The 57,671-nt window shown below is 38.3% G+C and carries 43 protein-coding genes (2 of these 43 running past the window's edge); 25 read left to right on the top strand and 18 right to left on the bottom strand.

Annotated features, from left to right (window positions below; translation table 11 throughout):
- Nucleotides 1-1,423, top strand: partial view of a methyl-accepting chemotaxis protein gene (locus I6F40_RS05780; RefSeq protein WP_166377565.1) — the 3' portion only. It extends 197 nt beyond the left edge of the window; 1,423 of the gene's 1,620 nt are visible here — the last part of the coding sequence; its start codon lies off the left edge, out of view; the stop codon is at nt 1,421-1,423.
- A gap of 68 nt (nt 1,424-1,491) precedes the next feature.
- On the opposite strand, the gene I6F40_RS05775 is transcribed toward I6F40_RS05780, so the two are convergent.
- Nucleotides 1,492-1,800 carry a YkgJ family cysteine cluster protein gene (locus I6F40_RS05775; RefSeq protein ID WP_197192633.1) on the bottom strand — a complete coding sequence of 103 codons (309 nt, stop codon included), beginning with the start codon at nt 1,798-1,800 and terminating at the stop codon, nt 1,492-1,494.
- A 45-nt stretch (nt 1,801-1,845) separates the two neighbouring features.
- A complete protein-coding gene (locus I6F40_RS05770) occupies nt 1,846-3,774 on the bottom strand; it encodes a RecQ family ATP-dependent DNA helicase (protein ID WP_197192632.1) in 1,929 nt (642 codons plus the stop codon).
- 274 nt (nt 3,775-4,048) lie between these two features.
- Here I6F40_RS05770 and I6F40_RS05765 point away from each other — a divergent pair, with 274 nt between their 5' ends.
- From I6F40_RS05765 to I6F40_RS05755, 3 genes are all read left to right on the top strand, one after another.
- Nucleotides 4,049-5,353, top strand: coding sequence for an NAD(P)/FAD-dependent oxidoreductase (locus I6F40_RS05765; protein ID WP_165741260.1), 1,305 nt, complete (start codon nt 4,049-4,051; stop codon nt 5,351-5,353).
- A gap of 131 nt (nt 5,354-5,484) precedes the next feature.
- Nucleotides 5,485-7,581, top strand: coding sequence for a cupric reductase (locus I6F40_RS05760; protein WP_197192631.1), 2,097 nt, complete (start codon nt 5,485-5,487; stop codon nt 7,579-7,581).
- Between the two features lie 110 nt (nt 7,582-7,691).
- Nucleotides 7,692-9,191: a phospholipase effector Tle1 domain-containing protein gene (locus I6F40_RS05755; RefSeq protein ID WP_197192630.1), complete on the top strand. Its 1,500-nt coding sequence runs from the start codon at nt 7,692-7,694 to the stop codon at nt 9,189-9,191.
- Nucleotides 9,192-9,914: 723 nt separating this feature from the next.
- On the opposite strand, the gene I6F40_RS05750 is transcribed toward I6F40_RS05755, so the two are convergent.
- Nucleotides 9,915-11,048, bottom strand: coding sequence for a DUF1570 domain-containing protein (locus tag I6F40_RS05750; protein ID WP_197192629.1), 1,134 nt, complete (start codon nt 11,046-11,048; stop codon nt 9,915-9,917).
- A gap of 2 nt (nt 11,049-11,050) precedes the next feature.
- On the bottom strand, nt 11,051-11,536 hold the full coding sequence (locus I6F40_RS05745) for a hypothetical protein (RefSeq protein ID WP_197192628.1): 486 nt from the start codon (nt 11,534-11,536) through the stop codon (nt 11,051-11,053).
- A gap of 1,058 nt (nt 11,537-12,594) precedes the next feature.
- On the opposite strand from I6F40_RS05745, the gene I6F40_RS05740 reads away from it, so the two are divergent.
- The 3 genes from I6F40_RS05740 to I6F40_RS05730 are packed head-to-tail and all read left to right on the top strand — an operon-like array spanning nt 12,595 to nt 15,633.
- Entirely contained in the window at nt 12,595-12,759 is a 165-nt protein-coding gene (locus tag I6F40_RS05740; RefSeq protein ID WP_197192627.1) for a hypothetical protein, read from the top strand.
- Nucleotides 12,760-13,596: a DUF6997 domain-containing protein gene (locus I6F40_RS05735; RefSeq protein WP_197192626.1), complete on the top strand. Its 837-nt coding sequence runs from the start codon at nt 12,760-12,762 to the stop codon at nt 13,594-13,596. It abuts the gene before it with no gap.
- Between the two features lie 3 nt (nt 13,597-13,599).
- Complete coding sequence (locus I6F40_RS05730; protein WP_197192625.1) at nt 13,600-15,633, top strand: DNA phosphorothioation-associated putative methyltransferase; 2,034 nt, start codon at nt 13,600-13,602, stop codon at nt 15,631-15,633.
- Here the strand turns inward: I6F40_RS05730 and I6F40_RS05725 are convergent, their stop codons facing one another.
- From I6F40_RS05725 to I6F40_RS05705, 5 genes are read right to left on the bottom strand one after another with little or no spacing between them, the layout of a single operon-like run.
- Nucleotides 15,634-17,970 (bottom strand): DUF262 domain-containing HNH endonuclease family protein, encoded by a 2,337-nt coding sequence (locus I6F40_RS05725; protein ID WP_197192624.1) that lies wholly within the window; start codon nt 17,968-17,970, stop codon nt 15,634-15,636.
- Between the two features lie 23 nt (nt 17,971-17,993).
- Nucleotides 17,994-18,911, bottom strand: coding sequence for a phospholipase D-like domain-containing protein (locus I6F40_RS05720; protein WP_197192623.1), 918 nt, complete (start codon nt 18,909-18,911; stop codon nt 17,994-17,996).
- Nucleotides 18,904-19,308, bottom strand: coding sequence for a hypothetical protein (locus I6F40_RS05715; RefSeq protein ID WP_197192622.1), 405 nt, complete (start codon nt 19,306-19,308; stop codon nt 18,904-18,906). The genes I6F40_RS05720 and I6F40_RS05715 overlap by 8 nt, the downstream gene beginning before the upstream one ends.
- Before the next feature lie 53 nt (nt 19,309-19,361).
- On the bottom strand, nt 19,362-21,167 hold the full coding sequence (locus tag I6F40_RS05710) for an ATP-binding protein (RefSeq protein WP_197192621.1): 1,806 nt from the start codon (nt 21,165-21,167) through the stop codon (nt 19,362-19,364).
- Between the two features lie 11 nt (nt 21,168-21,178).
- Nucleotides 21,179-22,834 carry a DEAD/DEAH box helicase gene (locus I6F40_RS05705; protein WP_197192620.1) on the bottom strand — a complete coding sequence of 552 codons (1,656 nt, stop codon included), beginning with the start codon at nt 22,832-22,834 and terminating at the stop codon, nt 21,179-21,181.
- A gap of 232 nt (nt 22,835-23,066) precedes the next feature.
- On the opposite strand from I6F40_RS05705, the gene I6F40_RS05700 reads away from it, so the two are divergent.
- From I6F40_RS05700 to I6F40_RS05690, 3 genes are read left to right on the top strand one after another with little or no spacing between them, the layout of a single operon-like run.
- Nucleotides 23,067-24,005, top strand: a complete 939-nt coding sequence (locus tag I6F40_RS05700; RefSeq protein ID WP_197192619.1) for a DUF4007 family protein — start codon at nt 23,067-23,069, stop codon at nt 24,003-24,005.
- 1 nt (nt 24,006) lies between these two features.
- A complete protein-coding gene (locus I6F40_RS05695; RefSeq protein WP_197192618.1) occupies nt 24,007-27,405 on the top strand; it encodes a hypothetical protein in 3,399 nt (1,132 codons plus the stop codon).
- Nucleotides 27,389-28,285, top strand: a complete 897-nt coding sequence (locus tag I6F40_RS05690; protein ID WP_182692613.1) for a phosphoadenosine phosphosulfate reductase family protein — start codon at nt 27,389-27,391, stop codon at nt 28,283-28,285. Before I6F40_RS05695 ends, I6F40_RS05690 begins: the two co-directional genes overlap by 17 nt.
- A gap of 11 nt (nt 28,286-28,296) precedes the next feature.
- On the opposite strand, the gene I6F40_RS05685 is transcribed toward I6F40_RS05690, so the two are convergent.
- Nucleotides 28,297-29,418, bottom strand: a complete 1,122-nt coding sequence (locus tag I6F40_RS05685) for a cysteine desulfurase family protein (protein WP_197192617.1) — start codon at nt 29,416-29,418, stop codon at nt 28,297-28,299.
- A 293-nt stretch (nt 29,419-29,711) separates the two neighbouring features.
- Here I6F40_RS05685 and I6F40_RS05680 point away from each other — a divergent pair, with 293 nt between their 5' ends.
- A complete protein-coding gene (locus I6F40_RS05680; RefSeq protein WP_197192616.1) occupies nt 29,712-30,011 on the top strand; it encodes a helix-turn-helix transcriptional regulator in 300 nt (99 codons plus the stop codon).
- 197 nt (nt 30,012-30,208) lie between these two features.
- On the opposite strand, the gene I6F40_RS05675 is transcribed toward I6F40_RS05680, so the two are convergent.
- Complete coding sequence (locus tag I6F40_RS05675; protein ID WP_197192615.1) at nt 30,209-31,447, bottom strand: UPF0149 family protein; 1,239 nt, start codon at nt 31,445-31,447, stop codon at nt 30,209-30,211.
- A gap of 196 nt (nt 31,448-31,643) precedes the next feature.
- On the opposite strand from I6F40_RS05675, the gene I6F40_RS05670 reads away from it, so the two are divergent.
- The 6 genes from I6F40_RS05670 to I6F40_RS05645 all read left to right on the top strand — a co-directional run bounded on the left by I6F40_RS05670 (nt 31,644) and on the right by I6F40_RS05645 (nt 37,607).
- Nucleotides 31,644-32,384, top strand: a complete 741-nt coding sequence (locus tag I6F40_RS05670; protein ID WP_165741129.1) for a substrate-binding periplasmic protein — start codon at nt 31,644-31,646, stop codon at nt 32,382-32,384.
- Between the two features lie 7 nt (nt 32,385-32,391).
- Nucleotides 32,392-33,132, top strand: a complete 741-nt coding sequence (locus I6F40_RS05665; RefSeq protein ID WP_197177100.1) for a substrate-binding periplasmic protein — start codon at nt 32,392-32,394, stop codon at nt 33,130-33,132.
- A 293-nt stretch (nt 33,133-33,425) separates the two neighbouring features.
- Nucleotides 33,426-35,024, top strand: coding sequence for an ABC-F family ATPase (locus I6F40_RS05660; protein WP_197119044.1), 1,599 nt, complete (start codon nt 33,426-33,428; stop codon nt 35,022-35,024).
- Between the two features lie 514 nt (nt 35,025-35,538).
- The gene (locus tag I6F40_RS05655; protein ID WP_101164395.1) at nt 35,539-36,282 is read left to right on the top strand and encodes a ferredoxin--NADP reductase; all 744 of its coding nucleotides are present in this window, start codon (nt 35,539-35,541) and stop codon (nt 36,280-36,282) included.
- A 251-nt stretch (nt 36,283-36,533) separates the two neighbouring features.
- Complete coding sequence (locus tag I6F40_RS05650; RefSeq protein WP_165728790.1) at nt 36,534-37,277, top strand: nuclear transport factor 2 family protein; 744 nt, start codon at nt 36,534-36,536, stop codon at nt 37,275-37,277.
- A gap of 9 nt (nt 37,278-37,286) precedes the next feature.
- Nucleotides 37,287-37,607 (top strand): hypothetical protein, encoded by a 321-nt coding sequence (locus I6F40_RS05645; protein ID WP_197119042.1) that lies wholly within the window; start codon nt 37,287-37,289, stop codon nt 37,605-37,607.
- Nucleotides 37,608-38,169: 562 nt separating this feature from the next.
- Here the strand turns inward: I6F40_RS05645 and hemH are convergent.
- Together hemH and I6F40_RS05635 are read right to left on the bottom strand one after the other, a co-directional pair.
- Nucleotides 38,170-39,189: a ferrochelatase gene (gene hemH / locus I6F40_RS05640; RefSeq protein ID WP_007583511.1), complete on the bottom strand. Its 1,020-nt coding sequence runs from the start codon at nt 39,187-39,189 to the stop codon at nt 38,170-38,172.
- Between the two features lie 74 nt (nt 39,190-39,263).
- Nucleotides 39,264-40,592 carry an HD domain-containing phosphohydrolase gene (locus I6F40_RS05635; RefSeq protein ID WP_197192614.1) on the bottom strand — a complete coding sequence of 443 codons (1,329 nt, stop codon included), beginning with the start codon at nt 40,590-40,592 and terminating at the stop codon, nt 39,264-39,266.
- A 200-nt stretch (nt 40,593-40,792) separates the two neighbouring features.
- Here I6F40_RS05635 and I6F40_RS05630 point away from each other — a divergent pair, with 200 nt between their 5' ends.
- From I6F40_RS05630 to arfA, 3 genes are all read left to right on the top strand, one after another.
- Nucleotides 40,793-41,746 carry a sensor histidine kinase gene (locus tag I6F40_RS05630; protein ID WP_007583514.1) on the top strand — a complete coding sequence of 318 codons (954 nt, stop codon included), beginning with the start codon at nt 40,793-40,795 and terminating at the stop codon, nt 41,744-41,746.
- Nucleotides 41,747-42,000: 254 nt separating this feature from the next.
- A complete protein-coding gene (locus tag I6F40_RS05625; RefSeq protein ID WP_197119040.1) occupies nt 42,001-44,541 on the top strand; it encodes a TonB-dependent receptor plug domain-containing protein in 2,541 nt (846 codons plus the stop codon).
- A gap of 205 nt (nt 44,542-44,746) precedes the next feature.
- Nucleotides 44,747-44,947: a ribosome alternative rescue factor ArfA gene (arfA, locus tag I6F40_RS05620; RefSeq protein WP_002963106.1), complete on the top strand. Its 201-nt coding sequence runs from the start codon at nt 44,747-44,749 to the stop codon at nt 44,945-44,947.
- Nucleotides 44,948-45,651: 704 nt separating this feature from the next.
- Here the strand turns inward: arfA and I6F40_RS05615 are convergent.
- Nucleotides 45,652-46,632, bottom strand: coding sequence for a helix-turn-helix domain-containing protein (locus I6F40_RS05615; protein ID WP_165741312.1), 981 nt, complete (start codon nt 46,630-46,632; stop codon nt 45,652-45,654).
- Nucleotides 46,633-46,852: 220 nt separating this feature from the next.
- Here I6F40_RS05615 and I6F40_RS05610 point away from each other — a divergent pair, with 220 nt between their 5' ends.
- The 3 genes from I6F40_RS05610 to eat are packed head-to-tail and all read left to right on the top strand — an operon-like array spanning nt 46,853 to nt 50,609.
- A complete protein-coding gene (locus tag I6F40_RS05610; RefSeq protein ID WP_024594012.1) occupies nt 46,853-48,259 on the top strand; it encodes an ethanolamine ammonia-lyase subunit EutB in 1,407 nt (468 codons plus the stop codon).
- Nucleotides 48,256-49,143, top strand: coding sequence for an ethanolamine ammonia-lyase subunit EutC (eutC, locus tag I6F40_RS05605; protein WP_197141686.1), 888 nt, complete (start codon nt 48,256-48,258; stop codon nt 49,141-49,143). The genes I6F40_RS05610 and eutC overlap by 4 nt, the downstream gene beginning before the upstream one ends.
- A gap of 59 nt (nt 49,144-49,202) precedes the next feature.
- Nucleotides 49,203-50,609, top strand: a complete 1,407-nt coding sequence (gene eat / locus I6F40_RS05600; protein WP_197192613.1) for an ethanolamine permease — start codon at nt 49,203-49,205, stop codon at nt 50,607-50,609.
- Between the two features lie 129 nt (nt 50,610-50,738).
- Here eat and arfB read toward each other — a convergent pair whose 3' ends face one another.
- Nucleotides 50,739-51,152, bottom strand: coding sequence for an alternative ribosome rescue aminoacyl-tRNA hydrolase ArfB (arfB, locus tag I6F40_RS05595; RefSeq protein ID WP_197192612.1), 414 nt, complete (start codon nt 51,150-51,152; stop codon nt 50,739-50,741).
- 192 nt (nt 51,153-51,344) lie between these two features.
- On the opposite strand from arfB, the gene I6F40_RS05590 reads away from it, so the two are divergent.
- Complete coding sequence (locus tag I6F40_RS05590; protein WP_010555231.1) at nt 51,345-51,917, top strand: hypothetical protein; 573 nt, start codon at nt 51,345-51,347, stop codon at nt 51,915-51,917.
- Between the two features lie 162 nt (nt 51,918-52,079).
- On the opposite strand, the gene katG is transcribed toward I6F40_RS05590, so the two are convergent.
- On the bottom strand, nt 52,080-54,260 hold the full coding sequence (gene katG / locus I6F40_RS05585) for a catalase/peroxidase HPI (RefSeq protein WP_197176241.1): 2,181 nt from the start codon (nt 54,258-54,260) through the stop codon (nt 52,080-52,082).
- Nucleotides 54,261-55,163: 903 nt separating this feature from the next.
- Here katG and I6F40_RS05580 point away from each other — a divergent pair.
- Entirely contained in the window at nt 55,164-56,054 is an 891-nt protein-coding gene (locus tag I6F40_RS05580) for a tetratricopeptide repeat protein (RefSeq protein WP_007583526.1), read from the top strand.
- Between the two features lie 437 nt (nt 56,055-56,491).
- Here I6F40_RS05580 and I6F40_RS05575 read toward each other — a convergent pair whose 3' ends face one another.
- Nucleotides 56,492-56,710: a hypothetical protein gene (locus I6F40_RS05575; RefSeq protein ID WP_165722933.1), complete on the bottom strand. Its 219-nt coding sequence runs from the start codon at nt 56,708-56,710 to the stop codon at nt 56,492-56,494.
- Nucleotides 56,711-57,362: 652 nt separating this feature from the next.
- A protein-coding gene (gene deoD, locus I6F40_RS05570) for a purine-nucleoside phosphorylase (protein ID WP_002959109.1) crosses the window boundary here: on the bottom strand, nt 57,363-57,671 show its 3' end. The gene runs 396 nt beyond the window's last position; the window shows 309 of its 705 coding nt (coding positions 397-705); the start codon falls outside the window, past its right edge; the stop codon is at nt 57,363-57,365.

Raw genomic sequence — 57,671 nt, 5'->3', positions numbered from 1 at the left:
TGTAGTGCTAATTACCGATCAAAGCAGTTTAAGCTCCGTGTTAAAGAGCATAAAAGAGCTAAACGCATTTTACCAAACGTCAAGCCGGTCTATGGCCGAGCTAATAGGTAATATGAATAATGAAGAGCGCGCTCTAATTAATAAAATAAATCAAATAGAGCAGCGCACTCAACCTTTCATTCAAGGTGTAATAAACGCTAAAAATGCAGGAAACCTAAACGAAGCTGAGCGCATTTTATTAACCGATGCGCGCCCTGCGTTTACCCAGTGGCTAAATGTTATAAACCAATTTATAAACCTTCAAGAGCAAGCAAATCAAACCACCACTATTGATACTCTCGATATTGCCAGCTCGTTTAAAATTTGGATGATTTCGCTCACCGCACTTGCCTTTTTAATAGGCATAAGCGTTGCGTATGTTATTAGCCAACTGATCAGAAATTCAGTAGGTGGCGAACCACAAGAGGCTGCTGAAGTAATTGCCCTTATTGCGCAAGGCGACTTAAGAGGTGATGTACAGTCGTGTTGCCCAAATAGCATGATGGCTTCTGTAGGGGTGATGCAATCTAAATTAAAAACCATTGTAGATAGCATTATTAACTCATCTGAAGAGCTTTCTACGCACTCTGCAAGCGTAGCATCTGGCTCGCAGCAAGCACTTAGTGCCGCTGACGCACAAGTAACTTATACAAACTCTGCAGTAAGCAGCCTAGAAGAAATGAGCCGCAGTATTCATGCCGTAGCCGACTCAGTTAGGCAAACAGAAGATAACTCAAAAATAACCGCACAATTATCGCAGCAAGGTAGTATTGCTGTGCAAAAAGTAGCGGCCGAAATTGAGCAAATCTCAGTAACTGTAAAAGCGACGGTTACCCAAGTAAACGTGCTGCAAGAACATGTAAAACACATTGGCGATATTTTAAGTGTGATCCGCAGTATTTCTGATCAAACAAACTTGCTTGCACTAAATGCAGCAATAGAAGCTGCAAGAGCAGGCGAAACAGGCCGAGGGTTTGCTGTTGTTGCTGACGAGGTAAGACAACTTGCCCAGCGTACTGGTGATGCAACAGGCGATATTGAAAAGATGATTTTGCAAGTACAAGAAAACACGCAAGCGTCGGTAACAGCTATGGAAACCACAGTACCACAAGTAGAAAATGGCTTAACGCTTACTCACGAAGCAAACGAGCTACTGCATCAAATACAGCAACAAGCTAATGACTCATTAAGTAACGTGCTTGAAATTGTTGAATCAACATCAAACCAAGTAGCCACCGTGGCGCAAATTAGTACTGGCGTAGAAGAAATTGCCAGTATGTCCAAAGAAACCAGCATGTCGCTTAACAGTAACGCACAAGAAGCCGTTGCATTAGCTGACCTTTCAAACACACTTAAAAAGTATATTAGCTACTTTAAAGTTTAATTTTTATAGTAAGTAATAAACAAAGGGGCTTTTAAGCCCCTTTGTTTATGTACTTTAATAATAGCGGACTATATACCTGCTAAATCGCGCTCGGTAATACACTCGTCTGAGGCCATTTCAAACTCGCGACATACTAATGGGCGGTTTTCGTAAATAGAGCACATAAGCGTATTGCGGTCGAGTGCTTGGCACCAACCGTCGTCAGCGCGTTTCATTACTTCACTGCCCCATTTATCGTATTCTATATAGTTAAAAGGCACGCCGGTGTCGGTTACTATGCGCACTTCTAATTGGCAACAACAGGCTTGGCAGTTAGCACACGTAACGGGCTCTGCGGTAGTAGCAATATTTTCAACGGGGATAACAATTTGAGGCATAGTGGCTTACTTTTTTGAATAAGCCACTAGGATACAGTAACTAATTTAACGCGCTAGTAGTTTTGCTTTAATATCGCTGTAACGCATTTGCTCGCACAGCGCAAAACCACTCAGCTGGCGCACTTTATTACGCGCAAATAACGGCACACTCATCCCTGCTAAAAAGCGGCATTGGGTTTCAATACCCACATTATGATTACCCTTGCCTGCCATATGCGCTAAAAACTCATCTACCTTTTGATAAATAAGTTGCTCGTCAATATATGCAGGCTCTATAGAATATTCAAGCTTAACCGCATGGCCTCTACACACACTACAATGCCCACATTGCTCAGGTGCATTTTGATCGTCAAAATAGCGCGCTAAGTTATAGCTTAAGCAACTTTGTAGCTCAAAAAAGCGTACCAGTGCAGCAATACGTTTAATTTCGGCCTGTTCTTTATCGGTAAAGTAGTCATGAAGTTGCTGGGCAAGTTCTGGGTTATTTATAACCTCTCCATGCACTTTGTATACTTGGGTAATACGTTTGGTTTCGAGCGTTATTAGGTTTTTTTCGGCTAGGTAGTCAAGAGCAGCCACTACGCGTTTGCGATCAACCTGCGCGGCTTGCGTAAGGGAGTCAAAATTTAGCGTGCCCCATATTTTTTTAAAATCGGTATGGCTAAATATTTGCGTTAAAAATGCTTGGCGTTGCTCATCAAAATGACCAAGTAGCTCGTTTTTATCAACCAAAAATTTGTATTTAAAATCGGCGTAGTAAGCATATTGTGGCGTTATTGCGCCTTGCATTTCAAGCTGTACTAACAAGGTTTTAAGGGCTAGTTGCCTAATATTACTTTCGCTTGAAAGGCTGTATTCTTGCATTTCCCATTGCTGGTCGCTTTGGCGAATATCGTTAATTACGTATTCAATCCCGCTAAGCTCAGGGGTGTCGCCATATACAAAGTTTTCTACCGTATTTAGGCCGTCTAGGTTAGCAAGCGTGTAGCAGTTTGATGGATCGCCATCGCGCCCTGCTCGGCCAATTTCTTGGCTGTAGTTTTCTATCGATTTAGGTAAGTCGTAATGTATAACAAAGCGAATATCCGATTTATCAACGCCCATACCAAAGGCTATGGTTGCCACTACAACGTTAATTTTACCGCCCATAAAGTCATCTTGAATTTGCCAGCGTAGCGTATCTTCAAGCCCTGCATGGTAAGCAACGGCATGCACACCTTGCGCACTTAGCACATTAGCAACTTGCTCAGCGCTTTGCTGTAGCGTTACATACACAATACCAGGGCCACTTTGCGCGCGTACAATGTTGGCAAGCTCGGTGTTTTTATCGGCGGTTTTAACGCTCAGCACGCTTAAATCTAAATTAGCGCGGTAAAAGCCCGTTTGCACAATGCACTCAGGCGCAATAGCAAAGCGCTCTGCCATATCGCGTTTTACTTTTTTAGTGGCCGTTGCAGTAAGTAACAACACTAAAGGAATATTAAGCTCTTCGCGGTAACGCGGCAGTTTAAGGTAGTCGGGTCTAAAGTTATGGCCCCATTCTGATATACAGTGCGCTTCGTCTACCACTAACATCGAAAGCGCCACTTGGCTTATAAACTCTCTAAAACGCTCGTTTTTAAAGCGCTCAACCGACACCATTAATACTTTAATTTTACCGTTTCGCACATCATTCATTACGGTGCTGCTTTGCATTTGATCTTGGCTCGAATCAAGGCTGGCAGCATAAATACCTTTGCTATTTAAAAAGCTAATTTGATCTTTCATCAATGCAAGTAAAGGCGAAACCACTAAGGTTAAATTTGGTAAATGCAACGCAGTTAATTGATAGCACAACGATTTACCCGAGCCGGTCGGAAATATAGCCAACGACGATTGACCATTTAAAAGCTGCTCTATAGTTTGTTGTTGCCCTGTTCTAAACTGGCTAAAACCAAAGTGCTGCTCAAGTGATTGAATTAGTGGCGTGGTCATAAATGTCCTTTTGATGGCTAAACAATAGTCATGCTTATAAAAATGCGGTGTAGATAAAATATTTGCAACTCGGTGTGTATGAAATATTTGCAACTCAGTATACAACAAATAACATTATTTATTGCTGACATCGGTTTTATTTAGGCGCAAACTAGGCACCCATAAAATGAGTAGTAACTACTTGTTGCCAAAATAATTTATTGATACCCAAGTCACCTTAAAAAACTAATAAAAATACAGATCACTTGGGTATATTATTTTTAAGGGCAACGTTATGAGTATTACAATACCTAAAATCGTCGTTATTGGCGGTGGTGCTGGCGGATTAGAACTTGCAACCCAACTGGGGCATAAGCTAGGGAAAAAAAAACAAGCAGATATACTGTTAATAGACAAAAACCGTACCCACATATGGAAGCCGTTACTGCACGAAGTAGCGACAGGCTCTATTGACCCTGATTTAGATGGCGTTGTGTATTCAGCCCATGCCGCAAAACATCATTATCGTTTTCAACTTGGTACCTTTTGCAATATAGACCAAAGCAATAAAACAATTACCCTCTCCCCATTAAACGACGAGTTAGGCCACACTATTTTACCTGGGCGTACAGTTCGTTACGATCACCTTGTTATTGCCATCGGCAGCGTAAGTAACGACTTTAATACCCCTGGTATAAAAGAGCACTGCTACTTTTTAGATTCAAGCCAACAAGCAGAGCGCTTTCAGCACTCATTACTAGATAGCTTTACGCGCCTTCATCAAGACGACAACCAACAGCAATCACTTAATATTGCCATTGTAGGCGGCGGTGCTACGGGTGTTGAACTCTCAGCTGAGCTTTACCATGTGTCTGAGCTATTAAAGCTTTATGGCTTAACAAATATGTCGTCTAAGCGTTTGCATATTCATTTAATTGAAGCCGGCCCGCGTATTTTACCTGCATTACCAGAGCGTATTGCCGTAAGTGCCAAACGCGAGCTATTAAAGCTTGGCGTAAACGTGCGCGAACAAACGCAAGTAAAAGAAGGCACCGCACAAGGCTTTATAACCAAAGATGAAGAACACATTGATGCCGATATAATGGTGTGGGCGGCAGGCGTAAAAGCACCTGATTTTATTAAAGACTTAGGTATTTTTGAGCTTACTCGTAGCAACCAAATTCAAGTAAACGAGTTTTTACAAAGCACCGTTGACGAAAGCATTTTTGTATTAGGCGATTGCTGCGCATTTACCCAAGCCGACGGCAAGCAAGTACCACCACGCGCACAATCGGCGCATCAAATGGCGTTATGCGTCGAAAAAAATCTCATCGCCACGTTAAAGCAGCAACCACTACGCGGCTTTAAATACAGCGACCATGGCTCGCTAGTTAACTTATCGAGCTACAGCACGGTAGGTAACTTAATGGGCAACCTAACCAGCAATACCTTTTTTATTGAAGGTAAAATTGCCCGCTTTATGTATATATCTTTATATCGTATGCACCAACGCGCCATACACGGTAGCGCAAAAACCTTTGCATTATGGATAAGCGAAAAAGTACTGCGAGTAGTGCGCCCTAAAATGAAATTGCATTAAAAGCAAACTGAATTAGCAGCCTATAAAATGGCTTTAATAAATTAATACTTTATTAAAGCCTCTTACACTATTAGTATCTAAAATAGTACCATGTGGATAATTGAAATAGTGAACCTAAAGGATTAACGTTTATGAAAAAAGGACCCCTGGCGCTTATTGCCATTGCTACGGTTGTATTGGCAACTTATATATTTATAGCTCAATCCAGCTCACCAGTAGTAAAGCAAAATTTAAAACCTGCCTCAAATATAGTTCAGCCCAAAATAAAACAACAAAAGCAGATCGTTCAAGCATCCCCACAACAGAAAGTAGTAAAACTAAAACACGAAATTAGCCTTTGTAAAAATAAATCGGCTGATAAAGCATACAAAATAAATGAAATAAACCAATCGCTTACTTTATTTTTTAAAAATGAACTCAACAAAGGTACTTCTGTCGCCGACCTATTAATGTATTCAGGTTTGTATGAGGCATCTTATCAGTCATATACAACGCTACTTAAAGAAGCGATTAAAGATAAACAAAAAAAAGACTATAAAATAATTGAAAGCATAGCTATTTTAGCTGACTGGCAAGGCATTGAAGCTATTCAAAATTTCACCACTGATAAAGTAAAAGAGATGGTGCAGCAGTTAGGTTCGGCTACCCAAAGCCCTGCTGGTTTAACATTTAACGTTCCACTTGATGAAAATGTAAAAAAAGAAACCCTCTATGCACTATTAAACAATTCCGACACGTTTACCACTTATTTGCAGTCGTTTATTCGTATTGAAGGTAGTAATGTTATCTCTCCCGCCACGCTACTTATGCTCAATGCAAATAAACTTTCAATTGACGAATTTGAGCATGTAATCGTAGTAAATCAATTTACGGTAAATGAACTCGCAGTAGCTATAAATAACGGTCTACCTAATGAGTATATTTTTGCGTTAATGAAGCAAGTACCTTCACTTAATGATATGCCTATTTATGACAATTTTACCGTTTTATATAACTTAGCCGATTTAGCTATTAGCCAATTTAATTTACCCTTAGTAAAAGCATTAAAACAAGCAGGAGTCTCGCCAACCAATAAAGCAGGCCTATTTACAGCGTTAGATATTGCCATAATTAATTTACCTAAAAACGGAAACTTAACTTTAGAAGATTTAGATAAAAGTAAGACTGATATGCTGGATTACTTAATCGCCGAAGGATATAAAGCCCATGGTGAGTTTAATTATAAAAATTCATCAGATAAGACTCTACTTTTTGAAAACAAATTTAAATATCAACAAGGTACTTTTATTAGTGAGCAAACAAATCCTTTAAGTTACCTCTACTTTAGCCAAATATCTATAATTGAAAACTCTATGCTGCCTAGAGTAACTGAGCCAGATAACTCTGAAATATCTCAATTTTTACTAGAGCTACAACATAAAAAAGAAGATCTAGATTCAGCCTCAAGCAATTGTAATCAATTAACAGAAAAGCTGTTTGCAGCCCAAAAGCTCATACGAGATAGTGATGCTTACGACAAAGTGCGCAAAATTGAAAAAGAGTATGGCAGTAACTTTGAAGACGTATTACAAAATATAGACCCTGTTTTAGTTAATTATTGGTGGAACACTCTTGCCCGCCGTACCTCTTCAGATAGAAGCGATAGTGTATTTCGTGAGTATTTAGCTAAAAAAGAATTTCAAAAAGCACATGAATACAGCCAGACAACTCCACTAAATCAAACAGAGACAAACGTGCTATTTATTAGGTTACTTAAGAATCCATATGACTTAGTGCCTATTTGGAATAGTCGAACGCTACCTATCCCTCCAACAGAGTTGGTTAGACTAAGCTGGATTCCGCTTAGTCAATGGCAAGAACTTGCACAACTTGGTTTTGATTTTTCGATTACCGATATACATGGACGCGACGTTTATACACAAGCTGCGTCGTCTTCTGTCGAAGCAGTCCAATTTCTAATTGATAACAAAATACCGACTGTTCCCAGTAAACTTGGCGTAGATATACTCGACTTAGCGCTAGAACAAAGCTACACCAAAGGTGAGTTAAGCCCAATGGTTCCTTTAGCTTTGCAGCTTGTTGAAAAATTTGAACCAAACCACTTTTCTCGCGTTGCCCGATTAAAAATATTTTACCCTGAAGTTTATCAGCAGTTGGTACAACTTAACTCTGCGCTTAAACCATTAGAGGAAACAACGTTAAATAGCTATACTTTTTATAATCACTGATCTTCATAGCAGGCGAGCCATAAATTAGCTCGTCATTACCTGATGAATATTGTCTTTAATTTTTAACATTGTCTGTGTAGAGTATTTAAAACAACTAAGGGAATTGGGTTATGACGGGTAAAACGCTAATTTTTAACTTTGACGGCACAGGAAACGAGCCCCGTGACGCAGAACAGTTTAGCTCAGATCATTTTAAAGAAGACTCTAATATTACCAACATTTTAAAATTGCATTTGCTGCTTGGCGGTAAATTAGAAGACTCCCCAATTACTCCATTTTTAAACCAACTCAGTTTTTATTATCAAGGTATTGGTACCAAAGGCAGCCGCCTTAAACGTATTTTAAACCAAACCCTTGCACCTCGCGGTGACGACGTAGCCAGTATTTTAAATCAAGCGTTAAGCGACTTTAAAGCTCACTATCAGTTAGGCGATACCATACTGCTAACAGGTTTTAGCCGAGGCGCTGCACTTGCAAGGCGTTTTGCCAAAATCCTAGAACCTTTAATTGCTGATAATGTTTACATATGTGTGTTTGATACCGTCGCCTCTATTGGCTTATCAAAAGTAAGTAAAGCCACACGCGGCGCAGAGCACGTTATTTTTGAAAACCACACCATTGCCAACAACATTACTCAGGCGCTGCACTGCGTAGCCCTTGACGAAAAACGCCGCGCCTTTGAACCCACACTCATGAACCATCAAAACAATATTACTGAGCTATGGTTTGCAGGTGCGCATTCAGACATTGGCGGCGGTTACTACCGCGATGGTCTAGCCGATATTAGCTTGCGCTATGCACTTGAGTGGTTAATAGAACAACCGCTTAATATATCGTTACTCACTAGCCACGACATAGATTACGAAACCCTACTCCCCGATAGCAACTTAGTAGCACAAGATGACGTAACCGTAACACCCGATCCGCTTGCATTAAGTCATCAGCAAAATTACTTTTGGTTTAACCCGTTTTTTAAATTAGTAGATAGAGAGTGCTATGTATTAATTGATGACCAAGCCAGCAAACTTGAGCCTTTAGTGCACTACAGCGTAGCCGAACGTATTAATAAACTAACCAGCTATCGCCCAGAATCGCTTAAAAAACTGCATTACAAAATTAGCTACAACGACAACACCACGCTTAGCTTTATTGGTTTAAGCCAACATATAGAACTGGCTAATCAAAACATGAGTGTGCTGAGTATTAACCAAAGCCAAGATATAGTGGTATTTGCCTCTGAGCAATACAACGCAACCGGCCTCATGCTAGAGCAAGGCGCTACGTATCGCTTTACCCCATACCCAAATCAATACTGGTTTGACGATGGCATAAAGTGCACGCCATTAGGCTGGAACCGCGACAACGTACAGCTTGGCGTAAAAGAAATCCCAATGGCTGTACTTGAACCATTTAGACGATTTCCTCGCGCGCAATGGTTTTCACTCATTGGTGCTATTAATAAAAACGACGACCACCTATTCGAAATAGCCAACGGCGCCGATATTAAAATAGATAAATCAGGCGAGTTTTGCCCATTTGCAAACGACCTAAGCCGCTTTTATGGCGCTAATGCGGGTAAAATAAAAGTGAAAGTAACGCGGTTGGAATAGTAGATTGCACAGTATTTTAGATTGTAGGTGCGATTTTACATCGCGCAAAAGCGAAGCGTTTAAATTGTAGGCGGGAGTTTACCTCGCGCTTTGGCTTTATAAAAACACCATGCGAGGTATAAAACCTCACCTACAATAATTCAAACACCACACTCAACAAACCCGTAGGTGCGATTTTACATCGCGCTTAGCTCTTATAAAAACACCCGCGAGGTATAAAACCTCACCTACAACAATTCAAACACCCCAATCAACGCTACAAAGCTCACCCAAACACCTGTAGGCGCTCAGCTTGCTCGCGCGAAAAGCGAAGCTTTTAAATTGTAGGCGCGATTTTACATCGCGCTTTGCCCTCTAGTAACTAGATCATTACCCCAATCAACTCTACAAAGCTCACCTAAACACCTATTCGCCTCACATGGTGAGGCGAATAACAATTTATTTGCCTCATGCAATGAGGCGAATAGCAGAGTTAATTGCCTCATTACTTTTAAGCGCTACATAGAACAATAATTCACTTTTCTGTGGTAAAAAATGTATTTATAAGCGAGGTATAAAACCTCACCTACATCATTGCAAACACAACTTTCAACAAAAGCGTAGGTGCGATTTTATATCGCGCTTTGGCTTTTAAATTAGGCCAAGCTAAACACCTGTAGGCGCTCAGCTTGCTCGCGCGAAAAGCTGTAGGCGGGAGTTTACCTTGCACTTTTGGTTTGTAATTTAAAATATATGCGCTTTTAAAGGCTTTTTTAACCGCTTAGAATATTCACGATTAAGATTAGGAAATTGCTTATATATTATTGTTTTTAATTGCTTTTCAGATAATTTATTACAGAGAAATTCTTGCTCAGCAAGCATTATATTCTTAAGTAATGCTCTCCCTGCTTGCGTATCCATTAAGAAGTAAATTGCAGCCCAACTGCTTGCATACAGCTTACTGTTATCACCTTTTTTCCACGAGTCATCTAAACCCACTAACGAATCAATTGAAAATACACTTTTAGTAATATTGTTACTTTTCGTCCATGAACTATTCGACTCAACAATAGCTGTTTGCATATTACTTTTAGTAAGCTCAAAGTATTCAGCAAATCCCTCATTAAACCATCTAGGGGTGTAGCCTAAAACCGCTTTATTAATGGCATGCACTGCCTCATGTACCGCAGTTCGCATTGCACTGTGTGCATTTTTATAATGAATAAAAGCAGAATTACTCGCGTGAAAATACATACCCGCAGTGTTTGCAGGGTCAGCACTGCGTTGCTTAATTGCGGCCTCATAAGCGCGGCGCGTAGGCAGTACCGTTAAATTAAGCTTTACCTTTTTAAGTGCGTGCACGCCAATAATCTGTCCATATACTTTAAATACAGTATTGAGTTTTATGCGTAACGCTTGGTTAAATGACGAAGGTAAATTAGGCGTATTTAAAGTGAGGTCAAAGTAATCTAACGGTTCAATAAAACCAGGATCGTAAGTTGCTACCGCAAAATCCGGTTTTTTGTCACTAAAATGCGGCACACCGTCACTGTCTGTCCACGTAAATATATCGCCATTACGTTTATATTTAACCTTACCCAACGATACATCCACGCAGCGCGTATTGTTAGCTTGCGATAAATGATTATCGGCAGATACTGATGCATTTTGTAAAGTTGCCGAGCTTATATTTTTGAGCTGTTTAGTTGCTAGCGGTTCAGTAGCTATCTGTGACGATAAACTACTATAAATTCGTTTAACCTCGCCTATAGGATCATGATAATTAAATACCCGCCCAGTAAAATGATTAGCAATGAGCGCCGATGCAATTAGCAGCACAAAAAATACAAACACCACGCGTAATTTTGTTTTAAACATATTTATGGGCGCCCTTGCCACTGTGCTTCAAATAACTCTTTTTGTTTACCCCGATACTCGCTACACCATACAAAGTCGTCCGACTCCATCCCTTTTTTGCGGCAACGTTTAGGCAATTTATAAAATTTTGACCAAGCATCAAGCTTAGCGGTATCTTTATAGCTATCGCTGTGCAAAGACATGTTTGATACTTTTTGATTGAGTAACCAATTGCTATTAGGCGTACGAGTTGGGTTAGAAGAAGTAGCCTGATAAGCGTTACCACTCTTTTTAGGCTTACTGCAGTGATTAGCAAGTAAGGTAAATAGCGTTTTATCGCGTGCAGTTAAACGCTCACCTTCTTTATTACTGTAGCCACTTCTAAATTGAGAGCGAATAGCTTCGCGCTGCTTTTTAATGCTATCGCATTGGGCTTGTGTGTAAGCCTCACCAGCTTGAGGAAAAGTTGTAAATACGCTAATAAATACCAGTAAAATCCATTTGATCATTATTCATTCCCTGAATTAAAACTTTAAAAGAGTGTACCTATAAATGTGAAAAAACACATCAACATTACTAATCCAAAAAGCAAAAATTAAAGCTATGGGTGGGAGTTCACCTTGTGCTTGGTTTTTACAAAGCACCCGCGAGGTATAAAACCTCACCTACAATAATTAAACCACCGCACTCAACAAAAGCGTAAGTGCGATTTTACATCGCGCTTTCTCTTTAGCAACTAGCTCTTTAGTAACTAGCTCATAATCCCAATTAACGCTATAAAGCTCACCCAAACACCTGTAGGCGCTCAGCTTGCTCGCGCGAAAAGCGTAGCTTTTAAAATAATTTACTTAATATCACATTGGCGATGGCAACCAAGGGGCGGTCTTCTTCAAATAAGCTCTGCTGCTAATAATTCATCCCTGAAGCCGGGTTCCTGTCAGCATCCATGCTTCCACTTCCTCAAGCTGCAAAGCTACGCTTTGATCATTCGTCACCCACGGCGCCCCTCAATTTCACTTATCTTTAAACACTAAATTAATATGAACGTAAACGCGATGAAAGCACATCCATGTGCAAGCATCGCTTTCCTCGCCTCCATGCGAGGTAATTACTCATTAATTATGTGTTTTCAGGTGAAGTTGAAGGGGGGAATTGTCTTAGCACCAGCCTTAAAATTTGCTGTAGGCGCTCAGCTTGCTCGCGCGAAAAGCCGTAGGCGGGAGTTTACCTCGCGCTTTTGGTTCTTAATTTCAAAATAATTGACTTAATATCGCATTGGCGATGGCAACCAAGGGGCGGATACCGCCGACCGCCCCTTGGAACCCCGCGGCGCCCCGAGGATCACACTATTTCCTCAATTTAAATTAATGATATGAACGTAACCAGCGTAGATAGGCCATCCATGGCCAAGCTACGCTTTTAACAGCATCCATGCTGTTAATTACTCATCATTCATTTAATTTCGGGTGTGATCACGGGGGATGTATTAACTGTCGCGTTTAAGCTAAATTTGTCGATGTACTTAGAGTTAGGTATATTAAATTTATACATAATTTGAGTAACTTAAATGGCTAACCAAAAACAACAAGGAGAGTGGTTTTCAAGCAAAGAAACGATGAAGCTCTTAAAAATATCAGACTGTGAGTTAATGCATCGTCGGGAACGTGGCGAGCTTAAGTTTGAAAAACGCGGACGTGCGTACTTTTATTATTTTGAAATCAAGGATGAATAAGTGATATTTCACGATTTACTACAAAAAATGCAAGCCAAAGAACAAAAAGTTTCTTTTCCTCAAAGCTTTCAAAAATATGTAAGTACCAATAATTTAAAGGCAAACACAGCAGCATCAATATCTATAGATTCGATAAAAAAGCTGCCAAAAACTTTACGAGATTGTAATACGATGGTACTTAGGCTTGGCTCTCGCTTAGGCGATAATCAAACTTATTTTTCACTTGTAAAATCAAATGATGTAAACGATTTCTTTTTTAATGACCAAGCTCTGTTTGGCCAATTGCAACCAGAGCTATTCTTACCAAACGTATCAATAAGAAGCTTATTTGCATTTCAGCTCCTGCCTAAAGTCACTGAAACCTCCGTTGTTAATCTAGCTATAGCATCCGGTCTAATGGCTGAAGCACTTAACTTAAAAGATGACAAAACTATAGTAGTGCCAGCAACGGGGCAAAGTACATTCACGTTTAACTTTAAGCCACTCACTAACGAAGACGTTGCCCTTGAGCATATAAATGGCCAAGTTGAAATCGATGCTGTCTTTGTTGCTAAGCGAGACGGTAAAGAACACTTATTTGTGATAGAAGCAAAACATGGCGATAAGTTTGATTCACTAGCAAAACACAAATTGCTTTACCCTAGTTTAAGCTTATTGCAAAAACTTCCTTCATCTATGCCTATAGTTCCCGTTTACTTAAGAAGTATAAAAACAGAAAATGGTATCAACTTTTATATTGCTGAGTGTCCTTGCATTGTAAATCAACAAGATGAACTATATAGTTTGGATACATTAAGCCCCTGTAAAGTGCAGGCACTACATTTAGCAAATTATTAAACTATGAACGCAGAGCAATTTAAGCAGCTTGTAAAAAAAGTAAAAATAGCAAAAAAGCTACCTGATGCAATTTATTTCCATAAAGATGCATTTGCTGATGCACCTGTCGATTTAGTTAAATTTATTAAAGTTGTTGCGCAAGCTTTAAAGGTTGATGAATCCGATTTCGACTTAATCAAGCTGTTTAAAAGTGACTTTAGGCTATCACTGTTAAGCTACCCAACCTTTTATGAAGATTCATACCCTGCGCTTAAACAAAGCGTAACTGTAGATCTAGCAAAACTTAGTCATAGAATAACTAAATACAATAACAGCGAAAATCCACCTATTTTGCACCGAAAAGAAACCATGGTTTCGCCAGCTAGTAAGTATTACCAATTATTTTGTGACCTAACTGCTGAAGGTGAACAAGCAGGATTATACGAAAACACGCGTATGATCGGTTTTAAAGGCTCATGGGAACGTTTAATTACTAAAAAAGGATATGAGCTAGTTGATGGTCGTTTATTTCGAAGCTCCGCCGTACAAAGCCCTAATGACGATAAAACAATAGATCGACATTTAACGGCCATTGTACGACATGAACTTTCGGCTCCTCTAAAAACACTCGCTAAAAATGGCTTTTTGAGCGGCGACTATTCAATATTTGATTACGGGTGCGGCAGAGGCGACGACTTGCGCGAACTCGAAGCCCATGGAATAGATGCATTAGGTTGGGATTTAAACTACCGCCCGGATACTGATAAAGTTATTTCTGACATTGTTAATATTGGTTTTGTAATTAATGTAATAGAAGACAGAGATGAGCGAATAGAAGCATTAATTGGTGCATGGGAGCTTTCAAAAAAGTTACTTGTTGTGTCGGCAATGTTAGGCAACGAAACGCTAATAAGCCAGTTTCAACCATACAAAGATGGCGTAATTACGAGTCGTAACACCTTTCAAAAATACTACACGCAAGCAGAGCTTAAAGCATTTATAGAAATGAGCGTTGACGAAAACGCCATTGCTGTTGCTCCTGGTATTTATTACATATTTAAAGATAAGCAGCTCGAACAACACTTTTTACAAAATCGCCATAAACGCGCTTATAAATGGCAGCACCTAACAGCGCCAGAACCTGTTAATGAAGAACAAGCGAGAATTTTATTTACTCAGCACCAGCAACTTTTTGAATCGTTTTGGCTCACATGCTTAACGCTTGGCCGCTGCCCAGCTAACAATGAATTTGCGCAAAGTGAGAAAGTAAAAGAGGTAATCGGCTCTAATAAAAAAGCGCTGCAACTCGTATTAAAGTGGTTTGAAGAAGACGAACTAAAAACAGCAGAAACAATGCGTAAAGAAGATTTACTGCTTTACTTTGCACTTGCTATGTTTGAAAAGCGTAAACCTTACGCACAACAGCCAGAAGACTTAAAGCGTGACATAAAAGCATTCTTCGACACTTACAAAATAGCGCAGCACCAGGCCACTGAACTGCTTTTTCAAATAGCAGACAGTGCATTAATTGAATCACTGTGCCTAGAAGCAGAGAAAATATTACCCGCGAGTAAAGTCGACTTTGAAAATAGGCTACCACACTCTCTAACGCTTCATAAGGATTTTATAACCCTGCTACCTTTAATACTTCGCGTTTATATAGGCGCAGCACTGCAAATGTACGGTGAGCTTGATGATATCCAGCTTATTAAAATTCACATACATTCAGGTAAAGTGACACTGCTCGGTTATGAAGGGTTTTATGATTCACCTCTTCCACAACTTAGAGAACGAGTTAAAATCAAGATGGCAGATCAGGACGTTGATTTTTTTGATTACATTCTTGAGGAAAAGCGCCCACTACTTCTTAATAAAATTGACTATATTGATGATACGTTTAAAGATTATAAAAAACAAAAGGCGTTTAATAAACGCCTTTATAAAGAGTTAGCAAAAGCAGGTGATCTGAATATATCTAGGCTTCAACTTGAAGTCTTTTTGCATAAAAAAAATGTAAAAATCAATAAATATAAACTAGTTAGCTTAGAAACTAATTAATTACTTTAGCCACTGAATTATATTATCCCAAACTAAACCATAAATATTCTCAGATCTTTTGCTTACAAAGTCGTTAGTCCAATCATCAACTTGAGAGACAGCTTCCACATGCGACATATACTTAGAGCCTATAGCAATAGATCCTGTAGAAAAAGATAACTCTATAGACTTAGTTTTTGCTAAATCAATTAGTTCATTCCTTTTATCCTCAGTTTTACAACACAGAAGTCTCAAAATTAACTTTTTCTCTTCCCATGTTCTGTTCCCTAATGAGCTATTTATATACTGAGGAAGTAGTAATAGGTTACCAATAACATGTTCACTACTAATCTCAGATAAGCAATCAGACCAACCTTTCGGCTTTGACTGAGGATATATATGCTCTATTGTTTTAAAATATTCCCATTTTTCTGAGTTAAAATTAGGAGCCGAACCTGAAACGCCTTTTTCAACAAGTCCATTATATTGACTTGAACACACAACATCATCACTCGCAATAAGAAGCATAAAACGTGTTAAAGCTTTATTGTTTTTAAACGTTTGAATATTTTTTGCTCTAGAAATATAAGTATCTCGGCTAATAGGCCCTTTAAATTTATCATTGAGTTTGAGATATAAAGCTTGTTGTAAATCTTTTACACTTGGTAAATCAACAATATCTTTATTCATCGAAAAACATATAGGTTTACATATCAAAGTGCCATCCTGCGTATGACCATTTTTCATTAAGTCTCTATAAGCATTATCAATACCATCAGTACCGTGCCTTGTAGATCTCCATAGAACAAAAAATGCAGTTACAGCCTGAACAATGCTGACAAATTTATTAAAATCTTCCTCAGTCTTATTTGAGGAATTATATTCGGAAAAATATCTTACAAAAATTCCTAAAGTAATACTGTGGTTAGCATCTCGCAACATCCCTAAACATAGCTCTAACTCTTTACTTTCAAACCCATTGAAACACTTTAAATTAGGAAAATCTTGCTTTTTTTCTGGCCAACATTGTTTTAAAAAAATAGATGTTTCATACATACTTTTTACAAAATTATGTTTGCTCACGACACTATCTAAACTATCAAAAGCTTTGTTTAGAAATCGTCGTTGGTCTGATAGATGCTTAGATAGGGAATCACCTTCTAAAGCTAGCCTAAATGGCTTAAGCAGCCTAGTTGTTGCATTCTGCTTGTCTTCTGCTTTTTTATATTTATCTAAAGTTTCATCAATATTATTAATATAAGTTCTTTCTTGCGAATTTTCATAAGCTTTAACTCCAACTAAGTCGATCACTTTGGGCTTAAATGTTTCAAATGCAGTTAATGGCTCGCCTGTAGTATTTAAAGCCTCAAACATATCAAATGCATAGGTTTCGTTGGTAGCAACTACACTTGTAACAGCTACTCTGTCTAGATAAAAATTAACTAAAATAAATAAGCGAATGATTTTATGAAATTTACTTTTTTCACCCTCGGTAATGTTCTCAACAGATGCTAGGATAGTTTTTGGTACTATTTTATCTAAAAGACGAATTTGTATTTCATCATTAGAAAGAATATCTTCTATTGCTGGGAAGCGATAAGTGTCATCTCCTCCTTTATTTATTATCAAATCTATTTTTTTACTTAATGAATTAACATTATCAATCACTCTTTCATGCTTAGCTAAATTCTCCTTAGGAATATGCTTTGGTATTTCATAATTAAGTACTCCTCTCGGCTTAAGTTGGAGATCTGAGTGAATATAAGTTAGGAAATTAAATAAATAACTAGCAATTGGAGAATCATATTGTGCTGTCTCAGAGTCTGTTGACCATTGGTCCGCATAAGATCTAGTTACTTTAGGATAATAACGATATTTTTCATCACTAGAAAAACGATCAATTTCCAAAACTTGTCTTAAACGATTTAATATTGGATTTACAGTATTTTGTATCCAAGAATTCAGCTCCATAGAAGTTGAACTTATTTCATACTGTAATGCGACAAGCTTTTGATAATAACACGTAGCAAGTAAAGAGAGAGTTGTAAGCCTTTGCTGGCCATCAATAACGGACATAACTTCTGACGGTAGCTCACCATGTATATATGGTTTTATAGTTTTGTGGTCTGTATCCAAAATTGAAATGATAGTACCAATAAAAGTAATAGCATCTTCATGCTCATATAAAGAACATATCCCACCGCAAATATCTTCAAATAATCTCGCTATATTGTTTTCATCCCATGAATACTCCCTCTGGTAGGCTGGTATATAAAATCCAACTGTTCCTTTTGATAGGAATAATTCGAATACACTTTTTGGATCAGCTGTGAAAACTTTATCTAACTGGCTGGCCATATTTTTCCTTTACTAATTTATAATTATAAAATTCTTAAAACTTCACTTTTTCTACCTGGCATATAAACTTCTATCTCATCGTAAGCATACTGTTTGATATAAGAATATAAATTAGCCTGTAGGCTCTTAATTTCTTGACGATAAGGTGCAGGATCATCAGCTAATTCATCATGTAACAGCCTTGATATTTGACCAAACCCTAAATTCCTATCCGTTTTATTATCTAAAATTTGTTTTTTTATCCAGTGATAAGCTTTACTTCGTTTGAACAACTTAGCAGCCTCGAATGAATTACCTTTATTAGCTTCTATCTGAGCAAATGGTAAAGAGGGATTTAACTCATACTCATAAGTACTGATACCGGGTGGGGTTAAAGGAAAGTCAGATACGAATAAATCAGAAGATTGGGGGAGTATTTCTTCAGGCCAACTAGAGGGAATAAAAGACGCCTCTTGATGCCTGTATTGCTCTAAAAACAAGTCCATTCTTTCAAGAGTTAATATATCTAAAGGTACTGCTGCATTTACTAGTTTATTAATAAAACGATTAGACTCTGTACAGCCTTCAACTCTAGTGCATGCTTCGTAGTTACTTTCAGCAACAATAGCGAGCCCTTTACCAGTGAGGTTAGCACTACCATTGAATATTAAATCATCATCTATTTGGTAGATTTTCGCATGTAAGTTTAATAACGCTTTTACATGATAACCTTTTTGAACAGCTCGCTTTATAGTGACAAAATCACTAGCCCCACTTAAAAAGTCACTTGGTATCAACCTACCAATAAGTGAAACATTCGAGCAGTCGGCAGTAAGTAAACTATCCATCCAATCAAAGCCAACTTTAGAAATAAAAGCTGATGCAACAACTAATTTTTTACAAGAAGGCAGAACGACTTCTAAATCAGTTTTTAATTTATCACCCGAAAATAAATTACTCAAAATTTATACTCGCCAATTTATCTTCAAGAAACTCACTCAATCGAGAAACATACTTTATATCTCGCTCTTGTACCTTCTCATTAGTTGTTTCAAATGTCATTTGACACATACTAATGATGAAAAAATCTATTATTTGTTTTTGTTCTTTTGATGACTTTGAATAGACTTTTTCATAAAAAGGGTGACTTCCATTTATATCTATATACAAATGATTATTTAAAAAATTAAACTCAAAAGCATCATGTGATTTATTTTTTACAATCTGGATACTTGTATTCAACTCTTTTGGAAACTGCAAAGCTACTTCGGCGACTTGCTGTTCTAGAGCATTACGAACTATAGGATCTTTTGTTCTTTTTTTTAAAAAATAGCTTACGGGATCAAATAGTGTTTTCATATTCTACGCCTTATCTAAGGCTAACAACTTTAATATTGTTAGCCTTACCCATATTAAAGGTCTAACTCTTCAAACATCTCTTCAATAACTTCACCCCAGTCATTACGTGCTCGTTCCAGTTGGCGTCGTTTATTTTCATTAGTTGTAGAGTCTTCCATCACTGCCCAAGCTCCTAGCAGCACTTTAAATATCATTTTATCTTTATCTGACATTTGGCTTAAGAATTTTGTGTATAGCTCGTGCTCAGGATTAATAATAAGTACAGCAATACCTTGAAGGTTTTCTACTTCGAAAAAAGATTGATTAGAAGTTTTACTATATTGAACACTTATTCTAGATTGTAAATCTTCCATTTTCTTGGCAGTTAATTTTGCATTTGTTTCATTATATCCAAAATCATCTACTAATTTCTTTTCTAATTCCTGGTAGTTAGGTTTTTGTGAAAGAGTATTACCTGGACTTATCTCATCACGCTTATTCATAACACTATTAACAGTGAGACTAACTTTATCATCCTCGGTTAGATTTTCACTCTCGCTTTTAGTTCTTGTAGTAGTTAAAGCACGTGCTCTTTTTCTTGCATTGTTAATCGCTTTTTTTAATTTACTTGAAATCTCAAAAAGAACAGCGCGCTCTTCATCATTGTTATTACGGAGATACTCTATTATTGCCCCCTCATTATCTAAAACACTCTCATCATCAATATCCATTTTTTCAGCAATTAACTCTTTTAAATTATGAGCATGCTGCTTATTATTAGTGACGCCTAATACTTCATCTAATGAAGGAGGAATATCAATTTCAACTCCCATGAACCGTGTTTTAGTTGCATCATCTTTCAAAAAAAACTCATTTGATATAAGTTCAATTTCTCGATCAGCACGCATCACTGAAAGACCAAAGTTACGCTCACAGTTTTTTCCATATATCGTGTTACCAGCTTTATTTTCAGGGCTACTTTGTAAAATTCGCTTTATAATTTCTTCTCTTGCAACTGAGCTACGTATGCATATCGTATGTCTTGCTTTTTGAAATTCGACTTGAAACTTAAAATTTTCAAGCTCTTCAAAAAATGTAGGCTCCTCGTCTATGTGTAGGCCCGGCAATTCTGGTAGAGCAGAGTCAGCAATCAAGTAAAGTGGGTCATTTGCTTTAATAAAACCTGTTTTAGTTTCGCGTTCTAATGCCTGCATTTTAGAACCACCAAAAGTATCAAAAACTTTAAATTGAACTGAACACTGACCTTTAGAGATAAACCTACGGTACATTCTACCTATTTCATATTGTGATTTAGCAAATAATGTTGAAGAGCGCTTCCACTTTAATTTATCTAGATTTGACCATAAAACAAAGGTACCTGACTCAGGCATGTCTCCGTCAAACATCGAATCTAAGTATTTCTCGGGCATTTCGACTAGAGTTGGTTCAGGTAAGTCACTATAAATACCGTCTATAATTTCCTGAACATCTAAATATGTATAATAAACCTCATGTTTATTTTTCCAACTCCATACTTGAATTCTTTTACATTGAGAAACAGATGCATTAGGTAAACCCATACCAAACTTACCCATTCCTTTAGTATCGTCATTTAATAAGTTGCCATCTTTATCTTTCTCACGGCCAGACTCGCCAAAACCCAAAGCTGAAGCTAATAAGCTCTGTGACATCCCAGCCCCATTATCGACAATAGCAATCTCTTCAATAGTTCTTTTTTGATTTTCAAAAATTAAGATTTCAACTTTATCTGCTCCCGCCTGAATTGAGTTATCTGCTAACTCAGCAATCGCGTAAGCGGTATCTTTATAGCCGTTAGAGCGCGCGGAAATAATATATTGTTTAGGGTTTACTAAAGACATTCTATAATCCTTTAAAGTTTTTCATTTTCAAGCTCTGTCCACATTTCATTCCAATGCTTAAAAGCTAAATTAACATTATTAAACTCTGATATTTCATCTAGCACTGTATAAATACGTGCCGTTTTAGGAGTTAAAGAGGGATTACCGCGTAATGCGCGGCCTATCATTTGTAGATATAAAACTAAGGAGTTAGTGGGTCGAGCTATAATTGCAACATTTGTTTCTGGAGCATCAAAGCCCGTAGTAAGCATTTCGCAATTCACTAAAACATCTAAATCACCATTCTTATAATTATCGATAATTTGAGTTTTTTCTTCAGAAGTAGTGCTTTTACTATCAACAGATGCAGCTTTAACGCCCATGCAACATAAAGAAAAGGCTAAGTTTCTTGCATGCTCAATATCACAAGCAAAAATAATCAATTTTGACTGATTGCTTTTTACTTCATGAACTGCTGTTTTAAGAATAATAGAATTACGATTGTTTGAACTGCTAAGTTTTTTTAACAACTCACTCTCAGTGAAATGACTTACAGCACCTGTATTTTTATAAATATCTATATCGTCATAATTTAGTTCAATAAACTTAGGATCAGCTAGATAATTCTCTTTTATCAAAAACTCCATTGGTTGATAAGGCGCAACATCCATAGTAATTTTATTATTACCAAAAAGCTCAGCAAGAGCTTTATTTTCTGGATCTAATTCAGGTTTATCGTCTTTATAAACACGCCCAGGCGTAGCCGTTAAACCAACTAACTTAGCTTGTGGAGAAAACTCCAAAAACCGCTCTAAAACGTCTTTATAAGTCGAAGCTAATGCTCGATGAGCCTCATCAAAAATAACTAATGTTATTTTTTTATCAAATGCGGCGGTTTGGTGTGGTGTCATTGAGTTGTAATAAGAAACTAACTTTTGTAATCCCCCTACAACAAAGCCGCTTTTGATACTTTCCAGTGAAAAGTTATTAGAACCATAATAACGACCTTGGATAATTTCTCTATTACCCAACTTTTGCCAAGCTTTACTGAATTCTTCAGATGCTTGTTCACATAAAATTTCAGAATTAGCTAACCAAAGTACCATTGCATCTTTTTTTGTCATTAAATGACGACATGCTATGTGCATAGCTGTTCGGGTTTTACCAGCGCCAGTAGGTAGGTGAATTATCGCTTTATTATTATTCCCAAACTCTATCGAATTAAATACCTTATCAGATATCTCTATTTGATAAGGATATAACCCATACTCAGGCTTTACAGTGCGGAACGCTTTATATTCTTCGACTTTATTGCTGGAATCTATAAAGTTTAACCCTAAAGAATTTAAAAATGTAACTAGCCCGAGCTGTGAGTTGCAGAAATTTTTTACATTTACGTAGTGTTCAGGATTAATTTCGTTTACATAAGAGCCGTTTATTTTAAAAATTATTTCATTAAGGTCTTCTTTACTCAATCTATCAATAAAATACTCACGGCTTGTTTTAGCTAAAAGTAACCGCGCTGGATTTGAGTTTATTATTGCTTGAACTAATAACTTTTGCTGATTATTTTCATCATAGTATGACTTGTCTATGTTCAAAGTATTCTCAAAGAATGACAATGAATCTTGACCTGCGAGAAACTTTAAAGCATTAACACTAAAACAGTTTAGACACTTTTGAAACACATCTTCTCCTTAAGATTTAAAATTAAAAGCATTTATTAACTTCACACAATTAAGTTTGCATTCATATTTCCAGAGACTACAACAAAAGTATGTACCTAACAAGGTGTTATAATCATAACTAATAACTACTGTACATAAATACACATTCTGAGATAAAGTTCTTTCGCTGCTACAAAAATAAAGTTAATATTGCTCTTGGACATTCTCTCCAATTAAAGGTTACAAAATTAGCATGAAAGCGAAATTTACAGGGCATGACACCTTCCCTTTACGCTACGGATGGCTATTCAAAGCTATTAATCACTTGAATAATAAAAGCAATTTTTCGTCTAGCGAAGACAGTATTCGCAATTCTGTTGTTGAATTAGGTGTTGGTAAAAATATGGTAAAGGCGATTCAGTATTGGGCTGAATCAAGCAACGTAATAAAAAGAAGTCCTCAAAGTGAATATGGTCATTATGTGACTGATAGTGGTAAATACTTGTTTGGCGCCTTAGATAAAAAAGGACAAGATCCTTTTTTAGAACTGCCTGGTTCTATTTGGTTACTGCACTTCTGGTTAAATTTTAATAATGAAAGCCTCACAGCTTATCGTTACTTTTTTAATTATTCTAATGTTCAATATTTTGAAAAAAGTAAACTTACCGATGATTGCTATGACGATGCAAAACGATTAGTTAAAACAGAAGTTGGTAATCCTAGTACTCTAAAAAAAGATGTGGACTGCTTTTTAAATACTTACAGTAAAAAACAAAAAAATAGTACTGCTAAAAAAGTAACTAAAGTTGATGAAGATCACTTTACTTCGCCTCTTTCTGAGTTGAACTTATTGCAAGATAACGGGGGCGGATTCTATATAAGTAATCTGTCTGAGCGCCCTGAATTACCTGTTGAGATATTTATTTTTGCGTTACTTAAATTTTTTAATAACGAAACTCAAGATTCAAATGTTGGCACTATCGATTTTGACTCGCTTCTGACAAAACCTTGCTCTCCGGGAAGGATTTTTAGGCTTTCAGAGTCGGGCTTAGGTCAAAAGTTAGACGAAGCTCAAGAATTTACTGATAAGCACGTAACTTGGGTTGATTCACTAGGATTGAGACAGGTAAGTATATCAGATGATATAAAAGGCAATGCTATCAAACACTTAGATATGTACTACGGTAAATAATATGTCAGATACTTTAATTACAATAAATCAACGCTACAAAAGTTCGACACGAATTGATACTGAGAGTACTGATTTTTCTCCGTTTATTGATGAATTTGTATTGCATGGTACAGCCATTAATGTACTTGATACTATTAGTCGTGAATTTGAAAATAGCACTCAACGCGCTTTTACTATTACTGGGCCTTATGGGTCTGGTAAGTCAACCGTGGCCTTATTTTTATCATGCTTACTTTCTATAGATGTTGAGCAACGTACTTATGCATTGCAAAAGCTGAATAGTGCTCAAAATATTATTACTGATTTTGATAAACGCTTTGCATTAAAAAATGGCTGGCAAACAGTTAAGCATGTATGTGGTTTAGAAGCGCCAGCGAACAGTATTTTAATTAGCTTACTTAATGCGTTTGATGAAGACTTTGATAAAACAGAAATAGCTGATTTTGATGATGATAAATGCTTAGCTGAAATAAAAAAATTATTACAGAAACCCAGTAAAAATGAAGACGGTGTTTTAATTTTACTTGATGAAATGGGTAAAGCTTTAGATTACCAATCCCGTGAGAACAAAGACCTACATTTATTTCAATCTTTAGCCGATATTGTACAACAAGCAAAACGCCCTGTGCTGCTTATGGGTTTTTTACATCAAGCTTTTTCGGATTATGCTAAAAATAAAGATGTTAAAACTCAAAAAGAATGGAGCAAAGTACAAGGTCGCTACCGTGATTTGAGCTTTAACCCATCAATTGATGAATCTTTAACTCTCGTTGGTGACTCTATTTATAGAGCACCGAAAATAGCTGATGCTATTGAATCAAAGTATGCCAATTTAGTTAATACTGTAAGCGGTGCTTTTGCTAATCAAAATAAAAACGTCAATGCACTTAGTAAAACATTACCATTAGATCCTATTGTTAGTTTATTGCTTGGCCCTGTTTCTCGTCGTCGTTTTTCTCAGAACGAGCGTAGCTTATTTGGTTTTTTAGCCTCACATGAAAAACATGGTTTTAGAGAGTTTTTAAATAATAGCTACAGTGAGCTTAATGAAGAGCTAGCTTTGTATCGCCCAGAAATGTACTGGGATTACCTTTACCATAATTTACACCATTTAATTGTTACCTCTCAAGATAGTAAAGCGTGGCTCGAAGGCTCTGATGCAATATATAGAGCAGAGCAAAAAGGTGGCGTGCTCCATATAGCTATTACTAAGCTAATTGCGCTATTAACTATTTTTGGTTTTCATCATCAGTTACATGCAAAACGAAACTTTATAAAAGAGTATTTTGTATGTCGTGGCTATAAAATTGAAGATGTTGATGATGCGATTGCGGAATTAGAAGCTAGTACTGTTATTATTTATCGCCAGAAACATGACGCTTTGTTTGTGTTTCAGGGCAGCGATATAGATATTAATAACCTTATTAGTGAACAGGTTGAGGTTGTTAGTGAAGGTATTGATTGGACTGAAGCATGTGCGACACCACAGAATATTTTAGCGACAGCGCATTACCATAAAACAGGTACCATGCGCTGGGCAACAACTAAACTTTTAAATAAGTTTGATGCTCAAGTATTTGAGTCGTTTGTCACAAAACCTAAAACAGGTGAAGCATTTTTATCTTTTGTTCTACCAACAAATCCTGATGTTGCCAAAACACTTAAAGAAAATGCTAAAACAATGCCATTTGTTGTAATTGGTACTTTTAATGATTTTAGCAATTTAAAAACCGCTGCAATTGAGTTGATAGCCCTTCGCAAAATATTAAAAGATGAGAAAAAAATTGCTCATGATCTAATTGCTAAGAATGAGCTTGAGAGCCGAATAAAGTTTGCGCAATCAAATGTAGAGACTGAACTACAAAATGCTTATAAAAATGCTCGCTGGTCATACTTAGGCAAGAAATTAGCATTACTTCCTGTAACAAAAATAGCGTCTGATATTGCGGAGGTCATATTTAGTAAGTCGCCTCCGGTAATAAACGAGTTAGTTAACCGATCTAAACCTTCGGGCAGTGCAAACAGTGCAATACGAAAATTAATGAATGCAATGTTTGAGAACGGCGATAAAAAAGATCTTGGGTTTGATGATAAATCATTCCCTCCAGAAAAGGGTCTTTACCTATCTTGTTTGAAGAGTAAAGGTTGGCACTGCGAAACGCCTGAGGGTTACTTATTCCCGAGTGAGTGGAGTAAAGAGTCTATAAGTGCTAATCCCAAAATGCATGAATTATTTGAAAGTGGTTTTGAGTTCATAAAAAATAACTCAGCGACAAAACATGTAACAATGGCCGAGCTTTATGAAATGTGGATGTTACCACCATTCGGTTTAACCGCAGGCTTGTGCCGTATATATGGTTTAGCATTATTGAAGGCACTTGAAGGGCAAGTAGCTTTTTATGACTGGGATTCGACAAAGCAGTTTGTTTTTATACCTGAACTTGATGAAGAATTAGTTAATAAAATATATAAACACCCGATTGAAGCTGGCGTTAGGTATTTTAAAATATCAGAAATCCAAAGCCATTTACTGGATAACCTTGCTAAAGCAACTTTAGGTGAAGCCAAAAAAGATGATGCCATTTTAAATATTGCTAAGCATATTGTAGGTATTGTTCATAAACTACCTACATGGGTAAAAAAAACAAGCGGCGAAAGCTTTACTAGCTCAAATGAAAGTGGGTTAACTAAGCAAGCTAGAGACTTTAGAAATAAAGTGATCGCCGCAAATGATCCATATAAATTAGTGTTGGATGATTTACCCGCTGTTTTTGGCTTCAAACAAGATGACCCTGAAGTTGAGGAGAAGCTAGGTGCGTACCTTAAAACTGCGATAGAAGATTTAAGCGCACAGCACGAAATGCTACTCAACGGCTTTAAGCAGATTATTATTAATATGCTAGGCGAAGATTTTAATAGTGTTTTAAAAGCCCGCTGCGACATAGTTGAAAAAGAAGCTAAACGCCCTAAAGTAAAAGATTTAGCAAACCGCTTGTCACAATTCATTGATGGTAAATCTAAATTTGAGTTTGTAATTAATATATTAACGGGTGTGCCTGAGCCTAAATGGACAGACAAGCTTTTGCGTACTGGACTAGATGAACTACAAAATTTATGCGTGCAATTTAGACGTATTGAATCTTTTAGCAATTTTCAGGCTAAAGGCTCATCGAAACCCATTGCTTTTATAACTACAGATGACGATGGTAACCATCAAGAGTTTAGTAGTTTCACGAAGCATGATTTAGTGGCCGATGGTGATGTACAAGCTGCGGTAGATAATATTCAACGAGCTATTGCCGAAATGCCAAAAGAAAAGCAACTGGCGGCACTTACCAACTTATTAACTAATTTGATGGATCAAACACAAATAGAGGTGCCAAATGACACAGAAAGTTAAACATGTTTTAGGCCTTTCTGGTGGTAAAGACAGTAGCGCTTTAGCTCTATTTGTTAAAGAGACTTATCCTGAGCTAGACGTAGAGTACTTTTTTACCGATACGGGTTATGAGTTACCTGAAACAAATGAGTTTATTGATCAACTTGAAGAAAAGCTTGGTTATATTCATCGATTAAATGCGCGTTCTTTAAATAATATTGAAGGCCGTGGTGAAAAAGACTTTGCTCACCTTTTAAAAGAGCATGGTAATTACTTACCTTCTCAAAGAGATCGGTGGTGTACTGTTCAAATGAAGCTAAAACCTTTTGAACAGTGGTTAGATAGCTTTATTAAAGATGGTTACAAAATAAAAAACTATGTTGGCATAAGAGCAGATGAACCTGAACGCGTAGGTTATATGACAATTGAAAAGCCAATTGAATCTGTCTTCCCATTTAGAGAACACGGCATAGTAAGAAGTGATATTGAAAATATATTACAGCGCAATGGTTTAGAACTGCCTGAATATTATAAATGGCGCTCTCGCTCTGGTTGTACATTTTGTTTTTATCAAAGAAAAATTGAATGGGTTAAGCTTATGGAAAAGCACCCCGATTTATTTGAAGAAGCCAAAGCTTTTGAAAAAGGCGATGACAACAATACTACTGTAGGTGAACGCTTTTATTGGATGGGCCAAGGCCAGCCATTAGAAACATTAGAAGACCCAGCAGTACAAAAAAGAATTATTGAAAATCACGAGAAGAAAGTTGCTCGCTTTAACAAGAAAAAGCGTCGCAATGCACTGTTAGGCGACTTTGACGGTGTATGTGAATTCAATGAATTAGATGATATTTATGATGAAGCAGAAGGCGGTGGAGCCTGTGTAACATGCTATAAATAATAAGGAAGCGGCTAAATAGCCGCTTTTTTTATAGCTGAGACCAATAGATTAATATCTGCGGTTGTGACTTCGTTCGTAAAACTTATGCGAAAAGTAAATTCAGCTTCCTCACGACTCAAACCTAATGCAGTTAAAACATGTGACGCTTCAATTTCTTTAGAAGAACAAGCGGAGCCCTGAGCTAAACAAAAGAGCTCTTCATTGTCTCGTATCAAAATACCTACATTTGTTTTAGGTAAAGTTAAAGAAACTATATGCGGTAAAGCTTTTTCATTACCGTTTATAGAAAAAGGGATTTCAGCAATAGTAAGCTGCGTTAACAAATAGTTACGTATCCCTTTATCAACAAAGCTTAGATAACTGTGTGGAAATGTATTTATTGCCGTTCCAAAACCGACTATTAGCGGCGCTGCTACTGTTCCACCTCTAACTCCTTGCTCTTGCCCTGCACCATGAATTACAGGCGTTAGAGAGCGTTTGCGCAAGTCTCGAATATAGACAGCTCCAATACCTTTTGGGCCACCGATTTTATGAGCTGAAAACGACATAATATCAACATTCAGATCATCTACATCAATCTCAGTTTTCCCGAAGCTTTGCGCTGCATCACTATGAAAAAGAATATTGTGCTCAAAACATATTTCACCAATCTCGAAAATGGGATTAATCGTTCCTAATTCATTATTGACATGCATTACAGAAACAAGTGCTGTAGATGATTTGATCAGGCTTACTATGCTTTTAGGCTCAATAATTCCTTCTTTGTTTGGCATAACAATGGACACTTCAAAGCCTTCGCCTTTTAAATACTCGCAAATAGCAAAAATGCATTTATGCTCAATAGCACTAATAATAATATGATTTTTATCTTTTGGATGATCGCTATTAAGTAATATGCTCTTGAAGGCTATATTATTAGACTCAGTAGCACCGCTAGTAAAAATAATTTCACTTGGATATGCACCGATCATATCAGCAAGTTCTTCTCTTACTGTATCAACTTTTTGTAAAGCCGCTTCACCTAAAATGTGACCTGAGGCTGAGTTTGCATAACAATTATCGAATGCATCTATTAAAGATGTTTTAACTTCTGGAAGTAGTGGGTACGAAGCCGCTGAATCAAGATATATCATTTAATTAATCCTTAATCTGAGCGTTTAATAATACCATAAAGTACTTAATCATTAATTTAAAAAAGCTAAAGCTCACGACCTTATCTGTGTTCCTCTAGTGTGTTGTCAGATTCCAAGGGCGCTTGCAATCCTTGGTACCGAGATATTAAGCCGCCTCTTATTAAAAATCTCTGATCTAAAACACCAACAAACAAATTACCAATAACTTTCAAATCATCACCTATAATTTGCAAACAAGCTAAATACCGCTAAAATAATCATTAACACCTTAATGACCGAGTAGGCACTCATTAATGAGATCGGAACAAGCTTTAAAAATGGCGCAGCGATTAGGGGATTTAATACGCCAGCACCGCACTTTGCATTACACGCAAAGCACCTTTGCAAAAATGATTGGTGTGTCGCGCTCTACTGTGCAAAAACTTGAGCAAGGCGAGACAGTTAAAAGCGATATTTTATTTGAAGCTTTAGTCGTGCTGCAATTACAAGGATCGCTCCTTGATGAAATTAATGAATTAGCCGCCGATGTAGGTGGCTACAATGCGCGGCAATGTAAAACCAATAAAGCGCAGGTTATTAACGATGACTTCTGAATGTTGTGTGTTTATTGACGGGCTTGAAATTTATTATTTCAAGTATAGCGCTTTGCGAACATAAGCGACACTGATGCTGCACGCTTAACAAGCGTGATTTCTACTATTGAATAAAAAAACTTAAAAAGCGGTTATGCACTACAAAATTGAATCTGCGGTATGTATAGCGCGATATAAACCACGCTAAACGTTTTTTGTTATTTTTTTCTTAGCCAAAAAAGGCTCGCAGGCACCGAAATCCACGCTTGTTTACCTAACGAATCAAGATAAACACCTACCTCTTCTTTACTGCCTGGGCTGTAATATGGCGGCTGTTCTTTTAGTTTTTCTTGCCCTGTAAGTATTTTGGTAAAGTGTTTATTTTGCTGCTGGAGCATTTTTTTGTAATCGTTAGCTGGTTTTGAATCACCATGCTTTACAAAAGCACTTAGCGCACGGCTTGCTGTTGCGTGTAGCTCTTCACTGTCGGACTTAACCAATAGAGCGTCTAACTTGTCCCATTCTTTATTAATTATTAGGCAATTCATTAATAAAAAGCGGTTTGCTTGATTGTCGTTTGGGTTTAGCGTTAATAACTCTTCGAGTTCTGATTGCGCTTTTTGGGTATAGCCATGCAGTGCGTGTACTTTTGCTCGATGCGCGCGAAGCATCATATAAGGGCGGGTTTCGTGCAAGCCCCAAAAGTGCCCTGTGTTGTCTTTAATAAATTGCTTTGTTATGTGCCCTTCCATCATTTCTAAAAGCATCAGCATTGGCTCAAGTGCTTTTAGTTCTGTGTCGGCAAGTACCAGTTCAAGTAGTTCATCAAGCTCATCTAATTCATTTGATTCTTCGTCTAAAAAGCTGTTGTTAAATTGTGCCTCATCTTCATCACTTAAAGTTAGGTCGTTACTAAATCGAAGTTCAAAAATAGCGTCGGCCATAAAATACACATAATTACGTTTATATTCTTGGGCGTTATATTGGGCAAATTCACCAAATACTTTTGCCGCTGCTTTTTCGCTAGTAAACGCTTTTAAAACGCCGCTTAGACTATCAACAGCCTGTTTTTGTAGTGCATTAAGTGCACGTTTATTTATGTGTTTAAGCGCCTGTAAAACCCCTTTACAGTAACTTGGTAGGGGCATATTCGGCTTTAGCGAATCTCGGTAGTCTTGCTTGGCTAGGCTGCATTTTGCTGGCATTTTTAATTCGTTTTGAATTACTTTATCCATGCTTTGGTTATACAGAGCCATTAAGCTTTCGAGGTATTTTAGCTCGATCTCTTTTTGAAGGTTAATATCTCCAAATAAATCAGGTTGCCACTCGCTCGGGGGAAGCATTTGGGGTAATGCACCTAACCCCATTAAATAACCTTGTATAAAATAGTAGTTTGGTTGTTTAGTGCTTAATTCACTGATTTTTATAACATTGTTGCGAATTTTAGTTGACGACATAACGTGCCCTGCTATGTATAAATTTATTATTAGTGTACCCATAGATAAGGTTACCAACAACGCTAGTTTGGTTGCTTTATCCTTAAATTAATTTTTAACGAAATATTTACAAATTTAAACAAACCCGTGCCGCTAAAATACAAAAGCTGGTTTATACTGTTGTAATAATGAGCAAAAATAATAACTATGAGGCGTAATGAATAAATTAATTACCGTATTTTTATGTTTGCTGTTTACGGCTCCATTTAATGTATTTGCTTGTGAAAGAACCTTTAGCGTGGCATCGCACGATGCTTTTTGGCCGCCTTATGTAATGGGCATTAACGGTAAGCTGCAAGGCTCGGAGGTTGATGCACTTAACATTATATTTGCTGACTCCCCTTTTTGTTTTGAAGTTAAGTTGCTACCAAATTCTAAGCGGGCTTTTATTGAGCTTAAATACGGCCGTATTGATTTAGGGTGGGCTGCAAGTTATACAGACGAGCGCGCTAAATACGTGCACTTTAGTGATAACTACCGAACTGAGGTTATGCGTTTATACGAAAACAAAAATAATCAGCATAGTGTTAAAAACCTCGAAGACATTTTTAAACAAGGCTTTATTGTTGGCGCTAACTTTGGAAGCTATTACGGTGAGGAGTTTGAGCAATATAAAACTAAATATAAAAAGCAGATTGAATACACCAGTGCAACCAGTAAACGCTTTGAAATGCTTAATAAACAACGTATTGATTTTGCTATTGAAGACGAGTTAGTGGGTGCTTATTTTGGCCAAAAGGGCTCAAATATAAAATTAGTAACCAACATTGAGTATGTAAATAAAGACGATATTTATTTAATGTTTAGCAAAAAAACGGTGTCGGTTACTGAGCTTGCAGTAATTAATGAGCATATAAACAAAAACAAAACAGCACTTAAAGCGCTGTTTAAATACTAGGAGTGTAATGAAAACTTTATTTTTAACATTTACTACACTGCTATTTACTCACGTTAATGCCCTTGCGTGTTCAAAAACATTGGTAATGGGCACTAACGAAACTAATTGGCCGCCTTACCTTGTTAAGCAAGGTGATACATTTTTAGGCACAGAAGTGGATGCTGTAAACGCTATTTTTAAAGATTCAAAATTTTGTATTAAATGGACTTATTTCCCGAGTTTTTCGCGTGTTCAAGCTGAGCTTAAAAATGGCCGAGTAGATATAACCTACGCGGCAAGTTACACAAAAAAACGTGCTCAATATGCGCACTTTAGTTTGCCATACCGCGAAGAAGTTATGCACCTTTATAAGCATAAAGACTCAGCTGATGTAACCAGCTTGGCTGATCTTTTTAGTCAAGATTTTACAGCAGGTATTAACCGAGGAAGCTTTTTTGGTAACGAGCTTGAACAACTAAAAACTAAGTATTCAACACAGGTAGTGCTTACTGCTCAAGCAAATAATCGATTTAGCATGCTAGATAAAAAACGAATCGACTATGTTATTGAAGACTCTGTGGTTGCGCAGTACTTTGTAAAAAAACACCCCTCAATTACGCAGGTAAAGTCTATTACACCGATTAACGTTAACAATGTGCATTTTATGCTAAGCAAGGAGTCGCTAACACTTGATGACGTGGCGACCATTAATCAATTAATTACTAAAAATGCGGCTGCTATAAAGTTAATTTATCAACCTGTGCATTAAAGCATGGGCAATAACTTAGCTCTTTGGCTGCAACACTTCTTTAATATTGCCTGGCGTTAGTGCTTATTTACATTCCCCACTGTAAGTAAGCACCACCGCTCACGCTAAAAATAGTGGCTTAAAATTGAGAATTGTCGTTATTTTCGCTTGGTTATAAATTAGCTGCCTTTTATCTTTCATTCGTTGTGGCTGATCTGTATAATTCGCCAGCTAATTTACCCTATTGTCTGGTTCTTGTTTGTGGCGTTTTGCTGCAGCGTACTCCTGTCAGTACTAATCTAGGATTACCCTTTTTGATCTCCACCGCAAATATTACGATGCAGTTTGGCGCAGAGCCGTTGTTTGAAAACATTTCAGCTAAATTTGGTAACGGTAACCGTTACGGTTTAATTGGCGCTAACGGCTGCGGCAAGTCGACTTTCATGAAAATTTTAAGCGGTGCGCTTGTTCCAAGTGCGGGTAATGTATCTATTACTCCAGGGTTGAAATTAGGTAACCTAAGCCAAGACCAGTTTGCTTTTGAGCAATACAGCGTTGTAGACGCGGTAATTATGGGCGACGTGGAGCTTTGGAAAGTAAAGCAAGAGCGCGAACGTATTTACTCGTTACCAGAAATGAGCGAAGACGACGGCATGAAAGTAGCCGATCTTGAAAGCGTATTTGCTGAAATGGACGGTTACACGGCAGAAAGCCGCGCTGAAGAAATTTTGCTTGAAGCGGGTATCGATAAAGAATTTCATTACGGGTTAATGGCAAACGTTGCTCCAGGTTGGAAACTACGTGTGCTTTTAGCACAAGCGTTATTTGCAAATCCTGACATTTTGCTACTGGATGAGCCTACCAATAACTTGGATATTCATACAATTACGTGGCTTGCTAACGAGCTTAACAAACGTAAATGTACGATGATTATTATTTCGCATGACCGTCACTTTTTAAACTCGGTATGTACACACATGGCCGACATTGATTACGGCGAGCTGCGTATTTACCCTGGTAACTACGAGAAGTTTTTAGATGCTGCGGGCCTACAACGCGAGCAACTTTTAGCTGAAAATGCTAAAAAGAGCGCTGAGATTGACGAGCTACAAGACTTTGTTAACCGTTTTGGTGCTAACGCTTCAAAAGCTAAGCAAGCGAGTTCGCGTGCTAAAAAAATGGATAAAATTAAGCTTGATGAAGTTAAATCTTCAAGCCGTATGAGCCCATCACTTTCGTTTGACGAAGGTAAAAAAATGTATCGTCAGGCGCTTGAAGTTAATAAGCTTGGCCATGGTTTTGATGGCGAAATGTTATTTACTGGTGGTGATTTACTATTAGAAGCTGGCGCTAAGCTTGCTGTAATTGGCGAAAATGGTGTGGGTAAAACTACATTTTTACGCTGTTTAGTAGATGAGCTTAAAAGTAATGAAGGCGAAATTAAATGGTCTGAAAATGCGACCTTTGGTTATTGCCCGCAAGACAGCACTAAAGATTTTGAAAACGATTTAACGTTGTTTGATTGGATGTCGCAATGGCGTACAGCTAAGCACAACGATTTAATGGTTCGTGGCATGTTAGGCCGTTTGTTGTTTACAGCAGACGATTCAAACAAGAAAGCACGTAACTGTTCTGGTGGTGAAAAAAACCGCCTGTTATTTGGTAAGTTAATGATGCAAGACGTTAATGTGCTTGTAATGGACGAACCAACTAACCACATGGATATGGAAGCCATTGAAGCGCTTAACAATGCATTAAAAGACTTTGAAGGTACGCTTATTTTTGTAAGCCATGACCGTGAGTTTGTATCGTCATTAGCTACGCGTATCATTGATATTAAAGATAAAAAAGTAATCGACTTCCAAGGTACGTTTGACGAATACCTAGCAAGTTGTGAAGAGAAAAAAGCGTAAACTTTTTCTAATTGCTTATAAAAACGGTGCTAAATTTAGCGCCGTTTTTTTATGTGTGGAATTTGAGTTTAACTATAAAATTAATTAATAAAGGCTTAAATAAATAATTCACTAAGAGGTTAAGAGACGCTACGCTTTTAGAGTCAGTGATAAAATACTCGTTTCTGGCTTGGTTCTTCTCATTTACTCCTCTTTGGCTTCTCCTAGTGCAATAGTTTTTCAAGTAAATAATTCACTAATGGTGATATAAGACGCAGCGCTTTTAAAGTGAGTGATAAAATAAAAAAGCACTGTTTTTTTGACTTTATTTTTCTTAGTTACTGCTGCTTCGCTTTTCCTTATGCAATTAATGGCTCCTATCTCAGAGCTAATTATTCACATTATTTTATTGGTAAATTCTGCATACATCACAGCTTTAAATCTAGTCATATTCTCCTGTAAGTCTTTGTCACTTAATGCTAATGTTTATGGGGTGAGTTATTTAAAACTTTAATGGCTAAACCAAGAGGTAACTATGTCTAATTGGGTTGAAGCAACAGTAAAAAGCGTAACATGGTGGAGCGAAACGCTCTTTAGCTTAACCGTTAATGCTAATGTAGAGCCGTTTAAAGCAGGGCAATTTACAAAGCTTTCTATAATGGATGGCGACAAGCGTATTGCTCGGGCTTATTCATATGTGAATGCCCCTGAAAACCCCGATCTTGAATTTTACCTTATTAACGTTATTGACGGTTTGCTTTCTCCTCGTTTAGCTACATTACAACCTGGCGAAACCGTACTTATAGAACAACACGCAACCGGCTTTTTTACCCTTGATGAAATACCACAAAGCGATCAGCTTTGGATGTTAGGTACTGGCACTGCCATAGGCCCTTTTTTATCGATATTACAACAGCCCGATGTATGGAAAAAATACAAAAGCATAAACTTAGTGCATGGTGTACGTTTTAATAACGACTTAAGCTATCAGGCACTTATTAACGAGTTATTAAGAGTGTACCCAGAACAACTCAACTACATTCCTGTTGTAAGTAGAGAAGAGCCATTACAAGGCTTAAGTGGCCGGATTACTAACGCTATTGAGAGCAACGGCTTGTTTGAACATGTAAAATTAAATCCTGAGCCTAGTAACGCGCAATTTATGATTTGCGGAAATCCACAAATGGTAAAAGACACCACCGCGCTACTTCTCGATAAAAACTTTACGCGTAACCGCCGCAAAGCACCCGGTAACATTACTGTAGAGCAGTACTGGTAGGCTACAGTGGTGGTATTAACTATCCGATAACGTTAAAATTTGCTATGTTGCACCCTTATACCAATATTATCAAAAATATGATCATTCTATCGCATTAAATAACTCACTAACTGCGTTAAAAGTTATTCATATAGAACAACTATATGTCACAATTTTCGCCTTGTTATTGTGCTATTTTCTTGACGCTATAATAGATCACTTATTTAATGTAATTGGTATTACACGTGTTTAGTGTTCATTTTAGGAAAGTTATGAAACCGTTATCTATTATTTTTGCCTCGTTAATTACCACCGTTGCGCTTATTACTTACGCCGCAGAACAAAGCGAGCCTGAGCAAAAAGAGCAGCAAGTTGAAGCTCAAGCAAACGTTGAAAAACCAAAAGTTGAAGATGAGCAATCAGTAACTCAAGTCAAAGCTGACGACAAAGTAAATACGCTTGAATACAAAGCACCTGAGCTTAAAAAGCCAACAATTGATGCGACTAAACCAGACGATTCAAAGGTATTGGGTAACGAGCAGATTAAACCTACTGAAAAGCCGAAAAATAAAATAGAAAAAGCAGTGGCTGTAGCCGAAGCTGAAAAAGCAGTTACGCAAGCAAAAGAAGCGCTGACAGTTAAGCAACAAACTAAAGCTAAGCAATCGCGCGAATCACTTGCGGTAGTAGAGCAGTTAGTTAAAGCGTATAACGCGCGTAACATTGAAGAGTTTCTTCGTGTATATGCCGAAGATGTTGAGTTTTATATTTTCCCTAATGAGCTATTATTTAAAGGTAAAGAAAAACTAATAGAACGTTATGGGCTAATGTTTAAAAAGTTAAAGTGTATTCACTCATCACCAATTAAGCGCATAGTGCACGGCGATATAGTGATTGATCACGAACTATCAGAAACCTGCTCAACTGACGAAAAGGTAGTTGATAAACGCTCAGAACTTATTTCGAGTTACCAAATTAAAGATGGAAAAATAGTACGCGTACTGTTTTTTAGATAAAGGCTTTATATGCAAATAAATGACGATAAAAAAATTCGCTTAATGTATCGCATCGAGCCCGGTTGCCTTGGCCCTAAGGGTGCTGAGCATGTTGAAGATTTTTGTCGTTTTGCAAATAAACATATTAAGTCACCATTTTATGGCCAATTTGTATTTTTACCTCGTTACGATAAAGCCATAGACGAGCGACAATATAGCGTTAACAGCCGTAATTTATCACTTGCTCAGGCTCATGCGTACTTAAAGCATTTTGATATTGATATAGAAGAATTTGAAGAACAGCTCGACGAGCTCCTCACTAAAGCGATTGATTTATACTTTAAGCGATAGCGTTTAATTGCTGTTGCTTAGGTATTCTCCCCCTCCACAATGCGTTTTTATTTATTTTAATTATTATTAAAAGTATAAGTAATTTCTTCCACAAAGATAAGATAATCAGTAATAACCGAGAAAAACCAGATCGGCCAATATGTATCACTTACTCTAAAAGCGCAGTGCCTCTTAAGCTCTTTGTGAATTAATTAGGTCTTTAAAAGCTTTTATTTGCACAATGAGAAGTAAAAGAGGAGTGAATGAGAAAGCCGAAAACAAAAACCAGTATTTTATGTTTTATCACTACTTTAAAAAGCGCAGCGCCTCTTAAGCTCTTTGTGAATTAATTCGCCCTTTAAAAGCTTTTATTTGCACAATGAGAAGTAAAAGAGGAGTAAATGAGAAAGCCAAAAACAGTATTTTTATGTTTTATCACTACTTTAAAAAGCGCAGCGCCTCTTAACCTCTTTGTGAATTAATTAACTAAATATTTTAAAAGCCCTTAAAACAAAAAAGCGGTGTTAATTTTAACACCGCTTAATGCGAACTATTTATAGCTATGTGCTTTAGTAAGCTTGGGTTACAACATCGGTTTTATAACATCAAACACAGCTTCTATGTGGTCGTCTCTGTCGTTTAGTGCCGCTATGTAACGGTATTTTTTGCCGCCTGCGTTTTCGAATATTTCTCGGTTTTCACCTTCTAGCTCTTCAAGTGTTTCTAGGCAGTCGGCGCTAAAAGCAGGACTGATAATGGCTACATCGGTAATACCCTCATCAGGCAGGGCTTCAAGCGTTGCGTCGGTGTAAGGCTTTAACCACTCGGCTTTACCAAATCGACTTTGAAAAGTACTAATTACTTTGTCTTTATCAAGGCCTAGTTTTTCTACAACTAAACGCGTGGTTTGTAAACATAGGCAATGGTACGGATCGCCTCGCTCTAAAAATAGTTTAGGCATACCGTGATACGAAAAAACAATTTTTTGTGGCATACCATTCGCTTCTAAATCCTCACTAATACTATTAGCAAGTGACTCAATATAACGGGTGTTTTTATGATAGCCATTAATAAAATGCAGCTCTGGCACCCAGCGCCATTTACGCAGTACGCTTGATACAGCATCGAACGTTGAACCCGTGGTTGGGCTAGAATATTGCGGATACATTGGCAATATAATAATACGCGTTAAGCCTTTATCACGAAGCTCCTCAAGACCGGCCTCTATTGAGGGATTACCATAGCGCATTGCCATTACCACTTCGGTATTGGTATAACCTTGCTCTTTTAATAAGGTATTTAGCTTTACGCTTTGTTGTCGAGTGATGTGAGTAAGCGGCGAGCCATTTTCGGTCCATATACTTTCGTATAATTTAGCCGAACGCTTAGGGCGCACACGCAAAATAATGCCATGTAAAATTATCATCCATACTAGGCGTGGTATTTCTACAATTCGTGGATCTGATAAAAACTCACGTAAGTATATACGAAGCGCAGCAGCTGTTGGTGCATCTGGGCTACCTAAGTTAGTAAGCAGTATGCCCGTCTTTTGATTAAAACGTCCGTCGTGGGGATTGTCGGTAACTGCAGAAAATCGCGACACAGAGTGCTCCTTCAAGCAAATTCAATAATGTATTTTATGCACATTGTAACGAAAAAAACTGTCGTTTAGATCAATCATTTAGCAGTTTTAACCATTATTCTAAACGGGGTTGGTTTTTTTGACTCCAACTGCTGAAGCTTTTCAATTGATTTACTACTAAATACATGACCCTTAGGCAGTAACATTATACCCGAATGGCTGTGCAGAGCATGGCCGAGTATCATTTGATCTTTAAGCTCTTGGGCATTACAAATTAGTACTGATCCTGCGGTACTTTTTTTCTCGTTTAGTTTTGCATGGCTTGCTTCAAGTGCACGTACAATTTTAGGATGATAAAACGATCCGCTATAAAGCTTTACACTTTCGAGCGCGTCATCGTGGCGCTGCTTTTCATCGCTTGCATTACTTTGCTCAAATGCATCCCAATAATCGCGCGCTAAACCCAGCACCATAGCGCCTATAGGTATGTCGTTTCCGGCAAGACCTTTGGGCATGCCATTACCATTAAAACGTTCAAACTGATAATAAATAGCATCCGATAAGTCGTGTAAATGTATTGCTGGCATTAACATTAATTGTGCAGTACTTGGGTGAGTATAAAAGGTTTTGCGTTGTTGCTCATTTAAGCGATTTACTGGCTTTTTGTAAAGATCGGGGTCCATAGCAAGCAAACCTATTTGCGCCAAATAACCTGCCATAGGGGCCAGATCAATGCTTTTTTGCGACAGGTTTAAGTAAAGCGCTATTTGTGTGCAGGTATTTGCAATGTTTTGTGCTTTGTTGCCATCAAGGTAAGGATTTGCGTTAATAAAATTATATAGCAGCTCAACGGTTGATTTGTGCTCTTGTTTTTCCCGCTCGTTGGCGTCTTCAAGCTTTTTTAAAACTTGTTTGATTTGTAAGGTACGTTTTTCTACTCGTTGCTCTAACGTGTTGTTTAGCTCAAGTAGTTCTTGGTTTTGCGCCTTAACTTGTGTTTCTAATTTTTTGTTTTGCTTTTTTAGCGCAAATTTTTCTAGGCTATCTTTAATGCTTCGAAGTAATAAGTCATTTTGCCATGGTTTTTGAATATAACCATTTATTTGCCCTTGGTTAACAGCCGCTAGGGTTGTTTGTATATCGGCGTAACCGGTTAATAAAATGCGTTGAGTGTCGGGTGCCAGCGCACGCGCTTTTTCTAAAAACTCGGCACCGTTCATTACTGGCATCCGCATGTCGCTAATAATTAAACCAAATTCATGATTTTTAAAAAGTGTTAGTGCGTTTTGCGGATTATCGCAAACAATAACCGTTAAGCCATTTACTTCAAGTAGTCGTGTTAACGTACGTAGTACTATTTCGTCATCATCAATACAAAGTACATCGATCTGATTCATTGGTGTGTTTGGTGTTGCTTGAGTCATTGCGCCGCCTTTAAATTACTTCTGGCTAAATAATAGCTTAAAAAAACATCCGTGACCTGTTTATGCTTACCTTTTATATAGAGTAGGAGTCACCTAATGTGGTTATTATCTATAAGTAGATAAATGCTCACACTAAAGTTGCAAATTTGCATGTAGACGACTAAACGTTAAGTATAAAGTTATCTATATGGATGAAAGGAATGAATGGATCAGATGGTAATTTTGAACGTGCTTTTTTAAACGAACAAAAGCTGCGCTTGGCCGCAGAACAATTACTCAAAGATAAAAGCACCGTTTTAGTTGCCATAAATAATGAATTACAAAAAAAAGTAGCCGATTTAGAACACCAGCAAATGCTGTTTGTGCAAACCGAAAAAATGGCAACCTTAGGAACGCTTTGTGCAGGCGTAGCCCATGAAATAAATACCCCGCTTGCCTATGCAATGAGTAATATAGAAAGCTTACAAAATTCTACTCCTTTGCTTATCACGTTGCTAAAGCTTAACGAGCAATACTTAAACAATGAAATTAAAGAAAGCCGTTTTAAACACGAAATCGACATACTCAATTTACAGTATCCGTATGCGTGGCTTTATAACAATTTGCAGGGACAAGTTAACGACAGCGTTGAAGGACTCAAACGAATAAAACAAATTGTGCATGACTTATTAAACTTTGCCCACCCCTCCTCCTCGCAAGATAAACAACTAACCGATGTAACAACGGGTGCTAATAATGCTTTAAGATTATTAAGTAACAAACTCAAACTATGCGAGATAAAAACGCGGTTTGAACCACTACCACTTATTTGGTGCAATTTATCGTCAATTAATCAAATTTTTGTAAATCTATTAATGAATGCTTGGCAAGCATGCGAGCTTGATTTAGAAAAAGGCTGCATTATTGAGGTCAATATTTTTGAACTAAACACAAATATCTGTATTGAGGTAAAAGATAATGGCTGTGGAATGAGTGAAGACACAATAGCGCATATGTTTGACCCTTTTTACACGACAAAAGAAGTTGGAGAAGGTACCGGTATGGGTATGACACTTGTATACGCTATGGTGAGCGATCATGGCGGAAAAATAGAAGTTAACAGCACATTAGGGACAGGTACGACCATCCGCTGCCTATTACCTTTAAAAGCGTAAACTAACGAACAAAATCACAATGTAAATAAAAAGTTAATAGATCTTTTTTTTGAAGTTTAATGCCCTTGTAGCGTGTATTTTAATCGATTAAAGGTGGTTTTTTCTTATCTTGAAATTTATTTGCATACTTAGACCAAATATTTAGTTTTTTTCATTTCTTTTTGTTTGCATATGTTGCTAGGATGTTTGCAACAGGTTATGAGCACCATAACCACACACATATTATAAGAACACAAAAAAACAGGGTCGTCACTATGCCAACATACCGTTTAAACACACTTGCTGTAGCCGTTGCTTTCGCGTTTAGCGCACCAAGCATTGTTAACGCAGAAGAAGCACCAGTGCAAGCTGCTAAAAACATTGAGCAAATATCTGTATTAGGATCGCGTGTATCTAACCGTACTTCTACAGAGTCTTCTTCTCCTATTGATTTAATTGACGCAGATGATTTAACCAAAGGTGGCTTTACCGAGCTTGGCCAAAGCCTTCAAGCGACAGCGCCTTCATTTAACTTTTCGCGTACACAAGTATCTGACGGTTCTGATTTATTTAGACCCGCAACACTTCGTGGCCTACAGCCAGATCAAACTCTTGTATTAGTAAATGGTAAACGTCGTCATAACCAATCAATTTTTGGCCTTAACGGTACAGTAGGCGCAGGCGCTGCGGGTACTGATATGAATGCGATTCCGCTAACGGCCCTTAAAGGCGTTGAAGTATTACGCGATGGCGCAGCGGCGCAATATGGCTCTGATGCTATTGCAGGCGTAATTAACTTATCTCTTAATAACTCAACCGGTATTACAACGGGTTTTATACAATACGGCGGCACAAGTGAAGGTGACGGCGACACTATTTCAGCAGGTTTAAACCGTGGTTTTGAATTAGGCAACGAAGGCGGCTTTATTAACCTATCGCTTGAGTACCGTGATGCCGATGGCACTAACCGCGCCGAGCGTGATACGGGGGGGTCGCTTAATGTTGAACCAGGTACGTTAAGTGAAGACGTACGCTGGGGCCAAGGTAACTCAGAAAGTGAATTTACGTCGTTATTTTACAACATGGCATTACCAATGGGCGACGGCGAGCTTTACTCGTTTGGTGGCTACTCAGAGCGCACGGCGCTGGGTAATGGTTTTTACCGTAATTTTAACGAAGCGTCTAAAAACGTAACCCAAGTATATAGCGATGGTTTTTTACCGCGCATATATAACGAAGCACAAGATATTTCAGTCGCGCTTGGTTTTAAAGGCGATATAAACACAGATTGGAATTACGATGTATCGGCCGTTTATGGTGAAAACCAATACGACTTTACATCACGCAATACATTAAACGCTTCTTACGCGGCTGAGTATTTATTTAACAACCCAAGTGCAAGCGATGCCGATATTGCAGCAAACTCAGGCCCTAGTGGCGGTTACTCAGGTGGTTTTAGATTTGATCAAACAACGCTTAACCTTGATGTAAACGGTATTGTAGATATTGGCCGTGGTGAACCTTTATATGTAACAGTAGGCGCTGAATATCGTAAAGAAAACTACGAAATAGTACCTGGCGATGAAGCATCATACGCCTGTGGACTAGCAAATATGGATACCTCGTACCCATCAGTAAACGATCCAGACCAATTTGCACAGTGTGGTTTTCAGGCTTATAACGGCCTACGCCCTGAAGCAGCTAACGACAGCGACCGTAACAGCTACGCAGTTTATGTAGACGTAGAAACTATGATCACCGATGCATGGAACGTCAGTGGTGCGCTACGTTATGAAGATTTCTCAGATGCTGGGGATGATTTAATTGGTAAATTAGCAACACGTTATGAATTTTCAGATGATTTTGCTGTACGTGGTGCGGTATCTACTGGTTTTAGAGCACCATCACTTCAACAAAGTGGTTATACAGCCTTTACAACTAACTTAGGCTCAGACGGCACATTAACGCAATCGTTCACTGCAAACACAGGGACCGCTTTCCCAAGTGCGTTAGGCGTAGATAGCTTAGAGCTTGAAACTTCAACAAACTACAGTGCAGGTTTTGTTTACGATGTAACAAGCGAGCTTTCGTTAACGGTTGATTTTTACCGTGTAGAAATTGAAGACCGTATTACGCTTGGCAGCTTACTTACCGCTGACGACGTATCGTTTAGCTCAGAAGCAGTTGCAGCGCTACAAGCAACTGGAGCTGTGCAAGCTAACTACTTCTCAAACTCGGTTGATTCTACTACGCAAGGCGTTGATATTATTGCATCGTACCGTACAGAAGTTGAAGGTGGCAATTTAGGAGTAACCTTTGCAGGTAACCTAAACGATACTAAAATTGACGGCGTAAATGCTGAAGACGGTATTCCTGAAGCGGTTGCTTTTGATGATTTACAACGTAGCTTTTTTACCGACGGACAACCTAGTGAACGTGCAACGCTTACGTTTGACTACGAACGCGATGCCTACACATCAACCATTCGCTTTAACTACTTTGGCGAAACAGATGTAAAATACTTTGGTAATGACCATATTTCATTACCAGGTGAGCTTTCGCCAACAGGATCGTTTAAACCAACAAGTACGGTTGAGTCTGCTGTGTTAGTTGATTTAAATGTTAGCTACCAAATTAACGACATGTTTGCGCTTTCAGTGGGTGCCGATAACGTATTTGACGAAACGCCAGACGAGCTAGGCGACGACGAAGTACTTAACTTTATCACCAACGGCGCATTTAAATACCCAGTACGTGCATTACCTTACGGCTTTGACGGCAGAACGTACTATGCAAAAGTAAGCTTTAGTTTTTAATTTATAAAGCAAACTAAAGTAATATTAAGCGCAGTTATTAACTGCGCTTTTTTTATACTTTTTTATTACTAAAAAAGTACCTGTTGGGCATTAAAAATACTTGCGCGGTTGAAAATTAAGCCTACAATCGCCATCTCTTAAATAGGCTAATATAAAAGCCTTTTTATTATTTAACTTAAAATAACCATTGGCTGATAGGAAATATATGACTAAAAAATCTAAAGCAAAAACCGCAAACACCAGCGCGGTAGACACAGGACGAGGCGTTATAAACCACAATGCACTAGCGGCGATGGTCACCTCTAAATTATTTAAACCACAAGTGGTTAAAGCTAAAAAAGGCAAAGGCTCGTTTAAACGCAACAACAAGCATTCAGGACAAGAGTCCTATTTAATCGCGGCTTAAATAGCACCGATCAAATAGGGCTTTTGAATATAGTAAGCGAGGTTTTATACCTCGCTTTTACTTTTAAAGCATACAAGCCACGTTACATAAGCGCGAAATAAATTCGCACCTACGGGTTTGGTGTTCGCAAGATGTAGGTGAGGTTTTATACCTCGCTTTCACTTTTAGAGCATTAAAGCCATGTTACATGAGCGCGAAATAAATTCGCACCTACGGGTTTGGTGTTTGCAAGATGTAGGTGAGGTTTTATACCTCGCTTTCACTTTTAGAGCATTAAAGCCATGTTACATGAGCGCGAAATAAATTCGCACCTACGGGTTTAGTGTTGATGTAGGTGAGGTTTTATACTTCGCTTTCACTTTTAGAGCATTTAAGCCACGTTACATTAGCGCGAAATAAATTCGCACCTACGGGTTTGGTATTTGCACGGTGTAGGTGAGGTTTTATACCTTACTTTTAGAGCATTCAAGCCATGTTACATAAGCGCGAAATAAATTCGCACCTACGGGTTTGGTGTTTGCAAGATGTAGGTGAGGTTTTATACCTCGCTTTCACTTTTAAAGTATTAAAGCTAAATTACATAAGCGCGAAATAAATTCGCGCCTACGGGTTTAGTGTTTGCACGATGTAGGTGAGGTTTTATACCTCGCTTTCACTTTTAGAGCATTAAAGCCACGTTACATGAGCGCGAAGTAAATTCGCACCTACAAGTTTGTAGAGCACGGTGGTTTAAACTGCTGTGCTGAATTTTTAACTGTTTGTGATGGGTTTTCACCAAATAGTTGCGTGTAATCTTTAGCAAATTGTCCCGCATGCCAAAATCCCCAATTGGCTGCTATTACTGAAATTGGCTTATCTTGGTTTGGTTTTTTTAGTTCCCGCCTTACATTATTTAAACGTGTTAAACGTAAAAACCGCAAAGGGTTAATTCCTAAAACACTCTCAAAACTATACTGAAGTGTGCGCCTACTTACAAAGGCAAGCTCGCACAGCTCAGTTATGGTTATTGGGTTTTGTGGATTTGTGGCCACGTAATCTTTTACTTTATCTACTACGGCTTTTCGATGTTTATAACTTGGCGCAATATTTTGTTGTGGATTATCTGCTTGTAATAAGTGTAGTGCCAACATGTTTAGCATATCTTGCTGTGATTCGGTTTTAAGTCCAAAGCCCTTGCCTACAACCATGCTATTAATTATTTGCCTTGCCGTTTGCAATGATGAGTTGCTTACCGATAAGCGAGCTGATTGTGCAGATGATAGGTTTTTCAATGTTACGCCTTGTAGCTGCGCCATATATTCAATTGAATTCCAATCGATTACCAAACCATAAATATTAAATTGCTCAGGGGTTATCAGCTCAAAGTCATTATCACTTGTGCGGCACATAAATTGATTACTTGCCACACTTAGACCATTAATCTTACTTTGCTGCGACTGACAAGGAATGCCAAGCCAAACCGAATTGGGGGCGATGTTACATTGCTGACGAAGCGCTCGCTCGGTGTATTCTTTAAACACATGAATATTGACGTAATCTGTTTCTTCAATAAAACCATAAAAGCTGCCGTCGCTCATTTGATCGTATTTTTGCTGCCATTGAGTAAGGCTATGCGCTTGCTCGTCTATATCGTGTGTTTGCACCTTGCTCTTTAGTGGTGCGTTGTAGCTACTTTGCTGCGCCATATAGGGGATGCTCTTTTTCGTTACACTTTTATTATGGTTAAGTTAACACCGCTTTGCGTATGTAACCAATTGAATTGGATTAATAAATAATCTTTTGCCGAAATTCGATAGTTACTTGGTACAAAATAAGCTGTCTTGTAACTATTGAAAATTGATTTATAGCTAAAGATGCAGCAAAACCTATACCAAGGTTTATCATGTTAGTTATGTGGAGTAAATCATGGGGCAAGCGTACAGTTACACTTTAGGTACACACACTTATAAATTCAAGAACTTAGCCCAGTTAATGGCTAAAGCAACGCCACAGCGTTCGGGTGATCGCTTAGCGGGCGTCATTGCACAATCAGCACAAGAACGTGCTGTGGCTCAAATGACATTGGCCGATGTACCTCTTAAAACATTTTTAAATGAGGTACTTATTCCCTACGAAGATGACGAAATTACACGCTTAATTATTGACGAGCACGATGCCAATGCCTTTATGGCTATTGCACATTTAACTGTAGGCGATTTTCGTAATTGGCTTTTAAGCGACTTTGCAACACCCGCTGTACTTGCAAGTATAAGGCAAGGAATTACGCCTGAAATGGCTGCTGCAGTTAGCAAAATAATGCGCAATCAAGATCTCATATTAATTGCTAAAAAGTGCCATGTTACAAGTGCTTTTAGAAACACTATTGGCCTCCCTGGGCATTTATCTACACGTTTACAACCCAATCATCCAACTGACGATATTAACGGTATTGCTGCATGCATGCTTGATGGGCTGCTATACGGTAATGGCGATGCCGTAATAGGTATAAACCCAGCAACCGACAACGTTGCCCAGGCCATTAAATTAATGACATTAATGGATGATGTTATTCAAAAATACGCCATACCGACGCAAAGCTGTGTGCTTACACATGTTACTAACACTATTGAATGTATAGAAGCTGGCGCACCGGTTGATTTGGTATTTCAGTCGATTGGCGGCACGGAGGCTACTAACTCAAGTTTTGGTTTTAATTTAAATACTTTAGCTGAAGCGCAAGATGCCGCTTTGAGTTTAAAGCGCGGCACTGTTGGCAATAATGTGATGTATTTTGAAACTGGGCAAGGCAGTTCGCTTTCAGCAAATGCGCATCATGGGCTTGATCAGCAAACGTGTGAAGCTCGCGCTTATGCAGTTGCTCGTAAGTTTGATCCGTTACTGGTTAATACCGTGGTGGGGTTTATTGGCCCTGAATATTTGTTTGATGGTAAAGAAATTACCCGAGCAGGACTTGAGGATCACTTTTGCGCTAAGTTACTAGGCATACCGATGGGGTGCGACGTGTGTTACACCAATCATGCAGAGGCCGATCAAAACGATATGGATAATTTGCTAACGCTATTAGGTGTTGCAGGTTGCTCGTTTGTAATGGGAATACCTGGCTCTGACGATATTATGCTTAATTACCAAACTACGTCGTTTCATGATGCATTATATGTGCGTCGAGTTCTTGGCTCTAGACCCGCCCCTGAGTTTGAAGCATGGCTAAGCAAAATGAAAATTATGCAAAGCACTACCGACATCACACTTTCAGATACCTTGCCTCCCGCTTTTGCTAAACCTCTGGGTGCAATTGCTGGAGGTGGCTCATGAAATCACGTTCAAAACCGACCACTCCATTAGATAACTCAGTAAATGAGCATAAAAATAACGGTAATGTAGTGCACAACCCTTGGAGTGATTTACGGCGTTTTACCGACGCCCGTATTGGGCTTGGTCGCGCTGGTATAAGTTTGCCAACCTCAGAAATGCTGGCTTTTCAGCTATCTCATGCACAAGCGCGTGATGCGGTGAGTTTTCCGCTTGATATTAACGAAATGACTGAGCAACTAGGCAGTATTAATGCTCTAAAAGAGGTTGCCCCTCCCCTGCATTTACACAGCCAAGCCGTTGACAGGGTTACTTACCTTCAGCGACCCGATTTAGGCCGCAAACTTGATGAAAATGGTAGGCAAGTACTTCTCAGCTATATGAATAAACAAAAGCACACTGCGCAGGCTAAATACGATTTAGCGATTGTAGTGGTTGATGGACTTTCGTCGTTGGCGGTACAAAAAAATGCATACCCATTTATAACAGAGCTATTAACGCACCTTACAACAGACAAGCAATTTAAAATTGCCCCCATTACTTTGGTTGAGCAAGGGCGAGTAGCGATTGGAGACGATATAGGTGAGCTGCTAAATGCGCAGGTGGTTATGGTGTTAATAGGAGAGCGCCCAGGACTTAGTTCGCCAGATAGCCTTGGCTTGTATTTAACATGGGAGCCCAAAACAGGACTTAACGATGCATGTCGTAATTGCATATCAAATATTCGCCCTGCAGGCCTACCTTATACAGAAGCAGCTAGACGCGCACTGTACTTATTACGTGAAGCTAAAAAACTAAAACTAACTGGGGTTAATTTAAAAGACCGCACACAAGATGATGTAATTGAGCATCAGGTTTCAACCACTAACTTTTTAATTGCTGAGTAATTTTAATTAAAAACACATGAAATAAAAAAATAAAAACTAAACATCAACGGAGAAAGGTTATGTCTACTAATAATAATACAGAGTACCTTGCTAAAAGACAGTTAAAACGGGGTACTGCGGGGTGGTTATTGCTCGCAGGTTTGGGTGTGTCGTATGTAATATCGGGTGACTTTGCAGGCTGGAACTTTGGTATCGCCGAAGCCGGTTGGGGTGGTTTTGCCATTGCTGCAGTATTAATGGCCGTTATGTATTTAGCGCTTATACTATCGCTTGCTGAAATGTCAGCTGCAATACCTGCTGCAGGCGGTGGTTATAGTTTTGCGCGTCAAGCTATGGGGCCAGCGGGAGGCTATTTAACCGGGCTTGCCGTATTAATTGAATATGCCTTAGCGCCCGCTGCTATTGTTATTTTTATAGGCTCGGCAGTTGAAGCCCTCATCGGGTTTAATGGTCCATGGGTATATGCATTATTTTACTTACTATTTGTAGGAATTCATTTAGCGGGCGTAGGAGAAGCGCTAAAAGTAATGATGGTAATAAGTGGTTTAGCGGTATTAGCTATTATTGCAACGGCTTTTGTTTTAATCACAAATTTTGATGTATCACGCTTATTTGACGTCCCCGTAACCGATGCAGTGGGAGCCAGTGAGTTTTTACCTTTAGGTTGGTACGGGGTTTGGGCTGCATTACCGTTTGCCATGTGGTTATTTTTAGCGGTTGAAGGTGTACCGCTTGCTGCTGAAGAAGCAAAAGATCCCGCTAAAGATGTGCCAAAAGGCATTATTGGTGCAATGATCTTTTTGTTATTTACTGCTTTTTTAGTTGTTGTGTTAGTGCCTGGTGCTGGCGGTGCTGCTGCAATGGGGGCAAGTGCAGTGCCTTTAGTTGATGCATTAAATGCATCGGGTAGTGAGGGCTTAGCAACCGTTGTAAATATATTAGGGCTTGCGGGTTTAGTTGCTTCGTTTTTCTCTATTATTTATGGTTATAGTCGCTTAGTGTTTGCTTTATCTAGAGCCGGTTATTTACCACGTTCGTTGTCTATTACGACTAATCGCAAAGTGCCAGCACGTGCGTTGATTGTACCGGCAGTATTTGGCTTTTTAGTATCACTCAGTGGTGAGGGTGACTTAATACTTGCAATGGCAGTAGTAGGTGCAACGCTCTCGTATGCATTAATGGCGCTGAGCCATATTTTACTTCGCGTTAAACAACCTGATTTACCTCGCCCGTACAAAACTCCAGGTGGCGTAGTTACGTCAAGTATTGCTTTAGTACTGTCGCTTATAGCATTAACGGGTGTGTATGCGTTTGACCCTCGTGCATTTTTATACACTATGGTGCTGTTTATTGTGGGCGCCGCATATTACTTTGGCTATAGCTCAAAACACTTAGTTGCTAAAAGCGCTGATGAAGAGTTTGCAATGTTGGCAAATGCAGAATCTGATTTAGAAATGGCTAAGTAGGTTTTAATAGTTATTAAATATAAGTGAGGCTACCCCTCACTTATATTTTTATACGTATAATACGATGTAAAAATAGTGCCTGCATGTAGGCATTAAGTCCCTTCTATACTTTATTAATACCGTTTAAAACTAAAACTTTATGTTGCCGCGTAGCGCTTTGTTTTGCCCGTGTTTAGTTTTTTTATCCATGCGCTTTCGCTGTGAATTACGGCTGGGCTTGGTGGCACGACGCGCTTTATTAACAACGGTAGCACTAAGTATTAAATCTTTTAAGCGCTTAAGGGCATCTTCTCGGTTTAGCTCTTGAGTACGATGGCTTTGCGCTTTAATTATTAAAACGCCTTCTTTGGTAATTCTTGTATCATTTAAGGCAAGTAAGCGCTCTTTATAAAAATCAGGTAATTTAGAGCGGTTAATATCAAAGCGTAAATGAATTGCACTGGCTACTTTGTTAACATTTTGACCACCGGCACCTTGCGAACGAATAGCCGTTAGCTCTAGTTCCCATTCATCGATAGTGACAGCATTTGAAATTGTTAACATTGTGTTCAGCTCTATTTGTCAAAAATGTATTATATCATCAGTACATTAGCTTGTGGTGAATGAACTAAATTCTTAGAACTTAAATAAATTCTCATAAATTGTACTATAAAATCAGCCAATATATTATTTTGTGTTGGCAAGTGTTGCTTATTAGTTTCTAATTGGCACAACTTTAATACTAGGAAATGCTCAATGAAAAAAATACTTGTATCACTTAGCTTATTAGCAATGAGTTTCTCAAGCCTTGCAGTAGATATTAACGAAGGTCAACTTCAAAGCTATATGAAAGCACTGCCAGCTGTAACGAGCTGGGCAAGCAGCCAAGAGTCTTTAAAAGACTTAGACTTAGCAAGTATGCTAGGTGGTTCTGCAGATCAAAGTGTTGACGAACAAAGCTCTCTAGCTAATAGCGCACTAAGCATGATTAAAGAGCAAGACCTATACAAAAGCTTCGCGGGTGTTACAGGCCGCTACGGCTTTACACCAGAGCAACTAGTAACTGTAGGTTCTGAAGTATCAATGGCTTATATCGAAAACCTTAAATCGGGTTTATCTGCTGATAATCAAGAAACAGCGAATAAAGTAATGGGCGGTTTTCAAAGCATGAAAAGTGCTAAAGATAAAGGCGCTAGTTCGTTAATGGGTTCGTTTGGTAAATCGTCAAGCGCAGCTGAGGAGTCTACAGAGTCTTTAGTAAGCGAAAGCAACCTTGAACTTGTCAGCGAATACATGCCACAACTACAAAAGCTTTTTGCACTTCTATAAGTTTTATTGTTTTATAAGAAGGTGGCTTTTGCCGCCTTTTTTAATGCCTAATTTTTATATGACTTAGATAAATTACAATATTTTATAAGTAATACTGACCAGGACTACATGCAAAAACGGGGGAGTAAATTATTACTCCCCCGTTTTTATTTAGCGTACAGATTATTTAAGATCGAATCTATCGGCATTCATTACTTTTACCCATGCATTTACAAAGTCATGTACAAAACGTTCTTTATTGTCGTCTTGTGCATAAAACTCAGCAAGTGCGCGCAATATAGAGTTTGATCCAAATACTAAATCAACGCGTGTTGCAGTCCATTTAGTAGTGCCACTTTTACGGTCTACTATATTGTATAAACCTTTTTGAGTTGGCTCCCAACGGTTTGACATGTCAGTTAAGTTTACAAAGAAGTCGTTGGTTAATGAACCCACGCTATTTGTAAATACGCCATGCTCGCTGCCAGCATAGTTAGTACCTAGTACTCGCATCCCACCAATAAGTACCGACATTTCTGGTGCACTTAATCCCATTAGTTGGCTGCGCTCTAGTAATAACTCCTCCGCTGATACTGCGTAATCTTTTTTCAGCCAGTTTCTAAAACCATCGTGAATGGGTTCTAGTACATCAAACGATTCTGCATCAGTCATTTCGTCTGTTGCATCTCCACGTCCTGGAGCAAACGGCACGTTTACATCAACACCGGCTTGTTTTGCAGCTTGTTCTACGGCTGCTGTACCACCTAAAACAATTAAGTCGGCGATGCTAACAGGTTTACTCAAGCCAGCCTGCACTTTTTCAAGCGCACTAAGTACTGATGCTAAACGTTCTGGCTCATTACCTTGCCAATCTTTTTGCGGTGCTAAACGAATGCGTGCACCATTTGCGCCGCCACGTTTATCAGAACCACGATAAGTACGTGCGCTATCCCAAGCTGTATTTATTAAATCAGCGGCACTAACACCACAATTTAATAATGTGGTTTTTAGATTGCTAATTTCGTCGTCTGTTAATGTGTAATCAACGGCTGGAATTGGATCTTGCCAAATTAAGTCTTCGCTTGGTACGTCGGCACCTAAGTAACATGATTTAGGACCTAAATCGCGGTGAGTTAGTTTAAACCAGGCACGTGCAAACACGTCTGAAAAGTAGTCAAAGTCGTTATAAAAGCGCTCAATAATTTTACGGTACGTTGGGTCCACTTTCATGGCCATATCAGCATCTGTCATCATTGGGTTCAAACGAATTGATGAATCTTCTACATCGACAGGCTTGTCTTCTTCTTTAATATTAATAGGCTCCCACTGATGAGCACCTGCAGGGCTTTTAGTGAGTTCCCATTCGTAGGTTAATAAAAGCTTACAGTATTCGTTATCCCATTGTGTTGGGTGCGTAGTCCATGCGCCCTCTACACCTGATGTAACTGTATCGCGGCCAATACCACGGGTTGTAGTGTTATTCCAACCAAGGCCTTGCTCGTGTACGTCAGCAGCTTCTGGCTCTGGGCCTAAGTTTTCTGCTTTGCCATTACCATGTGCTTTACCTACTGTGTGCCCGCCTACCGTTAATGCAGCGGTTTCTTCGTCATCCATTGCCATACGCGCAAAAGTTTCGCGAATTTGGGCCGCTGTTTTAAGCGGATCAGGTATACCATTTACACCTTCAGGGTTTACATAAATTAAGCCCATTTGTACTGCGGCTAATGGGTTTTCCATGGTGTCTGGTTTATCTACACTTTCGTAACGACCATCACTTGGCGCTAACCATTCTTTTTCAGCTCCCCAGTAAACGTCTTTTTCAGGATGCCAAATATCTTCTCGGCCGCCGGCAAAACCAAAGGTTTTTAAACCCATTGATTCGTATGCCATGTTGCCCGCTAAAATAATTAAGTCGGCCCATGAAAGCTTGTTACCGTATTTTTTCTTTATTGGCCAAAGTAAACGGCGCGCTTTGTCGAGGTTACCGTTGTCTGGCCATGAATTTAGTGGCGCAAAACGTTGATTACCTGTACCACCGCCCCCTCTACCATCGGCCAAACGGTATGAACCCGCTGAGTGCCATGCTAAACGAATCATTAAACCGCCGTAATGTCCCCAATCGGCTGGCCACCAATCTTGGCTATCGGTCATTAAGCTTTTTACGTCTGTTTTTAGCGCGTCAAGATCGATTGATTTAAATGCTTCAGCGTAATTAAAGTCGCTATTGTATGGATTTGATTTGGTGTCGTGCTGATGAAGAATGTCTAAGTTTAGGGCATTTGGCCACCAATCAGTATTGGGATTAGACGTTTTAGTATTACTGCCGTGCATGACCGGACATTGGCCTGCTTTAGGGTTGCTCATTCTGGAATCCTTATAATAGAAAAGTAAAATACTTAATCAATCAGTATTGTTGTTTATGTATTTATAACTTTTTAAAAAGTAACGGTTATTTTTATTTAATCGGCTTACTTATTATTTAGTGTGCCTGCCTAAACACTTACGTATCCTTAATATAGGCGCATAAATTATGCTACGCCAGCCTCAACATACTATTTAAAACGATTGCTCCAATTTATATTTTTGATTGGCCTTTTGCTAATGATGTATTTAACAATAGCTTTGTAATTACATTCAAAATAATAGTAAAAATAAATCTGATGACGCTCGTGTAAGGTATTACGTAAGATAAAAAAAATTAGTGAATTAACCTTAACCTTTTTACTAGACCTGTGATCGAATTGAAAAATTTCGGCGTAATGGTATGTGAAGGGTTTGAAAGTGGCTTTAATTTATTTGAAGCGCACATTGGAATACCCCCCTTCACCATGAAATTGTAGTTATATAGTTATAATTATAAAGGTGCATTACTTAAGCCCAATGCACCTTTACTTTATAAACCGAATACTTTGAGTATTCTTATATTTTTAACTAATTGAATTGAATTAAGTATTTGTTCATAAAGATTCAGTTAGTATGAAGTTGTTCTCCTGTGAATCCCTACGACATATTGTTGTTTTAAGCAGTTTTTGCCAGCTCATATTGAGCTGGTTTTTTTTGCCTATTTTTTCTTAAAACCAACTAAGTATTAGCAAAATGCTCATGCTTTAACCTGTTATTGCTAAGCTCACTAGGCTAAAAAATTCTTACAACTATTACTCCTATCTAAATTAGGTCAATTTTAATCCTGAAAAGTCAACGCGCCCTAGTGCCATTCAGCCCTGCATGTTAAAGTTATTACAGTAATTAATTTAATTAGGCGTACCGATGCGTTATTACCTATCTACACTTTTTGTTTGTTTAACTTTTTTTTCGGGCATAGTAAATTCTGCTGAACAAAAACCAGCAGCCCCTACAGCACAACAAGAGCAACAAGCCCTCAAACAACTTAAAGAGTCTATGTTTAAACCGCTAATGGAGCGCTACATACTCGACGAGCTAAAAGCCGTAAGGCAAGATCAACAAAAACTCCGTGAGGATGTAACTAAGCAAGTTACTCATGCACAGCTTGATACTGCAGATCGCGCATTAACATACACTACCGATACTATTAATAATGTATTTTTTATAATTACCGCTACGGCTTCTATTTTGGTTTTAGTGGGCTGGAACTCACTACGCGATGTTAAAAACAAAGTAGAAGATATTGTAAATACACGTGTAAGTGTAATTACTGACGAGTATGAAGACCGATTAAAAATTCTTGAAGAAAAACTACGCGTACGCTCAGAAGAAATACTCAGTAACCAAGAGCGCATATCAGTTACCAACGAGGTTCATTCGTTATGGATGCGCGCCAATTTAGAAAGTGATTTTGCTAATAAAATTGAAATATTTGATGAGATTTTAAAACGCAAACCAGAGGATGTTGAAGCCATTGCTTATAAGGCCGATGCGTTATTAGAAATAAATGAAACAGCACAAGCCATTGAGTTGTGTAATCAAGCCATTGATATAGATAGTGTCTATGGTTATGCCTATTGGCAACGAGCATGTGCTTATGCGCTAACACATAAGCATGCTGATGCATTAGCCGACATTAAAATGGCACTTGAATACTCTCCAAATTTACGTAATGAGCTATTACATGAGAGCGCATTTGCAAGCTTACATGACAACGACAGCTTTAATACGATAGTAGCTGGTGAAGTTGTTTAAGCACTCAGTATTTGGCCTGTATGATTAGGCGCAACATCATAAAAAAGGGCCTTGGCCCTTTTTTTGTTTTTAAAGGTTATGTTTGTTGGGTAATACCAACCTGCATAAATTTTTGATCAATTTAACGAATTAAATTGCACTATAACGTCGTTAAAAATTTTTTATTTAGAACAACTAGATACAAAAGTTTTTGCCTAGTTCTAGCGTAATTTTCTTAACGTTAAATAGACCCCATATATAAGCAGATTGGTATAATTAGAAGCTTTACTGCGCTCTACAAACTCTGCTCTACCGTAGAGTTAAGACCTAAAGTGATTAATTCACAAAGAGGTTTAGAGACGCTGCGCTTTTAGAGAAGAGCTTAGAAGTTAAAATAATCAGAAGTTGTGCTTCTAACATGAGCAACAAGTCATACTCTAAACTTGGTATAAACACTGCTATTCGCGCAAGTTACAAGCTTTTAAAGCAACGCTTGTACTTTTATAATGCCGAGTCAGCATTGGTTTTGCTCTTCTCATTTGCTCCTCTTTTTCTTCTCTGCGTGCATATTGTTTTTTAGGGCTGTTATACACAAATAGGTTTAGAGATGCTGCGCTTTTAGAGAAGAGCTTAGAAGTTAAAATAATAAAAACAATCAGAAACTGTGCTTCTAACATGAGCAACAAGTCATACTCTAAACTTGGTATAAACACTGCTATTCGCGCAGGTTACAAGCATTTAAAGCAACGCTTGTACTTTTATAATGCCGAGTCAGCATTGGTTTTGCTCTTCTCATTTGCTCCTCTTTTTCTTCTCTGCGTGCATATTTTTTTTAGGGCTGTTATACACAAATAGGTTTAGAGGTGCTGCGCTTTTAGAGTAGTTAGCTTAAGTAATTAGAAGCTGTGCTTCGCGCGCGAGCAAGCTTAGCGCCTACCTGAGAAACTTACACTCAGCAGTTTAATTTACCTGTAGACGCGCTGCTTGCAGGCGTTTAAAAACGCAGTTTTTAGATGGTTGAATTAATACCAACCCGCAATAATACTTAATCATTTTTAGGGGCTAAACGTGTCGCTACCTGCGTTAAAAAATTCTCATTTAGAACAACTAAATAGTGAATTTTTTGCCTAGCTATCAACACGTTTTTCCATCCTCAAAATAGATCACTTAATTAAGCGAATTGGTATAAGTAATTAGAAGCTGCTACCCATTTTCTTCAGGCATAAAAAAAGCCGCATAAAATGCGGCTTTGGAGGTTTAGTCTCACTTCACTTTGGGCGTGTCTCCAAAACTTAGTGAATACGTTACCAAGGAACTGTTATGTGTTATTTAAGCTATTGACTCTAATGCAATTTTAACCATTTCGTTAAACGTGCTTTGACGCTCATCAGCAGGTGTTGCTTCGCCAGTGATTACGTGGTCACTTACTGTAAATAATGCCATTGCGTTTGCGCCGTATTCAGCTGCAACGCCGTATAAACCTGCTGTTTCCATATCTACTGCTAGCATGCCTAACTTGTCTAAGTCTTTATAGAACGAATCATCTGCTTGATAGAATGTGTCTGTCGTAAATACGTTACCTACTTTTGCTTTAATGCCTAGCTCTTTAGCAGCGTTTACGCCGTTTAAAAGTAGGTC

This window comes from Pseudoalteromonas sp. SWXJ133, from assembly GCF_015864365.1.
Taxonomy (GTDB): domain Bacteria; phylum Pseudomonadota; class Gammaproteobacteria; order Enterobacterales; family Alteromonadaceae; genus Pseudoalteromonas; species Pseudoalteromonas arctica.
The sequence above is the reverse complement of the archived record's forward strand: the minus strand, read 5'-3'. Positions and strand labels throughout refer to the sequence as shown.

Bases quoted from the DNA above. Each gene is read 5' to 3' on its own strand.
- I6F40_RS05725 (WP_197192624.1), bottom strand. From the start codon at position 17,970: ATGGCCAGCCAGTTAGATAAAGTTTTCACAGCTGATCCAAAAAGTGTA.
- I6F40_RS05670 (WP_165741129.1), top strand. From the start codon at position 31,644: ATGAATAAATTAATTACCGTATTTTTATGTTTGCTGTTTACGGCTCCA.
- I6F40_RS05590 (WP_010555231.1), top strand. From the start codon at position 51,345: ATGAAAAAAATACTTGTATCACTTAGCTTATTAGCAATGAGTTTCTCA.
- katG (WP_197176241.1), bottom strand. From the start codon at position 54,260: ATGAGCAACCCTAAAGCAGGCCAATGTCCGGTCATGCACGGCAGTAAT.
- I6F40_RS05580 (WP_007583526.1), top strand. From the start codon at position 55,164: ATGCGTTATTACCTATCTACACTTTTTGTTTGTTTAACTTTTTTTTCG.
- I6F40_RS05615 (WP_165741312.1), bottom strand. From the start codon at position 46,632: ATGGCGCAGCAAAGTAGCTACAACGCACCACTAAAGAGCAAGGTGCAA.
- I6F40_RS05575 (WP_165722933.1), bottom strand. From the start codon at position 56,710: ATGTTAGAAGCACAGTTTCTGATTGTTTTTATTATTTTAACTTCTAAG.
- arfA (WP_002963106.1), top strand. From the start codon at position 44,747: ATGACTAAAAAATCTAAAGCAAAAACCGCAAACACCAGCGCGGTAGAC.
- I6F40_RS05755 (WP_197192630.1), top strand. From the start codon at position 7,692: ATGACGGGTAAAACGCTAATTTTTAACTTTGACGGCACAGGAAACGAG.
- I6F40_RS05750 (WP_197192629.1), bottom strand. From the start codon at position 11,048: ATGTTTAAAACAAAATTACGCGTGGTGTTTGTATTTTTTGTGCTGCTA.
- I6F40_RS05690 (WP_182692613.1), top strand. From the start codon at position 27,389: ATGACACAGAAAGTTAAACATGTTTTAGGCCTTTCTGGTGGTAAAGAC.
- I6F40_RS05760 (WP_197192631.1), top strand. From the start codon at position 5,485: ATGAAAAAAGGACCCCTGGCGCTTATTGCCATTGCTACGGTTGTATTG.
- I6F40_RS05695 (WP_197192618.1), top strand. From the start codon at position 24,007: ATGTCAGATACTTTAATTACAATAAATCAACGCTACAAAAGTTCGACA.
- I6F40_RS05655 (WP_101164395.1), top strand. From the start codon at position 35,539: ATGTCTAATTGGGTTGAAGCAACAGTAAAAAGCGTAACATGGTGGAGC.
- I6F40_RS05645 (WP_197119042.1), top strand. From the start codon at position 37,287: ATGCAAATAAATGACGATAAAAAAATTCGCTTAATGTATCGCATCGAG.
- I6F40_RS05650 (WP_165728790.1), top strand. From the start codon at position 36,534: ATGAAACCGTTATCTATTATTTTTGCCTCGTTAATTACCACCGTTGCG.
- I6F40_RS05770 (WP_197192632.1), bottom strand. From the start codon at position 3,774: ATGACCACGCCACTAATTCAATCACTTGAGCAGCACTTTGGTTTTAGC.
- I6F40_RS05685 (WP_197192617.1), bottom strand. From the start codon at position 29,418: ATGATATATCTTGATTCAGCGGCTTCGTACCCACTACTTCCAGAAGTT.
- I6F40_RS05710 (WP_197192621.1), bottom strand. From the start codon at position 21,167: ATGTCTTTAGTAAACCCTAAACAATATATTATTTCCGCGCGCTCTAAC.
- I6F40_RS05765 (WP_165741260.1), top strand. From the start codon at position 4,049: ATGAGTATTACAATACCTAAAATCGTCGTTATTGGCGGTGGTGCTGGC.
- I6F40_RS05675 (WP_197192615.1), bottom strand. From the start codon at position 31,447: ATGTCGTCAACTAAAATTCGCAACAATGTTATAAAAATCAGTGAATTA.
- I6F40_RS05680 (WP_197192616.1), top strand. From the start codon at position 29,712: ATGAGATCGGAACAAGCTTTAAAAATGGCGCAGCGATTAGGGGATTTA.
- I6F40_RS05700 (WP_197192619.1), top strand. From the start codon at position 23,067: ATGAAAGCGAAATTTACAGGGCATGACACCTTCCCTTTACGCTACGGA.
- I6F40_RS05730 (WP_197192625.1), top strand. From the start codon at position 13,600: ATGAACGCAGAGCAATTTAAGCAGCTTGTAAAAAAAGTAAAAATAGCA.
- I6F40_RS05665 (WP_197177100.1), top strand. From the start codon at position 32,392: ATGAAAACTTTATTTTTAACATTTACTACACTGCTATTTACTCACGTT.
- I6F40_RS05610 (WP_024594012.1), top strand. From the start codon at position 46,853: ATGGGGCAAGCGTACAGTTACACTTTAGGTACACACACTTATAAATTC.
- arfB (WP_197192612.1), bottom strand. From the start codon at position 51,152: ATGTTAACAATTTCAAATGCTGTCACTATCGATGAATGGGAACTAGAG.
- I6F40_RS05625 (WP_197119040.1), top strand. From the start codon at position 42,001: ATGCCAACATACCGTTTAAACACACTTGCTGTAGCCGTTGCTTTCGCG.
- I6F40_RS05635 (WP_197192614.1), bottom strand. From the start codon at position 40,592: ATGACTCAAGCAACACCAAACACACCAATGAATCAGATCGATGTACTT.
- I6F40_RS05715 (WP_197192622.1), bottom strand. From the start codon at position 19,308: ATGAAAACACTATTTGATCCCGTAAGCTATTTTTTAAAAAAAAGAACA.
- I6F40_RS05745 (WP_197192628.1), bottom strand. From the start codon at position 11,536: ATGATCAAATGGATTTTACTGGTATTTATTAGCGTATTTACAACTTTT.
- I6F40_RS05775 (WP_197192633.1), bottom strand. From the start codon at position 1,800: ATGCCTCAAATTGTTATCCCCGTTGAAAATATTGCTACTACCGCAGAG.
- I6F40_RS05630 (WP_007583514.1), top strand. From the start codon at position 40,793: ATGAATGGATCAGATGGTAATTTTGAACGTGCTTTTTTAAACGAACAA.
- I6F40_RS05740 (WP_197192627.1), top strand. From the start codon at position 12,595: ATGGCTAACCAAAAACAACAAGGAGAGTGGTTTTCAAGCAAAGAAACG.
- eutC (WP_197141686.1), top strand. From the start codon at position 48,256: ATGAAATCACGTTCAAAACCGACCACTCCATTAGATAACTCAGTAAAT.
- eat (WP_197192613.1), top strand. From the start codon at position 49,203: ATGTCTACTAATAATAATACAGAGTACCTTGCTAAAAGACAGTTAAAA.